This window comes from Brucella anthropi (assembly GCF_046630315.1).
Taxonomy (GTDB): domain Bacteria; phylum Pseudomonadota; class Alphaproteobacteria; order Rhizobiales; family Rhizobiaceae; genus Brucella; species Brucella anthropi_A.
Window position 1 is genome coordinate 1 of the sequence record NZ_LQBD01000006.1, and the last position, 56,082, is coordinate 56,082.

A 56,082-nucleotide genomic window follows, 5' to 3' on the forward strand; every position below is an offset into this window, starting at 1 on the left:
GATTTGTTTTAATGTGTTGCAAATTGGCGTATCTCGTTTATAGAATATTATAGGGAATTTCCTGGAATTGATGCATCATATATTTAATTTATTTTATAGGTGATTCTTGCATATTGTTAAGTCATCGGATTCTGTGTCTGTAATTTACAATCCAAGATTGCAGATGGCTTTCCTGTATGGTTTTATCGCAGTCAGTGGATTTTTTATTGTTTTCCCGCAAATTGATTTGATCGTCTCACGGTATTTTTTCCGGTCGGGCGGTTTTTTCATCTCTCATGATCCCTATTGGAACGCATTGCGAAGTTTTCATCGGTTCAGCCAATGGTGTCTTTTGATATTCATGATTGTTCTGGTGGCAATCTATGCTTTGTGGCGGCAACCGATCTCGGCAGTGGCGCCGCATAAGCTTCTTTATATTACACTCACCTATGCCCTTGGTCCCGGTGCACTGGTGAATAGTTTGAAACCTCTCATCGGTCGGGCGCGACCGAGGGATATACTGGAATTCGGCGGCTTGGCTGATTTTACGCCTGCGTGGCAATTGGCGCATATGTGCCAGCGTAACTGTTCATTCCCTTCGGCTGAATCGTCGGCCGCCGCTGCCATGCTGTCGCTCTTAATCCTCGTGCCCGCACGTTTTCGGCTGAAAGCAGCGATAATTCTGGTGCCGGTTCTGGCGCTCATATCGTTGAACCGGGTGTTTATGGGCGCGCATTTCCTGTCCGATGTTGTCATCGCCTGGACACTTATCATTGGCCTTATGATCTGGCTCTGGCCAAGGATCGCCCGTCATGCCGATGCGATTGATGGCTGGGTGCGGTTCAAAGGTGAGAAACTTCGCAAGCGGCTCCATGTTCGCTGATTGACGCCGCCAAGCTGAGAGCCTAGTGTCGAACCATGTGACAGGTTTTGCCGGAACGAGTCCCCCGGCAATACCAAAAGGGAATGCGACGGACGGACCCAAGCCGGGCGTCTTTATCGCAGCCGACCCCGCGACTGTAGAGCGGAGAGGGAAGAGGCAAGCCGGGCGACCGGCAGCCACTGGAAATCAGATGGATTTCTGGGAAGGCGCTTCATTCCCCAAGACCCGCGAGCCAGGAGACCTGCCTGTTGCATGAGGGCATTGCGCCCGCACCCCATGGGAGGTTTTTCCCTGCTGCCTGCACGGAGGTTGTCATGGCTGCACATATGCGTAATTCTGTCTCCGACACACTTGCAATGCCGCTTGCCGCCCGTCTTGGAACGGCGGTCGTTTCGCTGCTACTCGGCGCGTTTCTGATCTACGGCGTGGGCCTAGCCCATTCCGATGCGCTGCATGATTCAGCGCATGATACCCGCCATTCCTATGGGTTCCCCTGCCACTGAGCAGCTGAACCGATTTTCGGGATTTTGAAGTTGAGCAACGCTCGATGGCGGACGGCCATCGGCGCGCCATTGCTGTTGAGGGACTGAAATGTTGATCCGTTATCTGTTGGCAACGCTTGCCGCCGGTCTTCTGGCCGGACTTCTGGTTACGCCTGCCATGTATCTGAAAACCGTACCGCTGATCATGCAGGCCGAAACCTATGAGGATGCGGCCGGCGGCCATCACCATGGCGAAGCGGAAGCCGCACCGCATGAACACGCGGCGGATGCTCAAGGCGAAGAGGGCGCGGAACTGCCCTTTGGCCGTCTGGGCAACACCATCCTTGCCAATCTCGTGGCGGGCGCGGGTTTCGCCCTGCTTCTGGGCGGGGTTGCTTTGCTGCTTGGCCGTCGCATCACGCTGCGGAACGGCATTTTCTGGGGGCTTGCCGGCTTTTTTGCCGTTGCCTTCCTGCCGGCCCTTGGCCTTTCGCCGGAACTTCCGGCCATGCCCGCCGCCGATCTCGCCGAACGCCAGCTCTGGTGGATCGCAACGGTGGTCCTGAGCGGCCTTGGGATTTATCTCCTCATCCTGCGGCAGGAGCTTTGGGCGAAGATTCTCGGTCTGGTTCTGATTGTCGCGCCGCATCTTTATGGGGCGCCGCACCCGGAGGATATTTCCTCGCCGGTCCCCTCCTTGCTTGCCTCGCAATATGCGGTAGCTTCGCTGGCGACCAACCTTTTCATGTGGGCGGCGATCGGGCTGGCGCTCGGCTGGTTCATTCAGCATTACGCATCCTGCGAGATTGAAGGCTGACGAATATGGCTTCGCCTGGAAAATGTATACTGGTTCTTGGCGGGGCCCGCTCGGGCAAGTCGTCCCATGCGGAAAAAATGGTTGAAGCCTCGGGGTTTCAGCCGCTTTATCTCGCAACCGGACGCGCCTTCGACACCGAAATGGAAAGCCGCATCGCGATCCACCGGGAAAGGCGCGGGCCGCAATGGCAAACGGTTGAGGAGCCGCTTGATCTGGCCGAAACCCTCAAGGCCCATGCGGCTGCGGGCCGGTTCGTTCTGGTCGACTGCCTGACACTCTGGATCACCAATCTGATGATGGCGGAGCGGGATGTGGCGGCGGAAACCGCCAGGCTTGTTGCCGCGCTGCCTGCGCTAACGGGGCCGGTGGTTTTCGTTTCCAACGAAGTCGGTCTTGGCATCGTGCCGGAAAATCGCATGGCACGGGAATTTCGCGATCATGCGGGTTTTCTGCATCAGGCAGTGGCCGCGGTCGCGGACGAAGTTTATTTCATGGCGGCGGGCCTGCCGCTCAAGATGAAGGGATAAGTCATGCAGGGACAGAAAATTCCGGCAACAGTCATCACGGGTTTTCTCGGATCGGGCAAGACGACCATGATCCGCAACTTGCTGGAAAATGCCAATGGCAAGCGCATCGCGCTGATCATCAACGAGTTCGGCGATCTCGGCGTCGATGGCGGCATTCTGAAAGGCTGCGGGATCGAGACCTGCCGGGAAGAAGATGTGATCGAACTCAACAATGGCTGCATCTGCTGCACCGTTGCCGATGATTTCATTCCGACCATGACCAAGCTTCTGGACCGGGAAGACCGGCCCGACCATATCGTGATCGAAACTTCCGGCCTTGCCCTGCCGCAGCCGCTGGTCGCGGCCTTCAACTGGCCCGAGATCAAGACGCAGGTGACGGTCGATGGCGTGGTGACGGTGATCGACGCCGCCGCCGTGGCGGAAGGTCGATTTGCCGACGATCATGACAAGGTGGATGCGCAGCGCGCAGCCGATGAATCGCTTGACCATGAAAGCCCCCTGGAGGAACTTTTTGAGGATCAGATTCATGCGGCCGACCTTATCGTTCTGAACAAGGCCGACCTGATCGACGCCGCGAAACTGGATGGCGTGAAGGCGGATGTGGCGGAGCGGTCGTCGCGCCGGGTGAACATGGTGCCGGCAAGCTTCGGCAAGCTTGGCGCGGATGTTCTGCTGGGGCTTGGCGTCGGTACGGAAGACGATATCGTCAACCGCCGCTCGCATCATGAAATCCATCATGAAGCCCATCATGGAGACGGGCACGAACACGATCATGACGAGTTCGAGAGTTTTGTGGTGGAGGCCGGTTCGGTTGCCGATCCGAAGGCTTTCGCGGAAAAGCTGAAGGCGGTGATCGCCGAACACGATATTCTTCGCCTGAAGGGTTTTGTGGATGTGCCGGGCAAGCCGATGCGCCTTGTGGTGCAGGCGGTGGGGCCGCGCATCGAACATTATTTCGACCGGCCATGGGGCAAGGATGAAACACGCTCGACCCGGCTGGTGGTGATCGGCTTGCATGACATTGACGAGGCAGCCATCGCCCAGGCCGTGAAAGACGCGGCCTGATGCATCTCCTGCTTGCCCAGAAGGGAACGATCAGCGACGGCAATGAAGCCGTCGATCTTGGCCAGACGCCGGGCGAGATCGTGTTCCTTTCCGCCGCCGACACGGAACTGGCGAGCCTTGCGCAGGCGCACCGGCTTGCGCCGGATATGCCGAGCCTGCGCCTGGCCAATTTTCTGAGCCTGACGCATCCCATGTCGGTGGATGCCTATGTGGAGCGCACCGCGCGGCACGCAAAGCTGATCGTGGTGCGGATCATCGGGGGCGAGACTTATTGGCCTTACGGGCTGGAAGCCCTGCATGCATGCGCCGTCGCTTGCGGCGCAAAGATCGCCGTGCTGCCCGGCGACGACAAGCCGGATCGCGGACTGGATCGGTTCTCGACAATCCCTGCCGCCGAGCGGGATGATCTCTGGCACTATCTGATCGAGGGCGGTGCGGCCAACACGCATGGCTTTCTTGCATATTGCAGGGCGCTAATTTCCGATTGCGAAAAGCCGGAGGCTGCCGCGCCGCTGCTGAAAGCCGGGCTGTGGTGGCCGGGCGAGACGGTGCCCTCTCTCATTTCCATTCAGCGGCACTGGCCTGATCGGGCCGCGCCGGTGGCGGCGATCATCTTCTATCGCGCGCTGGTGCAGAGCGGTCAGACACAGCCGGTGGATGCCCTGCTTGCTGCCTTGCAGGCGCGGGGGCTCAATCCGCTTCCGATTTTCGTATCGAGCCTCAAGGATCGCTTGTCCGCGGCGGTGGTCGACGGGCTGTTTGAGGATTGCCCGCCGGATATCGTGCTCAACGCCACCGGCTTTGCGATTTCCTCGCCCGGATCGGAACGCAAGCCCACCGTGCTGGACAAGCGCGGCAATATGGTTTTGCAGGTGATTTTCTCCGGCACGCCGAAGGCGGTCTGGCAATCCTCGCCGCAGGGTTTGCTGGCGCGCGATCTTGCCATGAATGTGGCTTTGCCGGAGGTGGATGGGCGCGTGCTTTCACGTGCCGTTTCCTTCAAATCCGCGCAACAGTTCGATGCTTCGGTGGAAGCCGATATTGTCACGCACGAGCCGCAGCCCGACCGGGTGGACTTTGTGGCGGAACTTGCCGCCAATTGGGTGCGCCTGAGGCGAAAGCCGCCGGCTGAACGGCGTATGGCGCTGATCCTTGCCAATTATCCGAACCGCGATGGACGGCTTGGCAATGGCGTTGGCCTCGACACGCCGGCGGGAACGGTGGAAGTGCTGCGCGCCATGGCGGCTGAAGGCTATCCCGTGGGGGAGGTGCCGGCCGACAGCGATGCGCTCATGCGCGCCCTGATGGCCGGTCCCACCAATGCGGCGCGCGACGGGCGGGAAATCCGCGAAACCATTTCGCTCAATCAATACAAGGCATTGTTCGGAAAACTTGCGCCTGTGATTCAGGTGGAGGTCGAGGCGCGCTGGGGTGCGCCCGAAAACGATCCTTATTTTGCGCGGGAGCTTGATGCCTTTGCGCTGCCCCTGATGCGGTTGGGCGAAACGCTCATCGGTATCCAGCCTGCGCGCGGCTATAATATCGATCCGAAAGAGACTTACCACGCGCCCGATCTGGTGCCGCCGCATGGCTATATTGCCTGTTATGCCTATCTGCGCGCGGTGGCGGGTGTGGATGCCGTGGTGCATATGGGCAAGCATGGCAATCTGGAATGGCTGCCCGGCAAGGCGCTTGCGCTTTCCGAAACCTGCTATCCCGAAGCCGTGTTCGGCCCGATGCCGCATATCTATCCGTTCATCGTGAACGATCCGGGTGAGGGCACGCAGGCCAAGCGGCGCGCGAGCGCCGTCATCATCGATCATCTGACGCCGCCGCTGACCCGCGCCGAGAGCTATGGACCGCTGAAAGACCTCGAAGCCCTTGTGGACGAATATTATGAGGCGTCGGGTGTCGATCCGCGCCGTCTCCTGCGGCTGAAAGGGCAGATACTCGACCTTGTGCGCGATATCGGGCTTGATCGGGATGCGGGCATTCACGACCATGACGACGAGGATATGGCGCTGCAAAAGCTCGACGCCTATCTCTGCGATCTCAAGGAGATGCAGATCCGCGACGGGCTGCATGTTTTCGGCCTTGCCCCACAAGCGCGCCTGCTGACCGATCTTCTGGTGGCGCTGGCGCGTGTGCCGCGCGGCATCCCGGTTTCGCTCGGCGGCGCGCCGGGCGACCAGAGCCTGCAACGCGCCATTGCCGCCGATGCGGGGCTTGGTGAAGGCTTCGATCCGCTGGACTGCACGATGGCGGAGCCGTGGGCAGGCGCGAAGCCGGAAATGCTGCTTGCGGCGAGCCCCGCCACATGGCGCATCGTGGGCGACACGGTTGAACGCATTGAAATTCTTGCCGCGCAACTGGTGGCGGGCGCGGTGCCATGCCCGAAAGGCTGGACGCAGACGCGGGCCGTGCTGCAAGCAATCGAAGAGCAGTTGCGGCCCATGGTCGTTTCGTGCGGGCCTTCGGAAATAGACGGCTTTCTGACGGCCCTTTCAGGCCGCTTCGTGCCTCCGGGGCCGTCGGGCGCGCCGACACGCGGGCGACCGGATGTTCTGCCGACGGGGCGCAATTTCTTTTCGACCGACAGTCGCGCCGTGCCGACACCGGCGGCATGGGAACTCGGCCGAAAATCCGCCGAGCTTCTGGTCACGCGCTACACGCAGGACCATGGCGAATGGCCGACCTCCTTCGGCCTGACGGCCTGGGGCACATCGAATATGCGCACCGGCGGGGACGATATTGCGCAGGCTCTGGCGCTGATCGGCGTCAAGCCGGTCTGGGACATGGCCTCGCGCCGGGTGACGGGCTACGAGATCGTGCCGCTGGCCGGGCTTGCCCGCCCGCGCGTGGATGTGACGCTGCGCATTTCCGGCTTTTTCCGCGATGCCTTCCCGGAACAGATTGCGCTTTTCGACAAGGCCGTGCGTGCCGTCGGCGCGCTGGATGAGGGTGTGGAGGACAATCCCATTGCCGCCCGCATGAAGGCGGAACAGGCGCGTCTTGTGGCAAGCGGAGCGGACCGGCAGACGGCGGAACGCCGCGCCGGATATCGCGTTTTCGGGTCGAAGCCGGGCGCGTATGGCGCGGGTTTGCAAGCCTTGATCGACGAGAATGGCTGGGCTGGCCGCAACGATCTTGCGGAAGCATGGCTCGTCTGGGGCAGCTATGCCTATGGCGCGGGCGAGGAAGGGCAGGCGGAACGCGGCCTTCTTGAAGAGCGGCTGCGCTCGGTTCAGGCGGTCGTGCAAAATCAGGACAATCGCGAACACGACCTTCTCGACAGCGATGACTATTACCAGTTCGAAGGCGGCATGGCCGCGACGGTTGAAAGCCTGACCGGCGCAATGCCATCCATCTATCACAATGACCATTCGCGGCCCGAAAAGCCGGTCATCCGCGCGCTGGAGGAAGAACTCTCGCGTGTCGTGCGCGGGCGCGCGGCCAATCCCAAATGGATCGCGGGCGTCATGCGCCATGGCTACAAGGGCGCGGCGGAAATCGCGGCGACAGTCGATTATCTTTTCGCCTTCGCCGCCACCACGGGCAAGGTCGGCAACCATCATTTCGAGGCGGTCTATCAGGCCTATATCGCCGACAAGACGGTGCATGATTTCATGGCGGAAAAAAACCCGGCAGCACTGGCCGAGACGGCGGCCAAACTCAACGATGCGATTGAGCGGGGCTTCTGGACGCCTCGCTCCAACTCCGCGCGGTTCGAGCTGGAAGTATTGGGCTCACATCTTCAAAAACTGAATCCGGAAAGGGCGATAAATGGCTGAGAAATCGGAAAAACTTCTTTCGATGACCGAAGAGGAGCTGAACGCCCGCCACGCGGACAAGATGCGCAAGAAGAAAGCCGCCCGCGACAAGATACAGGCGACCAAGACCGAGGAAAAAGGTCTGGTGATCGTCCATACCGGCAAGGGCAAGGGCAAGTCGACCGCCGGTTTCGGCATGGTTTTCCGTGCGCTGGGCCATGGGATGAAGATCGGCGTGGTACAGTTCGTCAAGGGGTCGTGGGATACGGGTGAGCGCTGGGTTCTGGAGAAATTTCCCGAGCAGGTGACGATTTCCGCACTGGGCGAGGGCTTTACCTGGGAAACGCAGGATCGCACGCGCGATATCGCCATGGCGCGCGGCGCCTGGGAACAGGCCAAGGCGATGATTATGGATGACAGCTACGATATGGTGCTCTGTGACGAGCTGAACATCGTGCTTCGCTATGACTATCTGCCGGTCGAGGAGGTGATCGAGGTGCTGCAAGCCAAGCCGGAGATGAAGCACGTCATCATCACGGGCCGCAATGCCAAGGACGAGTTGATCGAGGCGGCAGACCTTGTGACCGAAATGGAGATGATAAAGCACCCCTTCCGTTCCGGCGTGAAGGCGCAGAAAGGCATTGAGTTCTAATGGTGGACAGCTGGCAGTTCTGGGCGCTGATGTCGGCGGTTTTTGCCGCGCTGACGGCGATCTTCGCCAAGGTGGGCATTCAGGGCATCAATTCGGATTTTGCCACGCTCGTGCGCACGCTGGTCATCATTGGCGCGCTGTGCCTGTTCCTGACCGTGACCGGTCAATGGCAGAAGCCGGGCGAGATATCCGCCCGGTCATGGCTGTTCCTTGTGCTGTCGGGGCTTGCCACCGGCGCATCGTGGCTTGCCTATTTTCGCGCCCTGCAAATCGGGGATGCTTCGCGCGTGGCCCCGGTCGACAAATTGTCGGTCGTGCTGGTTGCCCTGTTCGGGGCGGCATTCCTTGGCGAGCGCATGTCCACCATCAACTGGTTAGGCATTTTGCTGATCGGCTGCGGCGTCGTTCTGGTCGCGCTTCGGGTTTAGATTCCCATCCACTGGCGCAGCGGATTGGTTCCGTCCATCAGGAGGCGCACCGCCAGCGCAAGGCTGACCACGATCAGAAGCGGCTTGATGATGCGCGAGCCGACCTTCATGGCAAGGCTTGCGCCGATCTGCGCGCCGATGAATTGCGCAATGCCCATTGAAATGCCGATTTTCCAGTTGATGACGCCGACCGCGGCAAAGGTGGCGAAACCGCCAATATTGGAAGCGCAGTTGAGAAGCTTCGTGTGCGCCGTCGCTTTCAACACGCCGTAGCCTGCAAGCGCCACGAATGCCAGCATGAAGAACGAGCCGGTGCCCGGCCCGAAAAGGCCGTCGTAAAAGCCGATCAGCGGCACCAGCGTCACACCGAACAGGAACGGGCCGATGCGTCGCGCGCGGTCCACATCGCCAAGGCTCGGCTTGACGGCAAAGTAGATCGCGATCGCGATGAGCAGGATCGGCAGCGCCGCGCGCATGATGTCCACCGGCAGGACGGTTGCGAGGAGTGCGCCCAGCACGGAGCCCAGAAGCGAGGCGAGCGCTTCCGGCCATTGCTGGAGAATGTTCACATGTCCCTTGCGCGCATAGGCGATGGTTGCCGATGACGAACCGAACAGGCCTTGCAGCTTGTTGGTGCCAAGCGCCTCGACGGGCGGAATGCCGGCCAGAAGCAGGGCAGGGATGGTAATCATGCCGCCGCCGCCGGCGATCGAATCGATGATCCCGGCAATGAATGCCGCAGCCGTCAGGAGCAGGGTAAGCGTGTCGAAGAATTCAAGCATCGGGGGAGCCCAAGGGAGAGGTTGGCGCACCATAGAACAGCGGCCAGCCGAACGCCAGCCGAACAAGGATGGCCTTTGAAGAAAGCCGGGGGCATTCGGCGCAATTGTTTTCCTGCGCATCCGGCGTTATTCATTATATGAATATGAAAACCATCGGTTTTGAGGGGTTCCATGAGCGAGAGCATCTTTGAGCGGATTAGCGCTTTTCTCAGCAGGAAAAGCGCCGTGCAGCGTGTGGCCGATGATCCGGCTCTGGCTTCCGAACTGCTTTTGCTGTTGCATGTGGTGTTTGCCGATGGCGACCAGCATCCGGCCGAAATAGCCGCATTCAAGGAAATCGCGGAAAAGAATTTTGGCATTCCGCCGGAAGAACTTCCCGAAGTGGCCGAATATCTCAAGGATTTCGGCTATGAGACAACCACGAGGCAGGCTGCCAATATGCTGGCCGAAATGGCGCCGGAGCGGCGTTTCGCCCTTTTGAGCGATCTCGTGAAGATTGCATGTTCGGATCATCGTCTGGACCGTTCTGAAACCACCATGATCCAGCGCATTGCCGATACGCTCGGCGTCAAGCCGGAAGAACTGCATAAGGTGCGGCAGGCTTCGCCCTGTGGCTGATCCGCGTTTCTATCTTGGGATGGGCGGCTCGTCGGGCGTTGTTTTCGATGAGCTTCTGGCCCTTGCCGAAGCGACCCTGACACAAGGCGGATGTGTGCGGCCCGATGCTCTCGCGACGCTTAGCGTGAAGCGCGCCGAGCCTGCATGGGCGCGGCTTGCGGCCCATTATGGCTGCGAACTCCGGTTCTTCGAGGCTTCACGGCTGGAAGAAGAAACGCCAAGGTTGAAGACCCCGTCCGAAACAGTCTTCAAAGCCGTTGGATGCCATGGCGTGGCGGAGGCCGCGGCGCTGGCTGCGGCAGGTCCCGCTGGCTCTCTCCTGGTCGGGAAGGTCTCGTCGGCCCGGTCCACCGCCGCGCTGGCAAAGGTTCCGGCGGTTCTGCATCGGGGCGAGGTCTGTCAGCGTCCGCGCTTGAGGAAAGGAAAATCGTGACTGTTCATTTCATTGGCGCCGGTCCGGGCGCGGCCGATCTCATCACCGTGCGCGGCCTGCGCCTGATCGAAAAATGCCCGGTCTGCATTTATGCGGGATCGCTCGTGCCTAGGGAAGTTGTGGCCGGGGCGCCGAAAAATGTGCGCCTGGTCGACAGCTCGTCGCTGACGCTGGATGAGATCATTGCTGAAATGAAAGCCGCCGATGCGCAAGGGCTCGATGTGGCGCGGGTGCATTCGGGCGACCCGTCGATCTATGGCGCGATGGCGGAACAGATGCGCCGGCTGGATGCGCTTGGCATCTCCTATGACGTGACGCCGGGCGTGCCGGCCTTTGCGGCTGCTGCGGCTGCGATGAAGCAGGAACTGACCATTCCCGAAATCAACCAGACCATCATCCTGACGCGCACCTCCATGAAGTCGTCCGCCATGCCGGAAGGCGAAGACCTTGCGACACTTGGACGGTCGGGCGCAACGCTGGTGATTCATCTGTCCATTCGCAATCTTGCAAATATAGAAAGCGAACTGACGCCGCTTTACGGCGCCGATTGCCCGGTGGTCGTCGCCTATCGGATTGGCTGGCCGGATGAGCGGATCTTGCGCGGAACCCTGTCGGATATCGCCGGAAAAGTTGCCGCATCCGGGCTCAAGCGCACGGCAATGATTTTTGTCGGGCGTGGGCTGGACCCCAAAAGTTTTCGCGATTCGGCGCTTTATCATGAGGCGCATAGCCACGCGGCGCGCTCAAAAGTTTAAAATAGAACGCGCAGATGCGACGGCTTCCGTCGTCGTTGCAACCATGGTTTTTGCGGCAATGAACGGGCGGGCAATCATCATGACCGGGAGATCAAGGGCGCGGGCGGCTTTAATCTTGGCGTAGGAGACGGTTCCGCCCGAATTGCGGCTGACGATCAGGCCGATGTTCCGCTTCGCGAGGAAATGCTTTTCCGCAGCGTAATCGCCGGGTCTTGCCAGAACGATTTCACAATGTGGTGGAAGCGCCGCGTCCGGCGGATCGATCATGCGGATGACGAAATGCGCATCGGCACGCTCCGCGAAAGGGGCGATGTGCTGGCGACCGAGCGCCAGAAAGACGTTCCCGCCCGGAGGGATGGCGCGCGCGGCTTCCGTTTCGCTTGCGACATCGATCCAGTTGTCGCCGGGCTGCTTTTCCCACACCGGGCGCTCCAGCCGGATGAGCGGGATTTTCGTCGCTTCCGTGGCCATGACGGCATTTTGCGAAATGTGCGCGGCATAGGGATGTGTCGCGTCAATCACAAGGTCGATCTTTTCGGCCCTGATATAGGCGGCAAGACCATCCGCCCCGCCAAAACCGCCGCTTCGAACCGGGCCGCTCAGCTTCGCAGGCGTCGCGGTGCGGCCCGCAAGCGAGGTGATCGCCGTAACCGGCAGGGCCGCGAAAGTGTCGGCAAGGCTTGCCGCTTCCGTCGTGCCGCCGAGGACCAGTATTTTCGGCTCAGACGCGGGCAAGGATATTTCCTGTACGGTCGGTCACGATAATCTCGACCTCGACGGGCGCTCCGCGAAGGGTTTCGAGCGCTGTTTCCCTTGCCTTCAGTGCAATCGGCGTTGCCATGTCGAGGCCAATTGATCGCGTCAGTTCAAGCACTTCGAGCGCCGTATTCGCAAAGAGAATCCGGTCCTTCATGCTTTCGGGCGCGCCAGCCTGTTCGGCAATGACCCAGAGGAAACCCTTATCCACCTGCGAGCGCGAGGAATGGAGGTCAAGCGCGCCCTGTGCAAGCTTGGTGAGCTTGGCAAAGCCGCCTGCGATCGTCAGTTTGTCGATCGGGTGGTCGCGCAGATATTTGAGAACGCCGCCTGCAAAATCACCCATGTCGAGAATGGCGAAATCCGGCAGGTCATAGAGCGCCTGTGCGGCATCTTCCGAGGTGGAGCCGGTTGCGCCGAGAACATGTTTCTGCCCGGCGGCGCGTGCAACGTCGATGCCGCGGTGAATGGAATGAATCCACGCCGAACAGGAAAACGGGTGGACCACCCCTGTGGTGCCGAGGATGGAAATGCCGCCGACAATGCCAAGCCGCGGGTTCCATGTCTTCCTGGCGATCTCCTCGCCGCCCGGCACCGATATCGTGATCACGAGGTCGGCGGGCAGGCCATATTCGGCGCAGATCTGTTCGCAGATTTCGGTCATCATGCGGCGCGGGACCGGGTTGATCGCCGCTTCGCCGGGGGGGATTTGCAGGCCGGGCCGCGTGACCGTGCCGACGCCTTCACCCGCGCGGAAGACGATGCCGGTTCCGGGCGGCGCCGGAAAGACCGTCGAGATGATGGTTGCGCCATGCGTCACGTCCGGGTCGTCGCCCGCATCCTTGACGATGCCTGCCATCGCATAGCCATCGCCCAGCCCCTCATAGGCAAGCTGGAAATAGGGCACTTCCCCCTTGGGCAGGATTATGCCGACGGGATCGGGAAATTCGCCGGTGATAAGCGCGCTCAAGGCTGCCTTGGTGGCGGCGGTTGCGCAGGCGCCGGTCGTCCAGCCGCGCCGAAGTTCGGCTTTTTCCGGTTTTTTATTTGCAGGGGCGGTTTCGTCGTTCATGGACGCCTTATAATGTATCTGATAGCTGTGCCGCCAGATGGAATAGTGGTTGATGAATATGAACAAGGCTGAAGAAACGGCAGCATGTGTCATTGCGAGAAGCAAGGTGATGCTGCCTGCGATGGAACCCGGCCATGTCTGGCTTGTGGGGGCCGGGCCGGGCGATCCCGGTCTTTTGACCCTACACGCAGTCAACGCTTTGCAACAAGCGGATGTGATCGTCTATGACGCGCTGGTCGATGATGCCTGTCTTTCCTTGAAGAACGAGGCCGCCGTGCTGGAATATGCCGGCAAGCGCGGCGGCAAGCCGTCGCCGAAACAGCGCGATATTTCCCTGCGGCTTGTCGAGCTGGCCAGACACGGCAAAAAGGTGCTGCGGCTCAAGGGCGGCGACCCGTTCGTGTTCGGGCGCGGTGCCGAAGAAGCGCTCACGCTCGTTGAGCACGGTGTTCCATTCCGCATCGTGCCGGGCGTCACCGCCGGAATCGGCGGCCTTGCCTATGCGGGCATTGCCGCGACCCATCGCGATATCAATCAGGCGGTAACGTTCCTGACCGGCCATGATGCAACCGGCGCCATGCCCGATGGCGTCGATTGGGTGGGCATTGCCAGATCGTCGCCTGTCATCGTCATGTATATGGCGATGAAGCATATCGGCCTTATCGCCCGGCGGCTGATCGAGGCCGGGCGCTCGCCGGATGAGCCTGTTGCGTTTGTATGCAATGCCAGCTTGCCTGACCAGATCGTGCTTGAAACAACACTGATGCAGGCTGCAAAAGATGTTGAAGCGGCGGGGCTGACCCCGCCCGCCATCGTGGTTGTGGGCGAAGTGGTGCGCCTTCGCGCCGGGCTGGACTGGATCGGCGCAATGACGGGCAAAAGCCTGACCAGCGATCCGCTGGGCAAGGGAAAGCAAAAGCAGGGAGCGCAGAACGCATGAAGGGTTTCATGATAGCAGCGCCGGCTTCCGGGTCCGGCAAGACAACCGTGACGCTCGGCCTGTTGCGGGCCTTGAGGCGCAGGGGCGCGGTGCTTGCGCCTGTAAAGGTCGGCCCGGACTATATCGACCCCGCTTTTCACAAGGCGGCAAGCGGTGCGGATTGCTTCAATCTGGACCCTTGGGCGATGCGCCCGGAGCTCATCAGCGCGCTTTCCTCCCGCATGACCGAAAGCGGCGCCAGACTGTTGGTTGCCGAGGGCATGATGGGGCTCTTCGACGGGGCGCTGGACGGCAAGGGGACTTCCGCCGATCTGGCGCGGCTTCTCGATCTGCCGGTCGTGCTGGTGGTGGATTGCGCCAAGCAATCCCAATCCATCGCGGCGCTGGTCTGGGGGTTCAGCCAGTTTCGCAAGGATGTGCTGATCGCGGGAATTATCCTCAATCGCGTGGGCAGCTCCCGGCATGAGGCGATGCTGCGCGGCGCGCTGGAGCCGCTCGGCATTCCGGTTCTCGGCGCCCTGCCGCGCGATGCGGCTCTTGTTCTGCCGGAAAGGCATCTGGGGCTGGTGCAGGCGGGCGAACATGCCGATCTTGAAAGCTTTCTCGACCATGCCGCCGATGTGATGGAAACGCATATCGACCTGGGCGCGCTTCACACCATCTGGTCGCGACCGAAGCGCTTTGACGCAATGGCCAATGTTGCGCGCCTGAAGCCGCTCGGCAACCATATCGCCGTTGCCCGCGACGATGCATTCGCCTTTGTCTATGCGCATCTGCTTGAAGGCTGGCGCAGGCGCGGCGTGGAGATTTCGTTCTTCTCGCCGCTTGGCGACGAGATACCGCGACAGGAGGCTGACGCGATCTATCTGCCGGGTGGCTATCCGGAATTGCACGCAGGACGTCTGGCGGAGGCCGGGCGGTTTCAGGCGGGCATCCGCGAGGCCGCAGGCCGTGGCGTGACCATCTATGGCGAATGCGGCGGCTACATGGTTCTCGGTGAAAGCGTGCAGGATGCGCAGGGCACGAAACACCCGATGCTGGGCCTTTTGCCGCTTGAGACGAGCTTTGCAGACAGAAAGCTGCATCTTGGCTACCGCGTGCTGGAACCGCTTGAAGGTGCGCCATGGGCCGGGCCCTTGAAGGCGCATGAATTTCACTATGCCAGCATCGTGCGGGAAGGGAAGGCCGGCCGCCTGTTCCGGGTCCGCGATGCGGCGGGGGATGATCTTGGGGAAGCGGGCTTGCGGGCGGGTTCCGTTTCAGGTTCCTTCATGCATGTCATCGATTTTTGCGGAGAAAAGGCTTGAGCGCCGAAATCGAGCATGGTGGCGCGCTCGACAAGGCCATCGCGCGTTTTGGCGGCAGGTTTCAATACTGGCTCGACCTTTCGACGGGCATCAATCCCGAGCACTTTCCGCTTCCTGCGCTTGCGCCCAAAATCTGGAACCGTTTGCCGGATGAGGGGCTGCTGCGGGACACGCTGCGGCTGGCGCGCAGCCATTACGGTCTGAACAAGAACGCTGCGATTGTTGCAGCGCCCGGCACGCAGGCCCTGATCCAGCTTGTTCCCACACTGCTTGCGCCGTCGACGGTTGCCGTCCTCGGCCCGACCTATCAGGAACATGCGGCCTCATTTGCCGCCTGCGGCTGGAAGGTCGCGCCATGCGCGACGATCGACGATATCCCGGACGAGGCGACAGCGGCGGTCATCGTCAATCCGAACAATCCGGACGGGCGCGTGGTTTCGAAAGCTGCGCTTTTGCATCTTGCGCGAAAGCTCGGCGCGCAGGGCGGCTTTCTGGTCGTGGACGAGGCCTTCGCCGATGCGCATGCGGATGTCAGCGTCGCGGGCGAGGCAGAAGACGCACCGATGATCGTGCTGAAATCATTCGGCAAGTTTTTCGGGCTTGCGGGCGTGCGGCTGGGCTTTGCCATCGCCGCAATGCCGATCGTCGAGGCATTGACGCGGTTGCTCGGCCCATGGGCGGTGTCCGGCCCGGCGCTCGCAATCGCCAGCCATGCCTTCAGCGATGCCGCAATGCTTTGCGATTATCGCGCCCGTATCGACCTGCGGCGGCGAAGATTGTCGGCTGTTCTGGAAACATGCGGCCTGAAGGAAATCGGCGGCACGGCGTTGTTTTCGCTTGTCGAACACGCGGATGCAGCCGGGATTTATGCCCGATTGTGCGAGCGACATATTCTGGTCCGGAAGTTCGATTACGCCCCGCACTGGTTGCGCATTGGCCTGCCGCTGGATGACATGGCGCTCGCGCGGTTTGAAAAGGCGTTGAAATTTTGATTCAGTCTTTCTGGTCAAGCTCATGGAAATAAAGCTTATTGTCCTTTCACTGGCGCTTCTGCTCGATCGCCTTGTCGGCGATCCGCCGCTTCTTTGGCAGAGAATTCCGCATCCCGTCGTTCTGTTCGGAAAAGCGATTTCGTGGGGCGAAAAGCGCTGGAACAGCCGCAATCTTCCTGCCGCCGCGCTTCGCCGAAACGGCATGTGGCTGACGATCGGGCTTGTCGCTGCCTGTGTGCTGCTTGGGCTCGTCCTTGAAGTGTTGCTGCCCTTTGTGGGGACAGCAGGCGCGGTGGCCGAAATTCTGATCGTGACCGTGCTGCTTGCGCAGAAAAGCCTTGCCGACCACGTGCAGGCGGTTGCTCATGCGCTGCGTGAGGAGGGCATCGCGGGCGGCCGCCGGGCCGTATCGATGATCGTCGGGCGCAATCCCGAACAGCTCGATGCAGGCGGCGTCAGCCGCGCCGCGATCGAAAGCCTGGCGGAAAATGCGTCGGACGGTATCGTCGCCGCGGCATTCTGGTTTCTGGTCGGCGGACTGCCGGGCCTTTTTGCCTACAAGCTCATCAATACGGCCGATTCCATGATCGGTCATCTGAACGACCGTTACCGTCATTTTGGCCGGTTCGCCGCAAAGCTCGACGATGTCGCCAATTATATTCCCGCCCGGCTGACGGGGCTGCTTGCTTCCCTTGCCGCCGCGATCACGAAAGACAGGCTTTCGGGACGGGAGGCATTTTCCGTCATGCGCCGCGATGCGCGCCTGCATCGCTCGCCCAATGCGGGCTGGCCGGAATCGGCCTTTGCCGGCGGTCTGGGACTGGCGCTTGCCGGACCGCGCCAATATGGGGCGGAAAAAGTCGAAGGCCCGATGCTGAACGCATCCGGCAAACGTGATGCCGATGCCGATGATATCGACGCGGCGCTGCATCTTTTCTGGTCGACGATGAGCCTGACGACTGGACTGGTGATCGCCGCAAGCCTGATTGGGCTACTTGTCGGCTAGCACGAAGCGCTTGCCGTCGAAACGCTGGAGACGGTTCGGATTGTCGGTCCGGATGCCGTCGCCGCCGAACCTGATCGTGCCGAGGACGGTTTCAAAGGATTGATTGCGAAGCATGTCGATGACCGGCTCTTTCTGCGCGTCTGCGCGCCGGATCGCGTCGGCCGCAATTTCCGCGCTGGCATAGCCGATGATTGCATAGGCATCCGCAAGTTTCCCTGCCTGACGCAAGGCATCGATTGCGGGCTTCGCGGTTGAAAGATCCTGCGGGCGCGGGGGCGCGATCATCAATGTGCCCTGGCTCAAGGGCCGGGGGCCGGGAGCGGCCTCCAGAAGGCTGCCGCCGGCGATCGTCAGCGGATAGTTCAGCACGGCAGCGCTTGCGCCTATGGCGGCAATATCGTCGCGCTCGCCGCCGACATAGACATGGGTGGCGCCCGCGCGCCGCAACCGGGCGACCAGCGCATTCTGGTTATCCAGCCCTGGCCGATAGGTGTCGGTGAAGACCGGCTGCAACTGTTGTTCCTTGAGGTTTGTCAGAACGCGCGCCGCGCGTTCGCGTCCTTCAATCGTGCCGTCATCAATGATCGCGAAGGGTTGCGCGCGCCATAGGCTGCCGAGAAAGCTTCCTGTCGCCTGCGTTTCCTTGTCGAGCCCGGTTGCGAGACGAAATACCGGCAGCGGCGCCAGCGCGCGTCTTTCGGTCAGCGTCGGTTCGCTGACGCCGGATACCACGACAGCTATATTGCCCGCGGCAAGAACCGGAAGGGCTGCCTCAAGCGCTTCGGGGCACAGGAAGCCGGTCGCGACACGCACATTTTCCTTCACGAAACGCTCCGCCGCCGCCTTGCCGCCTTCCGCGTCGCAACGGTCATCGGAAATGACGAGTTCCGCGCCTTTGGCCGTGGCCGCGACGCGGGCGCCTTCCGCCAGCTGATTGCCCAACGGAGCGAAGGTCCCCGACAAGGGCGCTGCAAGCCCGATGCGCATATCCTCGGCCTGCGCCAGTACGGAACCGGCCAGCAATGTCAGGATGATGCCCGCCAGCGCCGCAGCCGGACGTTTCCAAAGTTCGATCACGTGATCCGTCTTCATTAAACAATTCGTGGTATTTTCAACGAAAAGTGGGTAGCTGTTTCCTCGCCTTTGTGCAATGCCCGTTATGAGGGTAGCTGGCTTCAGGCAAACACCATAGGGCAAGACGGATTCTGTTGGACGTGCAAACGATTAAGAACATCATTTCAAGTGCGGTGCCGGTGGAATCCAGGTCCTACCGCGATGCCATGAGCCATTATGCGGGCGCGGTGCAGATCGTCACGACGGCCGGCGGCGCGGGGCGACGCGGCCTGACGCTGACCGCCGCCTGCTCCGTGTCCGATAATCCGCCGACGATCCTCATCTGCCTGCAAAAGATCCATGAAGAAAACCGGCTGTTCATCGAAAACGGCGTTTTTGCCGTCAATACGCTTGCCGGGTCGCATCAGCAGCTTGCCGACGCTTTTTCGGGCCGCATCGGGCTGACGCAGGACGAACGCTTTGAACTGGCGCGCTGGGACGCGCTGGTGACGGGAGCGCCCGTGTTGCAGGGCGCGCTTGCCGCTTTCGATTGCCGGGTGGTCAGCGTGCAGGATCATTCCACGCATCACGTCCTTTTCGGGGAGGTGGTGGGCCTGCGGTCCCAATCCGATGATGAAGCGCTGATCTATCTCAACCGGCGCTATCATACGCTGGAGTTGTGATGCGAAGAGGCGGAGCAAGCGCCATTCTCGGCGCCATGGTGCTGTTTTGGGCGTCTTCCGCGTTCGGTGCAGGCCCGCTGCCCGCATTCAAGGACGATTATTTCGCCTATCCCGGCATTCTCGGCAGCGCCGACAATGGTGATTACAAGGTCATCGATTACAATGAGATGCGCGATATCAACGGGCGCGATGCGGTGCCCGAAAAGCGCGTGAAGGATGCCTATGTCTCGCTGAAAGCGCGCGCCTACCAGAAGGATGTCACCTTTCAGACGGCGGCAGGTCCGGTAAAGGCCATGACGGCGGGCAGGCGCGAGGGGGCTGCCTTTATCGTCATCTATCTGCATGGGCGGGGCGGCAATCGCCTGCAAGGGATGAATGATTTTACCTTCGGCGGCAATTTCAACCGCGTGAAGAACCTGGCGGCGCTGAATGGCGGTCTCTACATCACACCGGATTTCAAAGATTTTGCCGATGCGGGCGAGGCGCAGATTGCCGGGCTGATCGAGGCCGCAAGGGCATCGTCGCCCAACGCTCCGCTGATCCTGTCCTGCGGGTCGCAGGGCGGAACGCTGTGCTGGCGCATCGCCGCCGATGAACAGGCGGGAAGCGGGCTCGCAGGGCTCATTCTGCTGGGCTCGCTCTGGGACGATGATTTTTTCAAGTCGCCCGCGTTCAGAAAGCGCGTTCCGGTCTTTTTCGGGCATGGAAGCCGCGATCCGGTTTTTGCCATCGACAGGCAGGAGGCCTTCTACCGCGAGATACGCAAGCGCGCGCCCGGCTATCCGGTCCAGTTTCGACGGTTCGAAAGCGGCAATCACGGCACGCCGATCCGTATGTCGGACTGGCGTGAGATGCTGAACTGGATTCTTGCAAAACAGTGATGCCAGCCTGTGGATGCGAATCGAAATTCCGGCAATGTGACCTTCCTGCCACTCGACAATCGGGCAAAACAGAATAGTTATCGAACTTAAAATTTTACCTACTCAGCAGATCCTATGAGGTAGATCATGTACGGATGCGCCCGCACCGGAGCCCGTTTTCTAGCCATTGCCATGTTGGCCCCGCTTGCCGCCGCCTGCACGACGACTGTACCAACCTCGACAGCGACGCCGGGCAAGACCGATGCCCCGATCAGCGCGCCGACCATTTCGATGCCGCGCTTCACGCCGACCGTTTATGTCGATCCGGCGCTGGCGCAGCCATGCATCACCGCCGCCGCCAACAAATATTTCCTGCCGGAGCGCGTCATCTCCGCCGTCAATTCCCGTCCGGGTGCGGCAGGCGGCACGGATGTCGATCTGAAGGTCGATCTGCGCACGGCTGTCTGTCAGGTGAGCGCCAAGGGCGGCGTGCGCGCCGTTATCGACACATCGCCGAAAAGTGCGGATCAGGTTGCGGCCGAAGCCGCCGCCGCCAAGGCTGATGCCGCCGCCGCAGCCCAGCCGAAAAAGGCCAAGGCGAAGAAGAACTGATTCAATAATCAGTCCTAAATGGTTAAAAAGGCAGGGTTTTCCCTGCCTTTTTGTTTGTCATTTCTCCGGCTTTTCGCCGTACCAGCGCGGTGTGTAAACCCATTGCGTGCCATCGGGCTTTGCGAAGCTTTGCGTATGGGACGAGCCGACGATCACGACAGTTCGCATATCGACATCATCCGGCGTCAGCCTGCCGAGCGTGGTTGTGCGTGTCGTCTCCGCCGGTCTGCCTATGTCCCGTCCAAGGACAACCGGCGTATCAGGGGAACGATATTGGCGCAGTATCTCCAGTGCGCGGCCAAGCTGGTGCGGGCGCGCCCTTGAGATCGGATTATAGAACGCCATGGCGAAATCGGCCTCGGCCGCGAGCGCAAGACGTTTTTCGATGATTTCCCAGGGCTTCAGATTGTCCGAGAGTGAGATGATGCAGAAATCATGCCCCAGCGGCGCGCCGATGCGCGAGGCGGCGGCCATGGCCGCTGAAATGCCGGGCTGGATGACAAGCTCCACGCCGTGCCATGCGGGCTTGTCCGTTTCGTGCAGCGCCTCGATGATTGCCGCCGCCATGGCAAAGACACCGGGATCGCCGGAGGAAACCATCGCCACATCGCGGCCCGACGCGGCAAGCGCGAAAGCATGGCGCGCGCGCTGCATCTCCTCGCGATTGTCGGTCATGTGGATAGTCTGGTCGGCGCGGAAGGGGCGAAGGTTTTCCTCGGCCATCCGCACATAGGTCTCATAGCCCAGAATATCTTCCGCCTGTTCCAGTTCGCGCTGGACGGCGGGGGTCATCAGGTCACGCGATCCGGGCCCAAGGCCGATAACGACCAGCTTGCCGCGTTTTCGACCGACAAGCAGAACGTCTGCCGGTGTGGGGGCAATGGCGATGGCAAGCCCATTGCGCTTGATCAGTTCGACCGGCTGTTCCACCGAGCGAAGAACGATTTCACGCGCATCGGCTGCGTCCGCCACATAGCGCAGCGGAATATCGAGACTGGCCGCCGCCTGATGAAGTGCGGGAGAGGCGCAATCCCTCTCATGGGCGAGAAGCAATGCCAGAGACGGCCGGGCTATCCCGGCTTCGGCAAGCGCCGTTTCAATATCCTTCCCGATGTTATCGCCGATCGTCTCGACAGCAATGGCGACCGTGCGCGGATGGTAGGTCAGTTCGTTCGAGCGCGTTGGACGGATGTGGGGGCTGATGCTGATCGTCAGCGCGCCATCGTTGGCAAAAGGCAGTTTCGAATTCGCAAGCCAGCGCGATTTTCCGTCAAGCCGCAGCTTCTGCCCGGCAAGCAGGTTCGACATGAAGGTTTTGGCGTCGTCCGGGTTGGCAAGGGTCAGTTCGGCGGGCGGGTGCAGAAGGTTGATCCCGAACCGCAATTCGCCGGATGTGGTTATGGCGGGCGCGACTTCCAATGCCGCCGCGATCTGCCGGGCCATGTCGTTGACACCGGAAAGGCCACCCAGAAGCGGCACGACCGCGCTTCCATCTTCGGCGACGGCCAGAACCGGCGGTTCGAGGCGCTTGTTCTGCAAAAGCGGCGCGAGCGCCCGGATCACGATACCGGCCGCGCAAAGCGCAATGATGGGGCGACCTTCCTCATAAAACGACCGGACCGCATCGCCGAAATGCACGAATGTATTGTCGAGCGAGGCAACCCGGTTCTGGAGGCCGCATATATCGGCGTGTTCCAGTGCCGATGCGATGCGCCGCGCGGCGGGAACCGCTGCCTCACCCAGAACCAGAATCGCGGGGATCATGCGCCGTTCCATTTTTGCCCCGGAACCAGAATGATCGAGAAATAGGGGCAGTCGCCGCCATCGACTTCGGCAAGCGGCACAATGCGCTGGTTGGACATGGTGGCGCGCTCGACATAGAGCGCCCGGTCCATGAGACCAAGATCGCCGAGCACGGCGCGAACCTTGTCGAGGTTCTTGCCAAGCTTCATGATTGCCGCCGCGCCCGTATCCGCGAGCCGCCGCTTCAGTTCCTCCGCGCTCATGACGCCGGAGAGAACCGACAATGTCTGGTTGCGGTAGACCAGCGGTGCGCCCAGCACGGCGGAAGCGCCGAGGACGGAACAGATGCCGGGCACCACTTCCGTTTCATACCGGTCGGCAAGCCGGTCGTGAATATACATGAACGAGCCGTAGAAGAACGGATCGCCCTCCGCGATCACGGCCACATCCTGACCGCGATCGAGATGGCTGGCTATCGTGTTCGTTATCTCGCCATAAAAATCACGGACGATCTGCTCGTAATCCATATGTGCGGGGAGTTTTTCCGTCGTCACCGGATAGATGAGCGGCACCAGAACCTGTTCGGGTGAAAGATAGTCCTCGACGATTGCAAGGGCGTTGCCCTTCTTGCCCTTGGCGGCGTGATAGGCGACGACCGGCGCGCTTTTGAGAAGGCGGAGCGCCTTCAGCGTTATCAGTTCCGGGTCGCCGGGGCCGACGCCGAGGCCAAACAGTCTGCCTTTTGCCGCCATTATTCGCGCTCCGAAGCAAGCGCATTGACCGCTGCTGCCGTCATGGCGCTGCCGCCGCGCCTTCCGCGCACGATCACATAAGGCACGCCACGGCTGTTGGCGGCAAGCTCGTGCTTGGATTCCGCCGCGCCGACAAAGCCGACCGGCATGCCGATGATCAGCGCCGGTTTCGGCGCACCGGCATCCAGCAGTTCGAACAGGCGGAAGAGGGCGGTCGGTGCGTTGCCGATCGCCACCACGCTGTTGCCGAGATGCGGCAGCCAGAGGTCGAGCGCTGCGGCAGAGCGGGTATTGCCGATCTTTGCCGCAAGCCCTGGAACCGATGGATCGCCAAGCGTGCAGATCACCTCATTATTGGCGGGCAGGCGCGAGCGGGTAATGCCTTCGGCCACCATGCGCGCATCGCAGAGAATGGGCGCGCCTGCCAGCAGGGCATCGCGTCCGGCCTTGCCCGCACCTTCCGAGAAGGCGAGGTCATCGACCACATCCACCATGCCGCAGGCGTGAATGACACGGACCGCAAGCTTTTCCAGATCGGCGGGTATCCGGCGCAGATCGGCTTCGGCGCGGATAATGGCGAAAGACCGGTCGTAAATGGCCTGCCCGTCGCGGATATAGTCTGTCATAGGGACCACTCTAATCAGTGTCGGGCGTTCAGAAGGCGCGCCGCTTCGTCAATGGTGATATCCGTCGCCAATAGCTGCCCGAAACGCGATGGTCCAGTCCTGTCTTGTGCATAAAGATCATAGCGGCCTGCCGAGCGGGCCAGAAGCGTATGGGGGAGGGGTGCGAGCGCCGCGCATGATTTGGCGCATCCGGTGACGTGAACGGCGGTTGTTCCATGCGTCAAATGCGAGGCAAGTTCCTTGCCGTCCGCCTGGGTGTCGGCGAGCGCGGATGCGCAGCCATTCGACCCGGAACAGGCGCGCAGCCATGCATGCGGCGATCCGGGAGAGGTTTCGAGGCCAAGGGATCGCAATGTTTCGGTCATTTCACCAATCTGCGCCTCGTTCATAGAAGGCAGGATGACGCCCTGCCATGGCGTCAGCCGCAATTCGCGCTGTCCGTTGTCGGTGAGCTCTGCCAGCCCGATAAGCTGGTGCGGCGTCAGCCGTCCCAAGAGCGGCATGGCGCCGATATGGAATGATCCATCGGACTGCCGATGATGGCCGAGATGCGACAAGGATACAGGCGCCTTGCGCTTCCAGCCGGTTGCCGCGTGGATGGGGAAGGGCAGGTCTTGCGCCAGACCGGCCAGAAACGCCGCTGGCGGTGTGACTTCGAACAAATGTTTCATCCGCGCAAAACTGCCCTGGCGCAAAAAACGATGGAGCAGCGCTGCGATGAAGGGCAGGGCATGTGGTGCGGCAATGGCTCCCAGTGCCGGCCTGTCGGGAGAGGAAGCAAGGCCAAAGGCATAGGTTTCCCGGTCCATTGCCGAAAGCCAGATGTCGCCGGGATGGGAAATCATTGCGCAATCTTCGCCGCCGTCGATCTGGAACGAGAATTTGGGTGACAAGGCATGGAAAGTCCCATTCGACTGCAACATGGCGAGCAGCGATAATGCCAGTCCGGTGACATCGCCTGTCTGGCCGCGATCAATGCCGGCTGTGGGGCTGACCATCACATTGCGAACATCGTCCGCGCCGGGCGTATCCGCGCCGAGGCCGGCCTCGTGAAGTGCCGCCACCACATGATCCCAATGTCCGGGCGCAATGCCGCGCAACTGGATATTGCAGCGAATCGAAAGCTCTATCGCACCTGCATCGAAACGTTCGGCTATCGACGCCACCGCCCGCGCCTGATCGGCGGAAAGGCGGCCGAGCCTCAGTTTGATACGGGCAATGGCCCCATCTCTGGCCATGACCATGCGCGAGAGGCCGGGGCAGGCATTGCGCCGGTCGGGTCTTGTTGCTTCGGTCGGGCTGTTTTGCTGGCTCAACATAGTGGCCTTATACGCCTTGCCGCTTGCACTTGCTACTGCCCCGCCATACGAACAGGGAAAAGGAGCAGCGCGCATGGCACATTGGCTGACGGTGATCGGGATCGGCGAAGACGGATTGGACGGGCTTGGGAAAACCGCGCTCGCGGCGCTTGCTTCGGCCAGGGTCATTTTCGGCGGCAGGCGCCATCTGGATTTTCTGGGCGGCGAGATCAAGGCCGAGCGCGTGGCCTGGCCGTCGCCCTTCGACGAAGCTTTCGCGATGATTGAGGCGCGTCGCGGCCAGCCGGTCGTGGTGCTGGCAAGCGGCGATCCGATGTTCTTCGGCATCGGGGCATCGCTCTCCCGCCATTTTTCGCCGGAAGACATGCGCGTCCTGCCCCATCCCTCTGCTTTTTCATTGGCTGCGGCGCGGATGGGGTGGCCGCTTCAGGACGTGCGAACCGTCAGCGTTCATGGCCGTCCGTTTGAATTGCTGCTCCCGCATATCCTGCCGGGCGAGAGAATTCTCGTGCTTGGCAATGATGGTTCAACACCGGCAAAGGCGGCGGCAATGCTCAAGGAGAAGGGATTTGGCCAAAGCCTGATGACCGTGCTGGAGCACATGGGCGGTGCGAAGGAGCGCGGGATAGGGGGGAGAGCGGAAAACTGGCGGCATGAGCGATGCGCCGATCTGCATGTTCTGGCGATTGAATGTATGGCTGCGCCGGAAGCGAGCGTGTTTTCTCCCGTTGCCGGGCTGCCCGATGAGGCTTTCGAAAATGACGGGCAACTGACCAAGCGCGACATTCGTGCCGTCACCCTGTCGCGGTTGCAGCCCTTGCCGCGGCAACTGCTCTGGGATGTCGGCGCGGGGTGCGGATCGATCGGCATTGAATGGATGCGCGTTCACCCCTCCTGCCGTGCGATTGCCATCGAGGCCAACGAGCAACGGCAGGCGATGATCGAGCGCAATCGCGCGACATTGGGTGTTCCCGGATTGCAGCTGGTTAGGGGGGAAGCACCGTTCGCGCTGGAAGGGCTGGAAGCGCCGGACGCGATCTTCATCGGCGGGGGCGTAACGGATGATGGCGTGCTGGAAGCCTGCTGGGATGCCCTGAAGCCGGGCGGCAGGCTTGTCGCCAATGCCGTCACCCTGCAAAGCGAAATGCTGCTTTTCAACTGGCGCGAAAAATCCGGCGGAGAGTTGACGCGGCTTGGCGTCGCGCAGGCCGGGTCGCTCGGTTCCTTCGATGTCTGGCGGCAGGCGCTGCCCGTCACGATTTATTGCGGTTGCAAGCCTAAATGATGACTTGAATAGTCATGTTATATTCGGGTAAGGCTGGGGAAGATGTTTCCCAGAGGAGAACGGGGCATGTCCGAACTCGCCGCCAATACCCGCTTTGCGCTGACTAACGCCGGTCATGTGGTCGATCAGCTTCTCGACCATTTTGTCGAACATGCCGATGTGCATCGTCAGGGCAGCACGGCCAGGCTCGTGCTGAGCTTCGGTCGGGCGGATGTCGAATGGGACGATGAAACGGTCAGCGTCGACGTCAGAAGCGGGGACGAAACCGGCCTTGCCTATATGAAATATTCCATCGCCGAACATGTGCTGGAATTTCTCGACAAGGACAGCGCCAAACCGCAAATCATCTGGCAAGGCGATGGCGCTGCCGGGCTGCCGCTGCCCTATTTTCGCGAGATGCAGGTTGTTGCGGTGTCCAATGTTACGCCGCATATGCGCCGTGTTCGGCTGCAAGGCGAGAACCTGTTCCGCTTTTCGCAACTGGGCCTTCATATCCGCCTGCTGTTTCCGCCAAAAGGCCTGGCCAGGCCGCAATGGCCGGTGACGGGGGAGGATGGCCGTCCTGTCTGGCCGGATGGCGAAGCCAGGCTTGCGACGCGTGTTTATACGATCCGCAACATCGATGTCGAAGCCGGCTGGGTGGATATCGATATGGTCGTCCATGGCGATGATTGCGATGCGCCGGGTTCCGGCTGGGCGGTCAGCGCCCAGCCGGGCGATATTGTCGGCATGACGGGGCCGGGCGGCGGCGATGCGGGCGATGCGAAATGGTATCTGCTTGCAGGCGACGAAACTGCGCTGCCCGCCATCGGGCGCATTCTGGAGCGCCTGCCGGAAGGCACGCGGGCGGTCGTGCGTGTTGAAATCGGCAATGCTGCGGAAAAGCAGGAACTTGTCTCGCGCGCCGATGTCGATCTGCAATGGTTGAACCGCAACGGCGCGGAAGCCGGAACGACGACATTGCTGCAAGATGCCGTGCGCGCGGTCGAACTGCCGGAAGACGAAGACGATATTTATGTCTGGGCCGGTTGCGAGTTCAACGCGTTCCGGTCGATCCGCACCTATATGCGCAAGGAGCGCAATGTTCCGAAACATCGCCAGCTTATCGTCGCCTATTGGCGGCGCGGGCAGGATGCCGACATGCCGCGCAAGGCATCCGACGATTGATGCGAAAAAGGGGCCGCGCGGCCCCTTTTTTCCCATATCCTGAAACGGATCGCTTCTGTCCTATCTGCGGAAACCTTCGCTCGCCCGCATCAGGTTCTTCGTATAGTCGGCGTGGATATTGCCGCTGACGAGATCATCCGCCTGCAACTGTTCCACGACCTCACCATTGCGCATGACGGCAAGCCGGTCGCACATATGGGTAACGACGCCGAGATCGTGGCTGACCATGACGAAGGTAAGGTTACGGTCGCGGCGCACCTGTTCGAGCAGGTTCAACACTTCCGCCTGAACCGATGCGTCGAGCGCCGAGGTCGGTTCATCGAGCAGCAATATGCTGGGCTCGACGATCAGCGCGCGCGCTATGGCGATGCGCTGGCGCTGGCCGCCGGAAAGCTGGTGCGGATAGCGGAAGCGGAAGCCCGAGCCGAGGCCGACTTCATCGAGCGCCTTCACGATGCGCTGCTCCGTGTCGCCGACGCCATGGATGGCGAGCGGTTCCAGCAGCAGGCGGTCGACGGTCTGGCGCGGATGCAGCGAGCCATAGGGGTCCTGAAACACCATCTGGACGTTGCGATAGAATGCCTTGTCGCGCGGTGTCTTCAGCGCTTGCCCGTCGATGCGGATTTCGCCGTCCTCAACGGGGGCAAGCCCTGCGACCGCGCGCAGAAGCGTGGACTTGCCCGAACCGGATTCGCCCACAAGGCCGTAGGATTCGCCGCGCGCCACGTCGATGCTCACCGATTTCAGCGCATGGAAATGATCGAAATAAACGTCGATATTATCGACGCTCAGCGCAGATTCCGTGCTCATAATTTCCACGCCTCCTCACGCTGCAGGGTGGGGAGGGGATGGCGATCGGCTCCGATTTTCGGCATGCAGTTCAGCAATCCTTGCGTATAGGGGTGTTTTGCATGGGCGAGATCCCTGGCCGCGATTTCCTCCACGATCTTGCCCGCATACATCACGATGACGCGGTCGCAGAAGGATGAAACGAGGCGCAGATCGTGGCTGACGAAGATCAGCCCCATGCCGCGTTCGGCGACCAGCTTGTCCAGAATGCCGAGCACTTCAAGCTGCACCGTCACGTCGAGGGCCGAGGTCGGCTCGTCGGCGATCAGCATTTCGGGCTCCGCCACCAGCATCATGGCGATCATCACGCGCTGGCCCATGCCGCCGGAAACCTCGTGCGGATAAAGGCTCATGACACGCTCAGCATCGCGGATCTGCACGGCTTCCAGCATGGCGATGGAACGCTTGCGGATTTCCTCACCGCTGAATTTGCCGTGGGCCTTCAGCGTTTCGGCGATCTGCCTGCCGATGGTCATGACGGGATTGAGCGAATATTTCGGGTCCTGCAATACCATGGCGATGCGGCCGCCGCGCAAGGCACGGCGTTCGCGCGCCGAGGCGTTCAGAAGATCGATGCCGTCGAATTCGAGTTTTCTGGCGGTGATCTTCGCATGCGGCGGGGTCAGTCCCATGATGGCGCGCCCGGTCTGGGACTTGCCCGAACCGGATTCACCCACGATGCCGAGGCGCTCGCGGCCAAGCTCGAAGCTGACGCCGCGCACGGCCTCGATTGCGCCCGTGCGGGTCGGGAAGGTGACGCGCAGGTCTTCAACGGTCAGAAGCGGCTTCATTGGTTGTTCCCCCGCGGATCGAGCGCATCGCGCAGGCCATCGCCCAGAAGATTGAAGCCAAGGCTGACGATGAGGATCGCAATGCCCGGCATGGCGGCAACCCACCACTGGTCGAGAATGAAGCGGCGACCGGATGCGATCATCGCGCCCCATTCAGGCAATGGCGGCTGTGCGCCGAGGCCCAGGAAGCCAAGACCGGCGGCGGTCAGGATGATGCCCGCCATGTCGAGCGTCACACGCACGATCAGCGACGAGGTGCAGAGCGGCATGATGTGGCGCACCACGATGCGGATCGGCGAAGCGCCCATCAGGCGCACGGCGGAGATGTAATCCGAGTTGCGCACGGTCAGCGTTTCGGCGCGCGCAATACGCGCATAGGGCGGCCATGAGGTGATGGCGATGGCGATGATGGCATTTTCGATGCCCGGTCCGAGAGCCGCAACGAAGGCGAGCGCCAGGATGAGCTTCGGGAAGGCAAGGAAAATATCGGTAATGCGCATCAGCACCGCATCGACCCAACCACCGGCATAGCCCGCAACCGTGCCGACCAGAAGGCCGATCGGGGCTGCGATGATGGCCACCAGCAGCACCACATAGAGGGTGAGGCGCGAGCCATAGATCAGGCGCGAGAGAATATCGCGGCCCTGATCGTCGGTGCCGAGCAGGTAGCCGGGTGTTCCCGGCGGCAGAAGCCGCGCATTGGCGAGATCGCCGACGACCGGCGAATGCGGGGCCAGCACATCGGCCAGGGCGGCAACGACAAGCAGGCCGATGATGATGAGAAGGCCCAGAACCGCAAGCTTGTTGGCGGTGAACCGCCGCCACACCATATAGGCGCGGCCGAGGCGGGCCTGCGTGCGTGACTGCGGACGCTCGGTCAGCAGCCATTCACGCCATGAGAGGTTGGAACTGTCTGTCATCTGGCTCATCGTGCGCGCGTCCTTGGATCGAGAAGCCGATAGAGAAGATCGGACACGAGGTTGAGCGCGATAAAGACCGATCCGATGACGATGGTGCCACCGAGAACGGCATTCATATCAGCGTTCTGGAGTGAATTGGTGATGTAGAGGCCAAGGCCCGGCCAGGAGAAGATGGTTTCGGTCAGCACGGAACCCTCCAGAAGCCCGGCATAGGAAAGCGCGATCACGGTGACGAGCGGAACGGCGGCATTGCGCAGCGCATGGCCCCAGATGATGCGGCTTTCCGAAATGCCCTTGGCGCGCGCGGCAACGATATATTCCTGCTCCAGTTCGTTCAGCATAAAGGAACGGGTCATGCGGCTGATATAGGCAAGCGAGAAATAGCCGAGCAGAAACGACGGCAGGATGAGGTGGGAGACAATATCCTTCAGGGCCGGCCAGTCGCGCTGGAGGATCGCGTCGATCAGGTAGAAGCCGGTGATCGGGGTGAAGGTGTATTCGAATGTAATGTCGATGCGTCCGGGACCGGAAGTCCAGCCAAGCCGCGCATAGAAAATCAGCAGCGCCAGCATTCCGAGCCAGAAGATCGGCACCGAATAGCCGACAAGGCCGATCACGCGCACGATCTGGTCCACGATGCTGCCGCGCTTGACGGCGGCGAGAACCCCAAGCGGGATGCCGAACACGGCGCCGATGATCGTGCCGACGGTGGCGAGTTCCATCGTCGCCGGGAAAACGCGGCGAATGTCGGTCATGACCGGATTGGTCGTGAGCACGGAAGTGCCGAAATCGCCTTGCAGCACGCCCTTCACGTAAAGGAAGAACTGCTGGTAATAGGGCAGGTTGAAGCCCATTTCCTCCCGCACGCGGGCCACGACATGCGCAGGCGCGCGGTCGCCGACGATGGCAAGCACCGGGTCGATCGGCACCACGCGGCCAATGAAGAAGGTGACGGCCAGAAGGCCCAGATAGGTCGTGACGACGATGAGCAGAAAACTGCCTATCGACGCGGCAAGGGCCGTTGAACGCCGTGGCGCCCGCCTTACCTTTTTGGTGGTTCCAGTGTTACTCAATGTTCTGACCGCTTCCGATAATGAGAGCGTTTCGGAACGGGAACCGGTCCGACGCCTCAGTCATCTTTGCTTGAAAAGCTCTGGAGCGGCTTTCCATTCTGATTCAGAAAACCGCCCCATCTTTTTGTTTTCCCGTCGTTTCAGCGCAGGCGCGAGGGGCCTGCGCCGAAGCGCGGCCGACTATTCCTTGCTGACGGTCGCCAGGAAGTTGGAGTCGAATGTCGGGCCGAGCTTGTAGCCCTTGACGTTGCCGCGAATGCCGGCAACCTCAACCTGCTGGAACAGCATGACGAACGGGCTCTGGTCGAGCGCTTCCTGCTGAAGCTTCTTGTATTCCTCGGCGCGCTTTTCGTTGTCGCGTTCCAGCAGAGCGGCCTGCGTCTGCTTCGTCAGCTCCGGAATATCCCAGGCGTTGCGCCAGGCAAGCGTCTTGGTCGATGCATCGTCGCCGTTGTCCGGGTTGCTGGTGAAGGCTTCGGCGTTGGAATTCGGGTCCCAATAGTCCATGCCCCACTGGCCGATATACATATCGTGGTTACGGGCGCGATATTTGGTCAGCGTCTGCTTGCCGTCGCCGGGGATGATCTCGATCTTGACGCCCGCCTGGGCAGCGGTCTGCTGGAAGGATTCGGCAATGCCGGTGACGGGCTGGCCGTTGCGCACGTCGAACGTGACCGAAAGACCGTCCTTCAGGCCCGCCTTGGCGAGAAGTTCCTTCGCCTTGGCGACATCGAGCTTGTAGGGCGCGGAATCAAGGGAACCAAGGACGCCCTTGGCCTGATAGGTCTGGCGGATTTCGCCGATGCCCTTGATGAGGGTCGAGCCGATTGCATCATAATCGACCAGATATTTGAACGCTTCGCGAACTTCCGGCTTGGCCAGGTTCTCGTTCTTCTGGTTGAGGCTGATGTAATAGACCGTGCCCTTGGCGGCGCTGGCCGTGGAAAGGTCCGCATTCTTCTGAACGGCTTCGTAGTCGCCCGGCTCCAGATTGCGCGCCACATCGACGTCGCCCGATTCCAGCATCAGGCGCTGCGTCGCGCTTTCCTTGACGTGGCGATAGAAGACGCGCTTGAGCTTGGCCTTTTCGCCGTAGAAATTGTCGTTGCGCTCCAGAATGACAACTTCATTGGCGCGCCATTCGCGGATCGTGAACGGGCCGGAGCCTGCCGATTTGGTCTTCAGCCATGCATTGGCATAGTCGGTGTCGTATTTATAGTCGTCGGTCGGCGTGACCTTTTCGGCATGTTCTTCCAGAAGCTTCTTGTCGACCACTGCCGCGACGGTGGCGGTCAGGCAGTTCAGCACGAAGCTTGGCGCGTAGGACTTGTCGACGGTGAAGACGAAGGTCGTGTCGTCCACGGCTTTCGCCTTTTCGTTGACATTGTCCTTGGTCAGGCCAAACTGGGTCAGGATGAAGGCCGGGCTCTTGTCCAGACGCACGGCGCGCTCGAAGGAATAGGCCACATCGGCTGCCGTGATCGGGTTGCCGGAAGCGAACTTGATGCCCGGCTTCAGCTTGAACGTATAGGTGAGGCCGTCATCGGAAACGGTCCAGCTTTCAGCGACGCCCGGCACGACTTTCGACGTGTCGTTGATGTCGAGGCGAACGAGCATGTCATAGGCATTGCCGATGAATTCGGCCGGGCTCAGTTCGAAGGATTCAGCCGGGTCGAGCGTGATGGTGTCATCGATGGCCCATGCCTGGACCAGCGTGTCGGCAGGCGTGGCCGACAAGGCCGGATTGGCGGCCAGAACGGCGGCAAGCGCCGCGCCCGCGGCCAGAATGCGAAAACGTCCGAAATGCATCATGTCATGAGTCCCCTTTGTGTGATTTTGTCCGGTTCGGTCAGGCTGCTTCATGCCAGGCCTGTTTCAGAACGCGTATCCAATTGTCCCGGCAAAGCTTTGCCAGCTCCTCATCGCCATATCCGGCCTTTCGCAGCGCCTCGACGAGGTTCTGCGTACCTGCCGCATCGCCGATTTCGGCCGGAATTGTTGCCCCGTCATAGTCGGAACCAAGCGCCACGCAGTCAATGCCCATGCGTTCCACCATATAGTCCACATGGCGCACCATATCGGCAAGCGGTGTGTTGGCGTCTTCTCCGCCATCGGCGCGCAGCATGGTGGTGGCATAGTTCAGCCCGGCAAGCCCCTTGCTTTCGCGGATGGCGTCGAGCTGGCGGTCGGTCAGGTTGCGCGCAACGGGCGTGAGGGCGTGCGCATTGGAATGGCTGGCGATGAGCGGCTGGTCGCTCAGGCTTGCCACGTCCCAGAAGCCCTTTTCGGTGATATGGGCCAGATCGATCAGAATGCCCTTGGCGTTGCATGCCTTGACCAGCCGCTTGCCGGCCTCGGTGAGGCCGGGGCCGGTATCCGGGCTCATCGGATAGGCGAATGGCACGCCATGGGCGAAAATATTGTTCCGGCTCCAGACGGGGCCGAGCGAGCGCAGGCCGACGGCGTAAAAGACTTCAAGCGCCGCCAGATCTTCATCGATGGCTTCGCAGCCTTCCATGTGCAGCACGGCGGCGAAAGTGTCGCTGTTCAGCGTTTCATCGAGTTCGCGGCCGTTGCGGCAAAGCTTCCAGCCGCCGGCGGCTTCCAGCTTCAATGCAATGGCTGCGAATTCAAGCGCGATGTCGAGGGAGGGGCTGCGTTCGAGCGGCGATGAAAGCGGTGTTTCGTAATGGCCGTCGGCATCGGGCTTGCCCAGTTCGATATGTTCGCCCGAGGGGATGTAGATGGCGCATATGCCGCCGGCGAGACCGCCCTTGCGCGCGCGGGGCAGATCGATATGGCCGATATCCGTCCCGTCGATGAATTCCCTGATCGGGTCTTGGCCCTTGCGGGCATTTTCCCAAAGCCGCAGAAGGACATCGTTATGTCCGTCGAAAACGCGCTGCATTCTTTCATTCCTGACTGCATGGCCTGCCGGAGCAAAGCCACATATCAAACTGTTCAGGTGCAAGGAAACAACACGGCCAGGCCGGATAAACTCCCGATATGGTGGTCGATACTGCTGTTCTTATCGTTCCCCGCACTCCCAATTTATAAGCGGTGACAGCCTGTCGGAGTCAAGCCACCCGATGGCGCCGCCTGACTGCGAAATGAAGATAAATCCGTGCAAAACGAAAGGGCCGCGCTCTAAGACGCAGCCCTTTGTGCAAATGCCGAATTGCTTGATGCGAAAAGAGAATGAACTTCGCACCGCAGGAGGAAGATTAGAATTTGTAGTTCACACCGGCCTTGATCGAATGGTTCTTCAGGTCGTTGCGCTGTTCAATACCGTTGACGCGGGACTTCACGTCGCCGAAGCGCTGGAAATCATATTCCGCCTTGACGGAGAGCGGGCCGCTCAGAGCCTGTTCGACACCGGCGCCGATCAGCGCGCCGCCTTCCCAGCCGGGAGCCGAGGTGGTGTTGTCCTTGGCCTTGAAGCGGGTCACGCCGTAACCGACGGTGCCGTAAACGAGCGTCTTGTCGAAGGCATAGCCGACCTTGCCCTTGGCATTGCCGTTCCAGGACTGCTGAAGGCTGCCGCCATGGCCGATGCGATGTTCGGCCTCGGCAAAATTGCCTTCCAGCTCCGCGCCGAACACGACATTGCCGCTCTGCATGTTCTTGCCGACGACAACACCGCCAAGCGCGCCGGTGCGGTTGGTGAAGGGGCCGGGAATCTTGGATGAAGAAGCGCCGATCTGCGCGCCGACATAGTTGCCGGACCAGTCGTGCGGGCCGCTCGCAACCGGATCATTATAGGAATAGTCCGTTGCTCCCATCATGTCGGCGGCGAAAGCCGAACCGGCAAAAGCAACGATTGCGGCGCCGAGCGCCACTGCGGTGATAGAACGCTTCAACATTTTGTACTCCGATTTTCCCGTCCTGAAACACCGGCGGGAAACATGCCTGAAACTCACGATAGCCGACAGAAGGCGGCGCCTTCGAACTGGCTTGCGTCTCGCTTCTGATTGTGTCCAAATTTAAGAAAATTCGAGCGATTTCCATGCATTGCGCAAGCATTCTTCGCGCTATGCTTAATAATCGGTAACTGGTCGATGCCGAAACTATTGCTAGATCAATCTCAACCCGCGGAAGCTGGCATGGCCGTGCTTGCCGACGATGACATGGTCGTGCACCGTGATGTTGAGCGCCTTGGCCGCATCGACAAGCTGCTTGGTCATGTCGATATCGGCGCGCGACGGGGTGGGGTCGCCCGAGGGATGGTTGTGGACCAGAATAATGGCCGTCGCGGAAAGTTCCAGCGCGCGTTTGACCACCTCGCGCGGATAGACCGGCGTATGGTCCACCGTGCCTGTCTGCTGGACTTCATCGGCAATGAGCTTGTTCTTCTTGTCGAGAAACAGGATGCGGAACTGCTCGCGGGTCTCATAGGCCATGGCGGTGGTGCAATATTCGATCACCTTGGTCCATGAGCCGAGCACCTCGCGCTCCATGACGGTGCTGCGCGCACTCCGCTTTGCCACCGCTTCCACGAGCTTGAGTTCATGCGCGACAATGGGACCGGCACCCGGAACTTCGGCAATCAGCCTTTCGGGGGCGGCCAGAACTTCGGCAATGGAGCCGAACCGGGTCAGAAGCGCCTTGGCGAGCGGCTTGGTGTCGGATCGGCGGATGGCGCGAAACAGCAGCATTTCGAGCAGCTCATAATCCGCCAGCGCGTCGGGCGTGTCCCGGAAACGCTGCTTGAGACGATCGCGATGCCCCGCATAATGCGGCTTGTTCAGCTTGGGCGTCAGTTGCAGCGTATCGTTGAAGCCGGGGAACCGGGCGCTACCCGGTTCCTTCTTGCGCTTTGCCATCCTGTTTAAACCCCCGCAAAAACAGACCAGACAATGATCGGGACGTTATCATGCCGCCCTTATCGCATGGAAGGCGGCCCGAAGACATTGGCCGGAGACAGGGTGAATATCTCGCAGCCGTCTTTCGTGACGCCGATCGTATGCTCATATTGCGCGGTCAGCGACCGGTCCCGCGTCACGGCCGTCCAGCCATCGGCGAGAACCTTCACATGCGGCTTGCCGAGATTGATCATCGGTTCGATCGTGAAGATCATGCCTTCCCTGATTTCCACGCCCTCATTCGGCGTGCCGTAATGCAGGATATTCGGCGCATCATGGAACAATTGTCCGACCCCGTGGCCGCAGAAATCGCGCACCACCGAGCAGCGTTCGCCTTCGGCGTAAGTCTGGATCGCCGCGCCGATTGCGCCCGTCTTCACACCGGGCTTTACGGCTGCAATCCCGCGCAGCAGGCTTTCATAGGTGACTTCCAGCAGGCGCTCGGCGGCGCGCTTGATGTCGCCGACGGCATACATGCGGCTTGAATCGCCGTGCCAGCCATCGAGAAGATAGGTCACGTCGATATTGACGATGTCGCCCTCGCGCAGCGGCTTGTCGTTGGGGATGCCGTGGCAGACCACATGATTGATCGATGTGCAGGTGGACTTCGTATAGCCGCGATAATTCAGCGTTGCCGGAAACGCGCCGTGATCCATGCCGAATTCGAACACGAACTGGTCGATTTCATTGGTCGTCACACCCGGCTTGACAATATCGTTGAGCGCATCGAGGCAGCGTGCCGTCAGATTGCAGACCGTGCGCATGCCCTCGAATGCCTCGGGGCCATAGAGCCTGATCTGGCCCGTATATTTCATGGGTGCGCTTGTTGCTTCGATATAAGTTACCATCACTCGATCCGCCTTAGACCTTAATCTATTCGATTGGCACCAGCCCGGTGGCGTCAATGCTTTTGTCCGTTATGTGGCATCGAACGGCCCAGGCCTCAACCCCGGATGCGCGCGCACGCTCAAAAGCCCGTGCGTAAGTGGGATCAAGATCGCCGGAAATGCTGAATCTGCTGCAATCGCTGCGCTGGATAATAAACAGCATCACACCCCGATGGCCAGCGGCAACTACGTCGATGAGCTCATCAAGGTGTTTTGCGCCGCGCGCCGTCACCGTATCGGGAAATTCCGCCAGATCGGGCGTGCGGGTAAAATGCACGTTCTTGACCTCGACATAGGCCCGCTGGCGCGGCCCGTCATCCAGCAAGAGGTCGATGCGCGAATTGCGGCCATATTTCTGCTCGCGCTTGAGGCTGGCATATCCCGCGAGGTCCGGAACAAGGCCTTTCAGGATCGCTTCCTCGGCGATCCGGTTCGGCAGGCCGGTATTCACGCCGACCAGCGTGTTATCCGCTTCGACGATCTGCAACATATGGGCATATTTGCGGTGAGGGGCATCCGAAACGCTGAGCCAGACGCGGGAACCCGGCGCAGTCAAACCGAGCATCGAGCCGGTATTGGGTACGGAGGCGGTAATAAAGCGCCCGTCGTCAAGCGTGACGTCGGCGAGAAATCTCTTGTAGCGGCTTTCCAGCCTGCCGGTCACCAGGGGTGTTGGAAAAATCATGCGCCGGTTTAGATCAGTTTGGCGGATGCGCGAAAGGATTTTCTGACGGTTTTGCGAAAAATGCTGTCAACCGGACCGATGGCCTAGAACAGGGCCTTGATGACATCCGCCCAGCTCATATCCGCGCTGAGAACCATCACTGCCGCGATGAGACCGGCGCCGAGAAAGGTGAGGGTGGTTCTTGTTTCGCTTGTCATTGTTCTTCCCCATCAAATCAGTCGTTCGAAGTTGGGAAGAATTTCGCGGGTGATTGAGCCCGGATTGTGATGCGATAATGGCTATTCCGGGCAATTTGCGGGCATTTTACAGATAGGGTAAACGCGCCCGCTTCTTCCTATTCGGCAACCCAGTTGAAGATGAGTTCCTCGCGAAATGCGAAGCGCACGACATGGCTTGCCACCACCTCTTCAAGGCGGGCGAGGTTTTCTGCCGAGGTTTCAACGGTTGTGGTCAGCTTTTCCGCATCGGCATCGAGAATCACGAGACGGCCCTCGCCAAGGTCGATCGTGCCATGTTCCGGCGTAAATTCGACGGCAAATTTATGGGCCCAGTGCTTGCACAGCTGTTGCAGGTAGCGGCTGGCATGGGCTGTGGGAACGATTGCTGTGGCTCTCGGCATGTTGCTGTCCTTTCGAAAGGGGGCAGACATGCGCGTAACAGCATCCTGACAAATCAGCCAGTGATAATTCCATCAAATTTGCGGGAAAAGAAAAACCAGCAATGGTACGCCCAAGGGGAATCGAACCCCTGTTTCCGCCGTGAAAGGGCGGCGTCCTAACCGCTAGACGATGGGCGCCCGTTGCTGGTGTGGGGCGCTTATAGTCAGGAAATTTCCGACATGCAAGCCCCTTTTTCACTCGTCTGTGAATAAGTTCGGACGGCGCAAAACAGCGCGAAAGAAGCGCCAAGTCATTGAATTGTAAGATGAAATAAAAAACCAGCAATGGTACGCCCAAGGGGAATCGAACCCCTGTTTCCGCCGTGAAAGGGCGGCGTCCTAACCGCTAGACGATGGGCGCCCGTTGCTGGTGTGAGTGGGCTTATATTCAGGAAGGTTCTGACTCGCAAGCCCTAAAACTCACTTTTCTGAAAATAATCGAATGGAGCGCGTGAATAGGGAGAAAATGTGCGGCGCTGTTCGCTAGTGCATTGAAAATAAAGGGAAAAGAAAAATCCGGACCATGCGGCCCGGCTTTGGGAAAATGGTTGGGTCGATGCGGATCAGCCCTTGCAGCGCCAGTTCCAGTCGCGTTCCGGGCCGACATCGACGTGAACCGAGGTCGTATGGCAATAGGTGCCGACACCGCCGCGCCCCGGCATGGAGCGGGCAAAACGGGCGACTTCCCACTTTGAAACGCCATCGATCTGAATGTCGGCTGCGGCGCATATCATATGCAACGATCTGCGCGCCCCGTTGACCTTGCGGTTATAGGAAGGGCTGCGGTAGCCCGAAGTCACCATGACCGGGCGGCGGAAATGCCGCTCCATGGTTTTCAGCATCGAAACAAGCTGCGGCTTGAGGCAGGCAACGTCGACAGTCTGTCTTTGGACTTTCAGGCCATTGGGGGCAAGGCGCGCAAGGCCCGGCGCCGATGCAAGCGTCACGCTTGCAAATTCATCGTCTTCGTTGGCGTCGATATCGCTATCGTCGTAAAGGCTGTTGCGATGCTTGATTTCAATGCCGCCATTGGGGCGCACGCCGGGCAGCGAATAGTTGTAGTCATGCTTGGCCGCCGGTGAAACCGGCCTTGCGACGGCCAGCTTCCTGTTTTCAGTCTTATCCGAACGTGCGCCGGTCGATTCGTCGGAGAACAGGCGGGCAATGCTCCCCTGCGATGCCGTGGGACGCTGCGGCGAGGCAAAGGCGCTTTTGGTGGAGCCGAACAATGAAGCCGCCTGCACCGGCTTTTCCGCCTCGGCGGGCTTTGCGGCTGCGGTCTGCTGCTGGTTCGCGTCCTCTGCGGCCTTTTCTTCCTTTGCCGGTTCCTGCGGCTTTTTCGCATTTTCGGCGGGAGCGGCGGCGGCTGGCTGTTCTGCGGTTTGCTCAGGTGCCGTTTCGCCGGACTTGCCGCCGCCGAACAGGCCGAAAAGCGATGTGCTCTTGGGCTGTTGCGGGGCGAGGGCGGCGAGCTGCGCCGGCTTCTCGGCTTCTGCCGCAGCCTCGGACGGTTTTGCCTGCTCTTTATTATCAACAGCGTTCGCTGTCTGGGCTTGCGTCTTTTTCTCTTCCGTTGCAGCGGGCGCTGCCGTCTGTGCGGCCGCTGTCTGATCGGCGGCACTTTGCAATGTATCCGCAATCATGGAGCCGCTGGTCGCGGCGGTCATCTGGAGCGGCTTTCCGTCAAGCCCTGTACCGGTCGATGTGCAGGATGTGACAAGGAGCGCGAGCAAAGCCACGCTGCCTGAGAGAAACCTGCCGGTGGTCCGGTGTGTAGAGTTTGCAAATTTCAACAGTCTGCTCCAGCTCGATTTCCCTGACCAGTCTGGCGGCTCGACATCATTCGAGCCTACCTGGTTTCGGGAGATCGGCTCTCCCGTGCGAGGCTGACAACATGCGTGATGGCTATCGTCCCCACAGCTCCCGGCTGTTTGCGCCGGGAAAGAAATTCATAAATATCAGCGTTTTATGACATTTGCTTCGATGCGAATTCTATCATTGCGCCGTATTGTGCAAATCACCTGGCAGGCAATTCGTTACCAATTTTTAAGTTTTTTAATGGCGGAGCGCAACTATTGATGCACATTCAGCGTTAAAAGGCTTTTCGTCTAATGCTTGTTATTCGAATATAACGAAATATTACTTTGTGTAACCATCGGTTACATTCCCTATGCCTGCCGGGCGGCGAGGATAATCTGCACCGGCTGATCCGGCCTTCCTCGCGCGGCGAATTTCCGATTACCGTCACTCACTTGTTGACAGGACGCCTCGACTTGGTGCTATCCCTTGGCAATTGCTTTATCTTTGTCCGGTGTTGTGACCAACGACACCTTATGCGGCATTAACCGGGAACAGAAACATGACCAAGCGCACGCGGCAGATCGCCAATCTTTTGCTGGCAGCAACAGCGGCGGCGATGCTCACGGCATGCGCGGGCGGAAAAGAGTTTCAGGGCACCCCGCAGGAAGGTGCCTCGCGGACCGGTGTTTTCCCGACATTCGGCCATATGCCGAAGGCTGCGACCCAACAGATTACCCCGGAAGAAAAGCAGCAGCTTACGACCGGGCTTGATGCCGACCGCACGCGCCTGGCGGCATCCAGAGCCACCGGCGGCGGTTTCACGCCTGCCGAGGCCGCGACCCTGCGCAAGCAGGCGCAGCAGGATACGGACGCTACCCTGAAACAGATCGAAAGCGGGGAAGAGTAATCCTCTTCGCATAACGGGGAAAACCATATCCTTTGACGCAGCAACACGTCTCGACCCGATTCGAGAACAGGTGTATAGCTCCTTTGCGGCGCATGCGCGCCATACCGTTCAACCCTCCTTTGGAACAGGATCATGTCGGAAGAATTCCATAAAGTCCGTCGTCTGCCACCTTATGTCTTTGAACAGGTCAACCGTCTGAAGGCATCGGCGCGAGCGGCGGGCGCCGACATCATCGATCTGGGCATGGGCAATCCCGATCTGCCGACGCCGCAGAACATCGTGGACAAGCTGTGCGAGGCCGTGCAGGACCCGCGCGCCCATCGTTATTCCGCCTCCAAGGGCATTCCGGGCTTGCGGCGTGCGCAGGCGCAATATTATGCGCGCCGCTTCGGCGTGAAGCTCAATCCGGACACGCAGGTTGTCGCCACGCTCGGCTCCAAGGAAGGCTTCGCCAACATGGCGCAGGCCATCACCGCGCCGGGCGATGTGGTTCTGTGCCCGGACCCGACCTATCCGATCCACTCCTTCGGCTTCATCATGTCGGGCGGCGTCATCCGCTCGGTTCAGGCCAAGCCGGACGAGAATTTCATCCCGACGCTCGAGCGCGGCGTGAAGCATTCCATCCCGAAGCCGATCGCGCTGATCCTCAATTTCCCGTCCAATCCGACGGCCTATGTGGCGACGCTCGATTTCTACAAGGATGTGGTGGCTTTTGCGCGCAAGCATGACATCGTCATCCTGTCGGATCTGGCCTATTCGGAAATCTATTTCGACGGCAATCCGCCGCCATCCGTGCTGGAAGTGCCGGGCGCGATGGATGTGACCGTCGAGTTCACCTCCATGTCGAAGACATTCTCCATGCCGGGCTGGCGCATGGGCTTCGCGGTCGGCAATGAGCGCCTGATCGCCGCGCTGACGCGCGTGAAGTCCTATCTCGATTATGGCGCGTTTACGCCGATCCAGGTGGCGGCGACGGCAGCGCTCAATGGCGACGGCTCCGATATCGCCTATGTGCGCAATGTCTACAAGCAGCGCCGCGACGTGCTGGTCGAGAGCTTTGGCCGCGCGGGCTGGGACGTTCCGCCGCCGGCTGCCACCATGTTCGCCTGGGTTCCGATCCCGGAACGTTTCCGCGCGCTTGGCTCGCTGGAATTCTCCAAGCTTCTGGTCGAGCAGGCCGATGTGGCTGTCGCGCCGGGCATCGGTTTCGGCGAACACGGCGACGATTATGTGCGTATCGCGCTGGTTGAAAACGAGCACCGCATCCGTCAGGCTGCGCGCAACATCAAGCGGTTCTTCTCTGCCAAGGATGAGAATCTGCAAAATGTGATTCCGCTCGAAGGCCGCCGTTAATCGCGTTCTTCATGCCTGCGGGCCGGTCTGTTCGGCCCGCGGCTCCCACCCGATAAGCTACTCCATACAGAAGGTCGATAGAATGAGTGATGCATTACGGATCGGCGTTGCCGGCCTCGGCACCGTTGGTGCTTCGGTGTTGCGTATCCTGCGTGACAAGTCCGAAATGCTCACGCGCCAGTGCGGCAAGCCCGTTATGGTTACGGCGGTCAGCGCGCGGGATCGCAACCGGGATCGCGGGGTTGATCTTTCCGGCATCGCATGGTTCGACGATCCGGTGGAGCTTGCGAAAACTGCCGATATCGACGTTTTCGTGGAACTGATCGGCGGTGAGGATGGCCCGGCCAAGGCCTCCGTCGAAGCGGCCCTGCGCGCCGGTCGCCATGTCGTGACCGCCAACAAGGCGCTGCTTGCGCGCCACGGCGTCGCGCTTGCCAGGATCGCCGAGGACAAGGGTGTTCTGCTCAATTTCGAAGCGGCTGTTGCGGGCGGCATTCCGGTCATCAAGGCGATGCGCGAATCTTTGACCGGCAATACGGTTTCGCGCGTCTATGGCATCATGAACGGCACCTGCAACTACATCCTGACCCGGATGTGGGAAGAGGGGATTTCGTTCGAGGCCTGTCTCAAGGATGCGCAGCGCCTCGGCTATGCCGAAGCCGACCCGACCTTCGATATCGAAGGCAACGACACGGCGCACAAGCTGGCGCTTCTCACCAGCCTTGCCTTCGGCACGCAGATCGCCGCCGACGATATCTATCTGGAAGGCATCAGCAATATTTCGCTGGCCGATATCCGCGCCGCCGATGAACTCGGCTATCGCATCAAGCTTCTGGGTGTCGCGCAGAAGACCGATACCGGCATTGAACAGCGCGTGCACCCGACCATGGTGCCAACCTCGTCGGTGATCGCGCAGGTCCATGGCGTAACCAATGCGGTGGCAATCGAAACCGATCTTCTGGGCGAGCTTCTGCTTTCCGGCCCCGGTGCGGGCGGCAATGCGACGGCATCAGCCGTGATCGGCGACGTTGCCGATATTGCGAAAAGCCGTCCGGGCTTCCAGCACGGCCCGGTTTTCGGCACGCCTGCCAAGGCGTTGCAGCCCTATAAGCGGGCCAAGATGCGCAAGCACGCAGGCGGCTATTTCATCCGCCTGACGGTGCTTGACCGCATTGGCGCCTTTGCGGCCATTGCCAGGCGCATGGCTGAAAACGACATCTCGCTGGAATCGATCGTGCAGCGTCCGCCGATGGACGACGCGCAGCGCGAAGGTGTCAAGACGGTCATCCTCGTCACGCACGAGACGACTGAATCAGCCGTCAAGAAGGCGCTGGAAGCGATCCTGAAAGATGACCATCTGGTGGACAAGCCACAGATGATCCGCATCGAACGGGCAGGCTGACCGCGGATATTCAGCTCTCTTGCAGGTTCGATTTACCTTTGTTATGAAAGCCGGATTATTCGTTTCAAGAGATAAACAGGAAAAGGAGGGCTGTACGATGTATGTGACGCGTCATGATCATCACCGACAGTATGGCCCCGGTTTTGCCCTGCATAAGTAATTTGTGCGGGGCGGAAAAAGACACTGAAACCACTGTCTTGTTCTGCCTTTTCCTGAAGGCGCGGTCGTTGAGCCGCTGCCGGACATTCGCCAGCACATCCATCCATGTCGCGGTTTGGAAACCGGGCATCCGTGCTTGGCAGAATTGGGCCGATTGCCATGTCTCTTGTTGCTATCCAGAATCTTTCGCTTACCCTTCATGAACCCCTCTTTGCCAATCTCGATCTCATCATAGGCGAGGGCGAGCGCCTTGGCATCGTCGCTGCCAACGGTCGCGGCAAGACGGGCCTTCTGCGTCTCCTTGTCGGGGAGGGCGAGCCGACACTCGGCACGATCACGCAGTCGCGTGGATTGAAGATCGGTTATGTCAGCCAATATGTTCCAGAAAGCCTGTTAAACCGCAGTTTTTACGAGGTGGTGCTGGATGGGCTTGATGAAGAAGCGCGGGATTATGAAAGCTGGCGCGCCGATATCGTTTTGGATGATCTGCACGTCGCGGAGGAATTGCGGCAGCTTGCCATGCGCCAACTCAGCGGTGGCTGGCAGCGGCTTGCACTTCTGGCGCGCGCTTGGGTGCCGGAACCTGATGTTCTCCTGCTTGATGAGCCGACCAACCATCTGGATCTTGAAAAAGTGCGGTTGCTGGAAAACTGGCTGAACGCGCTGCCGCGCTCGGTCGCTGTCGTGGTCTGCAGTCACGACCGCGCCTTTCTGGATGCTGTGACCAAACGAACGCTGTTTCTGCGGGCCGAAAAATCATCCATTTTCGCGTTGCCCTACAGTCAGGCGCGGGTTGCGCTCGATGACATCGATGCGGCGGATGCCCGGCAGTTCGAAAAGGATATGAAGGCAGTCCAGCAATTGCGCAGACGGGCGGCGAAGCTCAACAATATCGGCATCAATTCCGGCAGTGATCTGTTAGTCGTTAAAACCAAACAGTTGAAAGCACGCGCCGACAAGATCGAAGAAAGCGCCAAGGCAGCGCATGCGGAGCGTTCCGCAGGCAAGATCATATTGAACAGCCGTGGCAGCCACGCCAAGGCTCTGGTGGTCCTCGACCAGGCCGAAATCGTCGCGCCCGATGGAAGGCTTTTGTTCAAGACGGGACAGCTTTGGATCAGTCCGGGCGACCGCATTGTCCTGCTTGGTGCCAATGGCTTGGGCAAGACGCGGTTGCTGACGCTGGTGCGCGAGGCCATTCTTGCCCCGGACCAGGCGCAGGCAGGAATCAAGGCGACACCGTCCCTCGTGCTGGGATATAGCGATCAGGCCTTGTCGGAGCTTTGTCCCGACCGGACACCGTTTGAGACGATTGCAAGGCGCTTCGATATTGGAGACCAGCGGACGCGATCCCTGCTGGCGGGTGCGGGCATGACGCTTGAAATGCAGGCCAAACCGCTGGAACGCCTGTCCGGCGGGCAGAAGGCGCGCCTTGCCATGCTGGTTCTGCGGCTCACCAACCCGAACTTCTATATTCTGGATGAGCCGACCAACCATCTTGATATCGAGGGCCAGGAAGCGCTGGAAGTAGAACTGCTGCGCAATGATGCGGCGAGCCTGATCGTTTCGCACGACCGCAGTTTTGTTCGCAATGTCGGCAACCGTTTCTTGATGATCGAAAGAAAAAGGCTGATCGAGGTGGAAAATGCGGAGTTTTTCTTTGATCGAATCGGAAGCTGATTGCTTGCGACTTCTTTTGGTTGTTTAACAAGTTCTGCAAACTTGTGGCCGCGCATGGCTGTTCACATCCGGCCATGGCATGAAACGAAGCGTGTAGGGTCTAAATCGATTAAGACTTTGAGCGCACACTGTTTTTAGCTCCTACGCCCTTGCGGGGTGTCGGGGACTTTGACAAAAGGTTTGCACAATGTCGCTATAAAAGGCGGCAATCGCGGCTCCGCGCCGCATAAACGCAATTCGAATTCAGGACTTTGTTCAAATGGCCAAGACCGCAGAGCAGCACCCGCATGGATTAGTCCAGGGACTGGATCGCATTCTCACACTGGAGCTGGTCCGTGTGGCCGAGCGTGCAGCAGTAGCCGCGGCAAGGCTGCGCGGGCGCGGCGATGAAATGGCTGCCGATCAGGCCGCCGTCGATGCCATGCGCCAGGAACTGAACCGTCTTCCGATTGCCGGAACCGTGGTGATCGGCGAAGGCGAGCGCGACGAAGCGCCGATGCTCTATATCGGCGAAGAGGTCGGCACCAAGCAGGGACCGGACGTCGATATCGCGCTCGATCCGCTGGAAGGCACCACGATCTGCGCCAAGAACCTGCCGAACTCGCTCGCTGTCATCGCGATTGCCGAGAAGGGCAACCTGCTTTACGCGCCCGACGTCTATATGGAAAAGATCGCCGTTGGTCCGGGCTATGCGAAGGGCGTTGTCGACCTTGACGCCAGCCCGACGGACAACATCATGTCCGTCGCCAAGGCAAAGGGCGTGAAGCCGAATGAAATCACCGCCTGCATCATGGATCGTCCGCGCCATGCGCGGCTGATCGAGGAGGTGCGGGCGACCGGCGCCGCGATCCGTCTCATTGGCGATGGCGACGTGGCTGGCGTGATGCACACGACCAACCCGGACGAAACCGGCATCGACATCTATATCGGCATTGGCGGCGCGCCCGAAGGCGTTCTGGCTGCGGCGGCGCTTCGCTGCATTGGCGGCCAGATGCAGGGCCGTCTCCAGCTCAATACCGATGAAAAGATCGCCCGTGCCGCCAAGATGGGCATTGCAGACCCGAAAAAGGTCTATTCGCTGGAAGAAATGGCCAAGGGCGATGTGCTTTTTGCCGCGACTGGCGTGACGGACGGCAACATGCTTTCCGGCGTCAAATTCGCCCGCGATTATATCCAGACGCACACCATCGTCATGCGTTCAAGCTCGCAGACGGTGCGCGAGATCAAGGCGCGCCATCAGGACCTGTCCAAGTTCTAGGACCTGTCGGTATTTCGGTTCTGGCGGTCTGCAAATGGCGTGGTTCTGCGCTTCCGGTGCTCACATACGCAAAGTATGCTCCGCTCCGGTTCTCGAACCCCATCATTTTCGACGCGCCATACCCAAAATCTCAACAGGTCCAAGCGCCTTCCAAACAGGCTTTTATCAAAGGCGGCATTGCAAAGATGCCGCCTTTTGTGTCTTTAGAAACTTATGACGACAGAGCGCTTTTTCCTCGGAATAAAACAATCCGCAACCGGGCAGAAATGGGTGGACCGGCTTGGCCTGCGTGAGGCCAATACGGCGCTTGCCATTGCGCAGCATCACGGCATTTCCGATCTGGTCGCCCGCGTGCTGGCCGGGCGGGGGGTGTCCGTGGAAGGCGCGCCGGAATTTGTCGATCCGACACTGCGCAATCTCATGCCCGATCCGGCAACGCTCACCGACATGGAAAATGCGGCAGGACGCATTGCCGATGCCATTGTGCGCCGCGAGACCGTGGCCATTTTCGGCGATTACGATGTCGATGGCGCCTGTTCTTCCGCCCTGATGGCGCGGTTTTTCAAACATTACGGCATTCAGCATTCGATCTACATTCCCGACCGGATTTTTGAGGGGTACGGCCCCAATCCAGATGCCATGCGCGATCTGGTCGCCAAGGGCGCGACCCTGATCGTGACCGTCGATTGTGGCACCAACAGCGCGTCTTCCATCACGGCTGCCAGGCAAGCCGGGGCCGATGTCGTGGTGCTCGATCACCATCAGGTCGGCGGCGATCTGCCGGACGATGCGGTGGCCATCGTCAATCCGAACCGCGAGGATGATATTTCGCAGCAGGGCCATCTCTGTGCGGCAGGCGTCGTCTTTCTGACGCTGGTGCAGGTGGTCAAGATTCTGCGCGAGCGCGGCAAAGGGCCGGGGCCTGATCTTCTTTCCCTGCTCGATCTGGTGGCGCTGGCAACGGTCTGCGATGTCGTGCCGTTAACCGGCGTCAACCGGGCTTTCGTCGTCAAGGGGCTGGTTGTGGCGCGCTCGCAAAGCAATGTCGGCCTTGCCGCCCTGGCGCGTGTGGCGCGCATTGGCGAGCCGCTCAATGTCTTTCATCTCGGCTATCTCATCGGGCCGCGCATCAATGCGGGCGGGCGCATCGGCGATGCCGGGCTTGGCGCGCGGCTGCTGACGCTGGACGATCCGGCAATGGCGGATCGCATCGCCGTGGAACTCGACCGGCTCAATCAGGAGCGTCAGGCCATGGAAGCCGAGATGCTCATGGAGGCGGAAGCGGAAGCCTCGCTGGAAATTTCGGGCGGCGCAGGCGCATCCGTCATCGTGACGGCAAGCGACCGCTGGCATCCCGGTATTGTCGGGCTGCTCGCCTCGCGATTGAAGGAAAAAGCCCGGCGACCGGCCTTTGCCATTGCTTTCAATGCCAATGGTGTCGGATCGGGCTCCGGGCGTTCCATCATGGGGCTCGATCTCGGCAAGCTGGTGCGCGGCGCAATCGAACGCGGGCTTCTCGTCAAGGGCGGCGGCCATGCCATGGCGGCAGGCATCACCATCGAACGCGCAAATCTTGGTGCGTTGCGCGCTTATTTCGAAGAAGAATCAGCCCATATCGTTTCGCGCCTGCGTGAAGACCAGAGCCTTTCCATCGATGGCGCGCTGGCCGCATCGGGGGCTACCGTGTCGCTCTATGAAGCCTTGCAGAAGGCGGGGCCATATGGTTCCGCACATCCGCAGCCCATATTGGCGCTGCCGCATCATGTCCTGGCCGATGTGCGCGGCGTCGGGCGCGATCATGTGCGTGTGAGCTTGCGCGGTGCGGATGGAAAGCGCGTCAATGCCATCGCCTTCCGGGCGGCGGAAGGCGATCTTGGGCGCTTCCTGTTCAACAATATCGGCCAGAGCGTGCATGTGGCGGGCAATCTGTCGCTAAACCACTGGAATGGTTCGGTCACGCCGCAGATCCAGATTCTGGACGCCGCTTTCCCCGTTTGAAATTTCTGGATTTTTTGTCATCACGCCCTTGTGAAGGGCGGGGCTGAATTCCCATATGAGCCCTGATTTAAACATTCAGACATGACTCTAACCGGGAGAAACGAATGCCGGGTTCCGGAAACCGCCTGACCAAACTGACGGTCGCACTTGTTCTAGGCCTTGTGGCCGTGTTCACTGCCGTCGATTTCGCCGAGGCTCGCCGCGCGGGCGGTGGCGGTTTCGGCAGCCGTGGCGCGCGCACCTATTCCGCGCCGGCGCCGACGCGCACCGCGCCCAACAACGCCGCCCCGATCGAACGTTCGATGACGCCGAATACAGGCGCGACGCAGACCAACCGTCCGGGCGCTGCCGCGACGCAGAATGCCGCGCAGGCGCAGCGTTCCGGCGGCATGTTCGGCAGTTTCGGCCGCTCCATGCTGGGTGGGCTTCTCGTCGGCGGCCTGATCGGCATGCTGCTCGGCAACGGCCTTGGCGGTCTTGCCGGCATGTTCGGCCTGATCCTGCAGGTCGCGGTCATCGCGCTGATTGCGATGTTCGTCATGCGCATGTTCGCCAATCGCCGCCAGCCGGCTGCGGCAGGCGCCGGTCATGCGGGCGCACAGCCCTTCGGCACGGCAAAGACCGCAGCCCCGCAAGCGGGTCCCCAGGCTGGTTTCGGTGGCCGCACGCCATCGGTAAACCCGTTCGAGACTAAGCAGGAAGCTGCGCCCGCTGCCCCGGCGGTTGAAGATGAACCGATGGATGTGGGCCAGGCGGACCTGGATCGTTTCGAGCAGATGCTGTCCGAAATCCAGACCGCCTATGGCCGCGAGGATTATGCAGCGCTGCGCAAGCTCACCACGCCGGAAGCCATGTCCTATCTGGCTGAAGAACTGGGCGAGATCGCTTCCAGCGGCATGCGCAACGAGGTGAAGGAGGTGAAGCTGCTTCAGGGCGACGTTTCCGAAGCCTGGCGCGAAGGCGACATCGAATATGCCACCGTTGCGATCCGCTATTCGGCCATCGACGTCATGCTGGACCGCAATACCGGCGCCGTCGTCGAGGGCAACCCGAACGAGCCGGTGGAAAGCGTGGAACTGTGGACGTTCACCCGCACGGATGGCGGCGAATGGCTTCTTGCGGCCATTCAGGGAACGGAATAACCGTTCAGGATTGAAAAACCCGGTCTCGCGACCGGGTTTTTTATTTTACGCATGTCTTTTCCCGAAACCGGTTTCCACTTTCGGGAGCCATGCTCTGTTACCAGCTGCCGATATTTTCGGCGGAAGCCCACGGCTCCTGCGGGGCCAGACGTTCGCCCTTCTGGATCAGCTCGATGGAAATGCCGTCGGGCGACTTGATGAAGGCCATGTGCCCGTCGCGCGGCGGACGATTGATCGTAATGCCTGCATCCTGCAATTTCCGGCAGGTGGCATAAATGTCGTCCACTTCATAAGCGAGGTGGCCGAAATTGCGGCCGCCCGTATAGTTTTCCGGGTCCCAGTTATAGGTTAGTTCGATTGTTGGCGCGCGTTCTGCCCTGGCACGCTCGGCATCGCCGGGCGCAGCGAGAAAGATCAGCGTATAGCGCCCTTTTTCGTTTTCGATGCGGCGGGTTTCTTCAAGACCGAGCTTGTTTACATAAAAATCGAGAGATTCGTCGATGTCGCGAATTCGGACCATCGTGTGCAGATAGCGCATAATCTTTTCCTCGGCTGTTGTCATTCGGGTGTACATCGAATCCGATGTCCCGGGCCGGGCGTCAAGCTATCACGGACAAAGCGACGTTCAAAAGGATTGGGCGGAAGATGTGACCGGAAATGTCCGGCCTGCGTCATTGTCAAATCGACACCCGGCCATATGTCAGGGCTAGACCGGCCCCGGACGGCGCCGCGCTTTGGAAAAGTAACCATGAAACTGTGAAGTCTGTGGTCTTCATGGGGACGGACACAAGTTTAGGCTTGCCGCCTCCGGTTAAGGAAGTGTTATTCTTTGGACAAGAATCAGGTTGGAATCGCAACGGAAGAACAGAGGAGGGGCGAACGCATGGCGGACAAGTCTGTGTCAGATGACCAGTTTCACAGCCAGCACGCCTCGGAAGAGCTGGGCGATATCATCGAGGTTTCGGGCCATATCAAGTGGTTCGATGTAGCCAAGGGCTATGGCTTCATTGTTCCGGACCAGCCGGGCCTGAATGATATTCTCATTCATGTGACGGCGCTGCGCCGCGACGGCTTCCAGACCGCGCTGGAAGGCGCGCGCATCGTCTGCGAGGTTCGTCAGGGCGAACGCGGCCTGCAATGTTTCCGCGTGCTGTCGATGGATACGTCGACCGCCGTTCATCCGGCACAGATGCCGCCGCAGCGCACCCATGTGACGGTGACGCCATCGAGCGGGCTGGAGCGTGTGATCGTCAAGTGGTTCAACCGCACCAAGGGTTTCGGCTTCCTCACGCGCGGCGAGGGGACGGAAGATATCTTCATCCATATGGAAACGCTGCGTCGTTTTGGCATGATGGAGTTGCGCCCCGGTCAGGTCGTGCTCATTCGCTTCGGTGAAGGCGACAAGGGGCTGATGGCCGCAGAAATCCATCCGGATATCGGAACGGCTATTCCCGTTTCGCATTGATCCCGGTGCGCCCGTTCGGTACGGGCGGAATTTTCCGATTGTTGTAACAAGCAGGTGAAGGACGCGGTGTGCGGGCCTGCGCGCTCTTGTCGTCATCCTGTCCCGTTGATAGGTTCGCGGCCCGGAGCATTTTCCGCTTCGTCTGTTGTTTTGCGCGCATCGTGTTCGAAAGCCGATGGATATTGTTTGCGATGCGTTCTCGTTTGTATGGGCAGGGTATGGGTCGCATTTTTCTCGCTTTTGCATTTGTTCTGTTCGCCTTCGCCGCGCAGGCCGATGAAACGCAGCCGATGCGGCTGCCGGTCGACAAGGAGCCGCTGACCTTCATCACCGCCAATGGCAACAAGGTGAACTTTGCGCTTGAAGTCGCCGATAGCGATGATGCCCGCGTTCGCGGCCTGATGTGGCGCACGGATTTTCCCAGGGACCGGGCGATGATTTTCGTGTTTGGCGAGATGCGCCGGGTCATGATGTGGATGCAGAATACGCCGCTGCCGCTCGACATGGTCTTCCTTGACGACAGGGGGCGCGTATCGGCCATTCATGAAAATGCGGTGCCATTCTCCGAAAATATCATTTCCTCGGAGGTTCCGGCGGCGTATGTCGTGGAACTTCTGGCCGGTACGGTCAAGCGGGACGGCATAAGGGTTGGCGACAAGGCGATCCACCGCGTGATCTGCGGTGCGTGCAAGTCCTGATCGCAAGACAATGAAATCAAAAGGAATCATCAGGTGAGTGCCCTCGATATCGAATATTTCGAACATGACGGCTTGCGTCTGGCATATCGTCAGGACGGAGAAGGCGATCCGATCCTGCTCATCCACGGCTTTGCGTCTTCCAGCCTCGTCAACTGGGTTTCGCCGGGCTGGTTCCGCACGCTGACCGAAGCCGGATATCGCGTCATTGCCATCGATAATCGCGGGCATGGCCTTTCCGCGAAGCCGCATGATGCGGATGCATACACGCCGACCAGGATGGCGGGGGATTCGGCGGCGCTTCTCGATCACCTCGGGATCGAAAAGGCGCATGTCATGGGCTATTCCATGGGCGCGCGCATTTCGGCATTTCTGGCGCTTGAACATGCCGCGCGCGTTCACAGCGCTGTTTTCGGCGGGCTTGGCATCGGCATGGTGACGGGTGCAGGCGATTGGGAGCCGATCGGCGAGGCGCTGCTGGCCGAAGACCCGACGACGATCACGCATCCGCGCGGGCAGATGTTCCGCAAGTTTGCCGATCAGACAAGGAGCGACCGCATCGCCCTTGCGGCCTGCGTGATCACCTCCAAGGAGCTGGTTCCCGCCGCCGCCATTGCACGCATCATGCAGCCGGTTCTTGTTGCCGTCGGCACGACGGACGATATTGCGGGCAGCGCCCAGGAACTGGCCGATCTTCTGCCCAATGGGCAGGCCGTCGATATTCCGGGCCGCGACCACATGCTGGCGGTTGGCGACAAGGTCTACAAGCAGGCGGTGGTGCGGTTCTTGAAAGAAAACCCGCTTTGAGCGTCTGATCCAAAAGCCGCCATGCCGGACTACAAATGGCGTTTTTCTGCGCTTCCGGTGCTCATGTACGTTTCTTAGCCGCATAGTCTTATCCGAAAAGTCTACAACTTTTCCGGACTATGCTCGGAAGTACACTGCGCTCCGGTTCTCGAAAATCACCATTTTCGCCACGGCCTAGCGCTTTTTGATTCAGACGCTTGGCGCATCTTATGTGAGGCAAGCCGCGCCGATGGGGCGCGTCAAATTCGGCGGTGTCAAGGCAGGTCTTTTTAAGCTATGCTGCGCGCCGAACTCGTATTGCGGTGCCGGGATTGAGCGAAAAGTTCGGCTATCGTCTCGCACGGTGCAAAACTGGAGTATGCATATGTCCGTTCGCACATCAGCGAAAGCGCCTGCCGGTCTGGGGCAGGTCGATCCCATCTGGCATTCCATCCGTGCCGAAGCGGAGGAGGCTGCCAGGAACGATCCCGTGCTGGGGACGTTTCTTTATGCCACGATCCTCAACCAGCCGAGCCTGGAAGATGCGGTCATGCACCGTATTTCCGAGCGTCTCGGCCATGCCGATGTGAGCGCCGATATTCTGCGCCAGACTTTCGATGCGATGCTGGATGCCAATCCGGAATGGTCGCAGATCGTGCGTGTCGATATTCAGGCGGTCTATGATCGCGACCCGGCCTATAGCCGCTTCATGGATCCGATCCTTTATCTGAAAGGATTCCATGCGATCCAGACCCATCGTCTGGCGCATTGGCTTTATCATGAAGGCCGCAAGGATTTTGCCTATTATCTGCAAAGCCGCTCATCCTCGATCTTCCAGACGGATATTCATCCGGCCGCCCGGCTTGGCAGCGGATTGTTTCTCGACCACGCCACGGGGCTTGTGGTGGGCGAAACGGCCTTGATCGAGGACAATGTCTCCATCCTCCATGGCGTCACGCTTGGCGGGACGGGGAAATCGGGCGGCGACCGCCATCCGAAAATCCGCCATGGCGTGCTGATCGGGGCCGGAGCGAAAATTCTCGGCAATATCGAAGTTGGTCATTGCTCCAAGATCGCCGCCGGTTCGGTGGTGCTCAAGCCGGTGCCGCATAATGTGACTGTTGCGGGTGTGCCGGCCCGGATCATCGGCGAGACGGGCTGCGCCGAGCCTTCCCGCGTGATGGATCAGATGCTGGGCGACGGCATTTAGTCCAATCTCCCAAGAAATCGGGCCGCTTGCTGGTCTTCTCCGGCAGGCGGCCTATATGTGCTGCAAGCGGCGATGCGCCGGCCACGCCCCTTGGGATAGTCGATGTCAGGGGTTTACATAAGAAAATGCCGGGTGCAATAAACCGGCTCAATTCAATATCAGGAGAAGCCGGTTGAAACCCGAAGAACTCAAAAAACTGGACGCCTATTTCAAACGGACCTTCAACAATCCCGGCCTTCAGGTGAAGGCGCGCCCGCGCAAGAATGATTCCGCCGAGCTTTACCTCAATGACGAGTTTCTCGGCCTGATCTACAAGGATGAGGACGAGGGCGAACTCTCCTACAATTTCTCGATGGCCATTCTCGACGTCGATCTTTGATCGCTGGCGGCAATCGCGTCCAGAAGGCACGGATGCCCGGCAAAGACTCTTTGGCGCCCTTTCCGATGGAGAGGGCGTTTTATTATCCAGATAGGTCATGACGATAAATGAAGATCATCGCTGCTGTTCTGGCCCTGTCCCTGCCGGCCCTGTCTCTTGCGGCGCGCGCAGAGGTTCTGGGAACCATCGAAACCGCGCAGGACGATGGCTCGCGGTCGGTGATTGAAATCCTCGATGAGCCGCAGGACATCGGGAAATGCGATGGCGCTTATGCCGCCGCTGCCTATGTCGTGGATCGCGATGTTTCCCTTCCTGCGGGAAAAGGCTGCTGGAAGCTTCTCGGATCGGCGGAATTATTGAAGCTCGAAATCGTGCTGACCGCCACGGAGGAACATCTTTTGAGCGCGGTTCCGCTCGGCAAGATCAAGTTTGCCGAAGATGGCCGCTCGAAATTTCAGCATCTCGCGGGTCAATAGGATCAATCGATCTGTTTCGTCTCGTTTCCAAGAAGATGCCCATTGGCAAAGTCGATGACCGCCTTGTCGAGCGTTCTCCACTCGCCGAGCATGGAGGGGGGGAATCGATAGAGAATCTGCAAATTTCGCCCGAACTGGACATCGCGCTCGCATGAATTGAAGCTTTCAGCGGCAGCATCGTCGAGGCAGCGTGCGACAAATTCAGGCTTTCCGGTGCCGGCATCCGACAGAACAAGCTTTTCGCCCTTGTAGCCGCTGCTTTGCAGAAATGCGTGTATCGTCAGCCCCTCGGGACCGGCTTCGCCGTTCGGGTCGATCTGTTCGGCATAGATCGGCAGGTAACGCCCGCTCATGTCGCGGGACATGGTTCTTTCCTCGATCGACATGAAAATGAGGTGCCGTTTCGGGGTCAGGAGATTGAAGATGGCGCGGTCGCGCTCCGTATAGCCGGTGAGGCCGGGCCAGCGGGCATAAAGGTCGAGACGCCCGGTCACACCGTCGCGGCGCTGGCTTGGAAAGCGGATCATATTGGCCGGGATCGACAGGACATTGTTGCCGATCACGACCTCATGGGTGTGCGTGCTATCCGTGTGTCCGCCGCGCGCAATGACCGGGCCAAGCCAGCGCCCGCCGACATTTATGGCGACCGAAAGCAGGGCCAGGGCGAGAACCGCCAACAGCAGCCAGCCGAAAAGGCGGCTTCCCATTCTTGAGACGGTATAGTCTGGTGCTGTTTCCATCCGGCCTGAATGTCATGCTCATGATTATTAAGGGACTATCGGTCTTTTATGGTTAACGGAGCGTGAAGTCGTGCTTGTCGGGCGGTGCAAAACAGCTTAGCGATTCAATATCGAATTTACTGATGGAGGAAGACCATGCCGATCTATGCTTATAACGGGCACAAGCCGCAATTTGCGGACCGCAGCAGCAACTGGATCGCGCCCGACGCGAGCCTGATCGGCAAGATCGTTGTCGGTGAAAATGCCGGTTTCTGGTTCGGCGCCGTCCTGCGCGGCGACAATGAGCCGATCACCATCGGCGACGATACCAATGTTCAGGAACACACCATCATGCATACCGATATCGGCTTTCCGCTGACGGTGGGGAAGGGCTGCACCATCGGGCATCGGGCCATTCTCCATGGCTGCACCGTCGGCGACAATACGTTGATCGGCATGGGCGCCATCGTCCTCAATGGCGCGAAGATCGGAAAGAACTGCCTGATCGGGGCAGGCGCGCTTGTCACCGAAGGCAAGGAAATACCGGATAATTCGCTGGTGGTG

Annotated in this window: 56 protein-coding genes, 2 tRNA genes and 1 riboswitch (1 of these 59 only partly in view); of the genes, 34 read left to right on the forward strand and 24 right to left on the reverse strand. The window is 60.3% G+C overall.

What is annotated here, in order from left to right:
- Positions 1–163 precede the first annotated feature (163 nt).
- The 8 genes from AVM02_RS04080 to AVM02_RS04115 all read left to right on the forward strand — a co-directional run bounded on the left by AVM02_RS04080 (position 164) and on the right by AVM02_RS04115 (position 8,603).
- Entirely contained in the window at positions 164–862 is a 699-nt protein-coding gene (locus tag AVM02_RS04080; protein WP_411505746.1) for a phosphatase PAP2 family protein, read from the forward strand.
- Positions 863–887: 25 nt separating this feature from the next.
- Positions 888–1,126, forward strand: a riboswitch (cobalamin riboswitch).
- Between the two features lie 50 nt (positions 1,127–1,176).
- On the forward strand, positions 1,177–1,365 hold the full coding sequence (locus tag AVM02_RS04085; protein WP_411505747.1) for a CbtB domain-containing protein: 189 nt from the start codon (positions 1,177–1,179) through the stop codon (positions 1,363–1,365).
- An 88-nt stretch (positions 1,366–1,453) separates the two neighbouring features.
- Positions 1,454–2,161 carry a CbtA family protein gene (locus tag AVM02_RS04090; RefSeq protein WP_411505748.1) on the forward strand — a complete coding sequence of 236 codons (708 nt, stop codon included), beginning with the start codon at positions 1,454–1,456 and terminating at the stop codon, positions 2,159–2,161.
- A gap of 5 nt (positions 2,162–2,166) precedes the next feature.
- Positions 2,167–2,688 (forward strand): bifunctional adenosylcobinamide kinase/adenosylcobinamide-phosphate guanylyltransferase, encoded by a 522-nt coding sequence (gene cobU / locus AVM02_RS04095; RefSeq protein ID WP_411505749.1) that lies wholly within the window; start codon positions 2,167–2,169, stop codon positions 2,686–2,688.
- Positions 2,689–2,691: 3 nt separating this feature from the next.
- Positions 2,692–3,753 (forward strand): cobalamin biosynthesis protein CobW, encoded by a 1,062-nt coding sequence (gene cobW / locus AVM02_RS04100; RefSeq protein ID WP_411505750.1) that lies wholly within the window; start codon positions 2,692–2,694, stop codon positions 3,751–3,753.
- Positions 3,753–7,544, forward strand: a complete 3,792-nt coding sequence (gene cobN / locus AVM02_RS04105) for a cobaltochelatase subunit CobN (RefSeq protein ID WP_411505751.1) — start codon at positions 3,753–3,755, stop codon at positions 7,542–7,544. The genes cobW and cobN overlap by 1 nt, the downstream gene beginning before the upstream one ends.
- Positions 7,537–8,175, forward strand: coding sequence for a cob(I)yrinic acid a,c-diamide adenosyltransferase (cobO, locus tag AVM02_RS04110; protein ID WP_411505752.1), 639 nt, complete (start codon positions 7,537–7,539; stop codon positions 8,173–8,175). The genes cobN and cobO overlap by 8 nt, the downstream gene beginning before the upstream one ends.
- Positions 8,175–8,603: an EamA family transporter gene (locus AVM02_RS04115; RefSeq protein ID WP_411505753.1), complete on the forward strand. Its 429-nt coding sequence runs from the start codon at positions 8,175–8,177 to the stop codon at positions 8,601–8,603. Before cobO ends, AVM02_RS04115 begins: the two co-directional genes overlap by 1 nt.
- Here the strand turns inward: AVM02_RS04115 and AVM02_RS04120 are convergent.
- Positions 8,600–9,385 (reverse strand): TSUP family transporter, encoded by a 786-nt coding sequence (locus AVM02_RS04120; protein WP_411505754.1) that lies wholly within the window; start codon positions 9,383–9,385, stop codon positions 8,600–8,602. The genes AVM02_RS04115 and AVM02_RS04120 overlap by 4 nt on opposite strands.
- 171 nt (positions 9,386–9,556) lie before the next feature.
- Here AVM02_RS04120 and AVM02_RS04125 point away from each other — a divergent pair, with 171 nt between their 5' ends.
- Genes AVM02_RS04125 through cobM form a run of 3 tightly spaced genes read left to right on the forward strand, consistent with a single transcriptional unit; the run spans position 9,557 to position 11,191 of the window.
- Positions 9,557–10,003: a TerB family tellurite resistance protein gene (locus AVM02_RS04125; protein ID WP_411505755.1), complete on the forward strand. Its 447-nt coding sequence runs from the start codon at positions 9,557–9,559 to the stop codon at positions 10,001–10,003.
- Complete coding sequence (locus tag AVM02_RS04130; RefSeq protein ID WP_411505756.1) at positions 9,996–10,436, forward strand: cobalamin biosynthesis protein; 441 nt, start codon at positions 9,996–9,998, stop codon at positions 10,434–10,436. The genes AVM02_RS04125 and AVM02_RS04130 overlap by 8 nt, the downstream gene beginning before the upstream one ends.
- Complete coding sequence (gene cobM / locus AVM02_RS04135) at positions 10,433–11,191, forward strand: precorrin-4 C(11)-methyltransferase (protein WP_411505757.1); 759 nt, start codon at positions 10,433–10,435, stop codon at positions 11,189–11,191. The genes AVM02_RS04130 and cobM overlap by 4 nt, the downstream gene beginning before the upstream one ends.
- On the opposite strand, the gene AVM02_RS04140 is transcribed toward cobM, so the two are convergent.
- Both AVM02_RS04140 and AVM02_RS04145 read right to left on the reverse strand, forming a co-directional pair.
- A complete protein-coding gene (locus AVM02_RS04140) occupies positions 11,180–11,926 on the reverse strand; it encodes a cobalt-precorrin-6A reductase (protein ID WP_411505758.1) in 747 nt (248 codons plus the stop codon). The genes cobM and AVM02_RS04140 overlap by 12 nt on opposite strands.
- On the reverse strand, positions 11,913–13,019 hold the full coding sequence (locus AVM02_RS04145; protein WP_411505759.1) for a cobalt-precorrin-5B (C(1))-methyltransferase: 1,107 nt from the start codon (positions 13,017–13,019) through the stop codon (positions 11,913–11,915). Before AVM02_RS04145 ends, AVM02_RS04140 begins: the two co-directional genes overlap by 14 nt.
- 58 nt (positions 13,020–13,077) lie before the next feature.
- Here AVM02_RS04145 and cobA point away from each other — a divergent pair, with 58 nt between their 5' ends.
- The 4 genes from cobA to cbiB are packed head-to-tail and all read left to right on the forward strand — an operon-like array spanning position 13,078 to position 17,264.
- A complete protein-coding gene (gene cobA / locus AVM02_RS04150) occupies positions 13,078–13,959 on the forward strand; it encodes a uroporphyrinogen-III C-methyltransferase (RefSeq protein ID WP_411505879.1) in 882 nt (293 codons plus the stop codon).
- Complete coding sequence (locus AVM02_RS04155; protein ID WP_411505760.1) at positions 13,956–15,266, forward strand: cobyrinate a,c-diamide synthase; 1,311 nt, start codon at positions 13,956–13,958, stop codon at positions 15,264–15,266. Before cobA ends, AVM02_RS04155 begins: the two co-directional genes overlap by 4 nt.
- The gene (cobD, locus tag AVM02_RS04160) at positions 15,263–16,258 is read left to right on the forward strand and encodes a threonine-phosphate decarboxylase CobD (protein ID WP_411505761.1); all 996 of its coding nucleotides are present in this window, start codon (positions 15,263–15,265) and stop codon (positions 16,256–16,258) included. Before AVM02_RS04155 ends, cobD begins: the two co-directional genes overlap by 4 nt.
- Before the next feature lie 22 nt (positions 16,259–16,280).
- Entirely contained in the window at positions 16,281–17,264 is a 984-nt protein-coding gene (gene cbiB, locus AVM02_RS04165; RefSeq protein ID WP_411505762.1) for an adenosylcobinamide-phosphate synthase CbiB, read from the forward strand.
- Here cbiB and AVM02_RS04170 read toward each other — a convergent pair.
- Positions 17,250–18,356, reverse strand: a complete 1,107-nt coding sequence (locus tag AVM02_RS04170; protein WP_411505763.1) for a branched-chain amino acid ABC transporter substrate-binding protein — start codon at positions 18,354–18,356, stop codon at positions 17,250–17,252. The genes cbiB and AVM02_RS04170 overlap by 15 nt on opposite strands.
- A gap of 122 nt (positions 18,357–18,478) precedes the next feature.
- Here AVM02_RS04170 and AVM02_RS04175 point away from each other — a divergent pair, with 122 nt between their 5' ends.
- The 3 genes from AVM02_RS04175 to AVM02_RS04185 all read left to right on the forward strand — a co-directional run bounded on the left by AVM02_RS04175 (position 18,479) and on the right by AVM02_RS04185 (position 20,472).
- On the forward strand, positions 18,479–19,000 hold the full coding sequence (locus AVM02_RS04175) for a flavin reductase (protein WP_411505764.1): 522 nt from the start codon (positions 18,479–18,481) through the stop codon (positions 18,998–19,000).
- Positions 19,000–19,881, forward strand: coding sequence for an alpha/beta hydrolase (locus tag AVM02_RS04180; RefSeq protein WP_411505765.1), 882 nt, complete (start codon positions 19,000–19,002; stop codon positions 19,879–19,881). Before AVM02_RS04175 ends, AVM02_RS04180 begins: the two co-directional genes overlap by 1 nt.
- A gap of 126 nt (positions 19,882–20,007) precedes the next feature.
- Entirely contained in the window at positions 20,008–20,472 is a 465-nt protein-coding gene (locus AVM02_RS04185; RefSeq protein WP_411505766.1) for a hypothetical protein, read from the forward strand.
- 57 nt (positions 20,473–20,529) lie between these two features.
- Here the strand turns inward: AVM02_RS04185 and cobJ are convergent, their stop codons facing one another.
- From cobJ to cobG, 4 genes are read right to left on the reverse strand one after another with little or no spacing between them, the layout of a single operon-like run.
- Positions 20,530–22,236: a precorrin-3B C(17)-methyltransferase gene (cobJ, locus tag AVM02_RS04190; protein WP_411505767.1), complete on the reverse strand. Its 1,707-nt coding sequence runs from the start codon at positions 22,234–22,236 to the stop codon at positions 20,530–20,532.
- Positions 22,233–22,967: a precorrin-2 C(20)-methyltransferase gene (locus AVM02_RS04195; RefSeq protein WP_411505768.1), complete on the reverse strand. Its 735-nt coding sequence runs from the start codon at positions 22,965–22,967 to the stop codon at positions 22,233–22,235. The genes cobJ and AVM02_RS04195 overlap by 4 nt, the downstream gene beginning before the upstream one ends.
- Positions 22,967–23,593, reverse strand: coding sequence for a precorrin-8X methylmutase (locus AVM02_RS04200; RefSeq protein WP_411505769.1), 627 nt, complete (start codon positions 23,591–23,593; stop codon positions 22,967–22,969). Before AVM02_RS04200 ends, AVM02_RS04195 begins: the two co-directional genes overlap by 1 nt.
- Before the next feature lie 14 nt (positions 23,594–23,607).
- Positions 23,608–24,912, reverse strand: coding sequence for a precorrin-3B synthase (gene cobG, locus AVM02_RS04205; RefSeq protein ID WP_411505770.1), 1,305 nt, complete (start codon positions 24,910–24,912; stop codon positions 23,608–23,610).
- 73 nt (positions 24,913–24,985) lie between these two features.
- On the opposite strand from cobG, the gene cbiE reads away from it, so the two are divergent.
- Together cbiE and AVM02_RS04215 are read left to right on the forward strand one after the other, a co-directional pair.
- Entirely contained in the window at positions 24,986–26,197 is a 1,212-nt protein-coding gene (gene cbiE, locus AVM02_RS04210; protein ID WP_411505771.1) for a precorrin-6y C5,15-methyltransferase (decarboxylating) subunit CbiE, read from the forward strand.
- A 66-nt stretch (positions 26,198–26,263) separates the two neighbouring features.
- Positions 26,264–27,364 (forward strand): DUF2218 domain-containing protein, encoded by a 1,101-nt coding sequence (locus tag AVM02_RS04215; RefSeq protein ID WP_411505772.1) that lies wholly within the window; start codon positions 26,264–26,266, stop codon positions 27,362–27,364.
- A gap of 60 nt (positions 27,365–27,424) precedes the next feature.
- On the opposite strand, the gene AVM02_RS04220 is transcribed toward AVM02_RS04215, so the two are convergent.
- The 14 genes from AVM02_RS04220 to AVM02_RS04285 all read right to left on the reverse strand — a co-directional run bounded on the left by AVM02_RS04220 (position 27,425) and on the right by AVM02_RS04285 (position 39,882).
- A complete protein-coding gene (locus AVM02_RS04220) occupies positions 27,425–28,174 on the reverse strand; it encodes an ABC transporter ATP-binding protein (protein ID WP_411505773.1) in 750 nt (249 codons plus the stop codon).
- Complete coding sequence (locus tag AVM02_RS04225) at positions 28,171–29,004, reverse strand: ABC transporter ATP-binding protein (protein ID WP_411505774.1); 834 nt, start codon at positions 29,002–29,004, stop codon at positions 28,171–28,173. Before AVM02_RS04225 ends, AVM02_RS04220 begins: the two co-directional genes overlap by 4 nt.
- On the reverse strand, positions 29,001–29,933 hold the full coding sequence (locus tag AVM02_RS04230; protein WP_411505775.1) for an ABC transporter permease: 933 nt from the start codon (positions 29,931–29,933) through the stop codon (positions 29,001–29,003). The genes AVM02_RS04225 and AVM02_RS04230 overlap by 4 nt, the downstream gene beginning before the upstream one ends.
- Positions 29,930–30,997 (reverse strand): ABC transporter permease, encoded by a 1,068-nt coding sequence (locus tag AVM02_RS04235; protein WP_411505776.1) that lies wholly within the window; start codon positions 30,995–30,997, stop codon positions 29,930–29,932. The genes AVM02_RS04230 and AVM02_RS04235 overlap by 4 nt, the downstream gene beginning before the upstream one ends.
- A 180-nt stretch (positions 30,998–31,177) precedes the next feature.
- Positions 31,178–32,809 carry an ABC transporter substrate-binding protein gene (locus tag AVM02_RS04240; protein ID WP_411505777.1) on the reverse strand — a complete coding sequence of 544 codons (1,632 nt, stop codon included), beginning with the start codon at positions 32,807–32,809 and terminating at the stop codon, positions 31,178–31,180.
- Between the two features lie 37 nt (positions 32,810–32,846).
- Complete coding sequence (locus AVM02_RS04245; RefSeq protein ID WP_411505778.1) at positions 32,847–33,905, reverse strand: dipeptidase; 1,059 nt, start codon at positions 33,903–33,905, stop codon at positions 32,847–32,849.
- 316 nt (positions 33,906–34,221) lie between these two features.
- A complete protein-coding gene (locus AVM02_RS04250; protein ID WP_411505779.1) occupies positions 34,222–34,860 on the reverse strand; it encodes an outer membrane protein in 639 nt (212 codons plus the stop codon).
- Positions 34,861–35,070: 210 nt separating this feature from the next.
- Complete coding sequence (radC, locus tag AVM02_RS04255) at positions 35,071–35,820, reverse strand: RadC family protein (protein ID WP_411505780.1); 750 nt, start codon at positions 35,818–35,820, stop codon at positions 35,071–35,073.
- Positions 35,821–35,879: 59 nt separating this feature from the next.
- Positions 35,880–36,707: a type I methionyl aminopeptidase gene (map, locus tag AVM02_RS04260; protein WP_411505880.1), complete on the reverse strand. Its 828-nt coding sequence runs from the start codon at positions 36,705–36,707 to the stop codon at positions 35,880–35,882.
- A 25-nt stretch (positions 36,708–36,732) separates the two neighbouring features.
- A complete protein-coding gene (sfsA, locus tag AVM02_RS04265) occupies positions 36,733–37,431 on the reverse strand; it encodes a DNA/RNA nuclease SfsA (protein ID WP_411505781.1) in 699 nt (232 codons plus the stop codon).
- 334 nt (positions 37,432–37,765) lie between these two features.
- Positions 37,766–38,050 carry a DUF2218 domain-containing protein gene (locus AVM02_RS04270; protein WP_411505782.1) on the reverse strand — a complete coding sequence of 95 codons (285 nt, stop codon included), beginning with the start codon at positions 38,048–38,050 and terminating at the stop codon, positions 37,766–37,768.
- Positions 38,051–38,152: 102 nt separating this feature from the next.
- Positions 38,153–38,227, reverse strand: a tRNA-Glu gene (locus tag AVM02_RS04275).
- 148 nt (positions 38,228–38,375) lie between these two features.
- Positions 38,376–38,450: transfer RNA gene (locus AVM02_RS04280), tRNA-Glu, on the reverse strand.
- 202 nt (positions 38,451–38,652) lie between these two features.
- Positions 38,653–39,882 (reverse strand): YcbK family protein, encoded by a 1,230-nt coding sequence (locus AVM02_RS04285; protein ID WP_411505783.1) that lies wholly within the window; start codon positions 39,880–39,882, stop codon positions 38,653–38,655.
- 566 nt (positions 39,883–40,448) lie between these two features.
- Here AVM02_RS04285 and AVM02_RS04290 point away from each other — a divergent pair.
- The 7 genes from AVM02_RS04290 to AVM02_RS04320 all read left to right on the forward strand — a co-directional run bounded on the left by AVM02_RS04290 (position 40,449) and on the right by AVM02_RS04320 (position 49,788).
- Positions 40,449–40,796 carry a hypothetical protein gene (locus AVM02_RS04290; RefSeq protein ID WP_411505784.1) on the forward strand — a complete coding sequence of 116 codons (348 nt, stop codon included), beginning with the start codon at positions 40,449–40,451 and terminating at the stop codon, positions 40,794–40,796.
- Between the two features lie 132 nt (positions 40,797–40,928).
- Complete coding sequence (locus tag AVM02_RS04295; protein ID WP_411505785.1) at positions 40,929–42,149, forward strand: LL-diaminopimelate aminotransferase; 1,221 nt, start codon at positions 40,929–40,931, stop codon at positions 42,147–42,149.
- Between the two features lie 82 nt (positions 42,150–42,231).
- Complete coding sequence (locus tag AVM02_RS04300; RefSeq protein WP_411505786.1) at positions 42,232–43,551, forward strand: homoserine dehydrogenase; 1,320 nt, start codon at positions 42,232–42,234, stop codon at positions 43,549–43,551.
- 318 nt (positions 43,552–43,869) lie between these two features.
- Positions 43,870–45,390: an ABC-F family ATP-binding cassette domain-containing protein gene (locus AVM02_RS04305; RefSeq protein WP_411505787.1), complete on the forward strand. Its 1,521-nt coding sequence runs from the start codon at positions 43,870–43,872 to the stop codon at positions 45,388–45,390.
- Positions 45,391–45,649: 259 nt separating this feature from the next.
- On the forward strand, positions 45,650–46,648 hold the full coding sequence (glpX, locus tag AVM02_RS04310) for a class II fructose-bisphosphatase (RefSeq protein WP_411505788.1): 999 nt from the start codon (positions 45,650–45,652) through the stop codon (positions 46,646–46,648).
- 213 nt (positions 46,649–46,861) lie between these two features.
- Positions 46,862–48,646: a single-stranded-DNA-specific exonuclease RecJ gene (recJ, locus tag AVM02_RS04315; protein ID WP_411505789.1), complete on the forward strand. Its 1,785-nt coding sequence runs from the start codon at positions 46,862–46,864 to the stop codon at positions 48,644–48,646.
- A 104-nt stretch (positions 48,647–48,750) separates the two neighbouring features.
- Positions 48,751–49,788 carry a Tim44 domain-containing protein gene (locus AVM02_RS04320; protein WP_411505790.1) on the forward strand — a complete coding sequence of 346 codons (1,038 nt, stop codon included), beginning with the start codon at positions 48,751–48,753 and terminating at the stop codon, positions 49,786–49,788.
- Positions 49,789–49,885: 97 nt separating this feature from the next.
- On the opposite strand, the gene AVM02_RS04325 is transcribed toward AVM02_RS04320, so the two are convergent.
- A complete protein-coding gene (locus AVM02_RS04325; RefSeq protein ID WP_411505791.1) occupies positions 49,886–50,326 on the reverse strand; it encodes a VOC family protein in 441 nt (146 codons plus the stop codon).
- 345 nt (positions 50,327–50,671) lie between these two features.
- On the opposite strand from AVM02_RS04325, the gene AVM02_RS04330 reads away from it, so the two are divergent.
- From AVM02_RS04330 to AVM02_RS04355, 6 genes are all read left to right on the forward strand, one after another.
- Positions 50,672–51,253 (forward strand): cold-shock protein, encoded by a 582-nt coding sequence (locus tag AVM02_RS04330; RefSeq protein ID WP_411505792.1) that lies wholly within the window; start codon positions 50,672–50,674, stop codon positions 51,251–51,253.
- Between the two features lie 218 nt (positions 51,254–51,471).
- Entirely contained in the window at positions 51,472–51,951 is a 480-nt protein-coding gene (locus AVM02_RS04335; RefSeq protein ID WP_411505881.1) for a DUF192 domain-containing protein, read from the forward strand.
- Positions 51,952–51,984: 33 nt separating this feature from the next.
- Complete coding sequence (locus AVM02_RS04340; RefSeq protein ID WP_411505793.1) at positions 51,985–52,755, forward strand: alpha/beta fold hydrolase; 771 nt, start codon at positions 51,985–51,987, stop codon at positions 52,753–52,755.
- A gap of 364 nt (positions 52,756–53,119) precedes the next feature.
- On the forward strand, positions 53,120–53,944 hold the full coding sequence (cysE, locus tag AVM02_RS04345) for a serine O-acetyltransferase (RefSeq protein WP_411505794.1): 825 nt from the start codon (positions 53,120–53,122) through the stop codon (positions 53,942–53,944).
- A gap of 172 nt (positions 53,945–54,116) precedes the next feature.
- Positions 54,117–54,323 (forward strand): DUF3126 family protein, encoded by a 207-nt coding sequence (locus AVM02_RS04350; RefSeq protein ID WP_104755827.1) that lies wholly within the window; start codon positions 54,117–54,119, stop codon positions 54,321–54,323.
- Positions 54,324–54,430: 107 nt separating this feature from the next.
- The gene (locus AVM02_RS04355; RefSeq protein ID WP_411505795.1) at positions 54,431–54,799 is read left to right on the forward strand and encodes a hypothetical protein; all 369 of its coding nucleotides are present in this window, start codon (positions 54,431–54,433) and stop codon (positions 54,797–54,799) included.
- Between the two features lie 2 nt (positions 54,800–54,801).
- Here the strand turns inward: AVM02_RS04355 and AVM02_RS04360 are convergent, their stop codons facing one another.
- Entirely contained in the window at positions 54,802–55,539 is a 738-nt protein-coding gene (locus AVM02_RS04360) for a hypothetical protein (RefSeq protein ID WP_411505796.1), read from the reverse strand.
- A gap of 135 nt (positions 55,540–55,674) precedes the next feature.
- Here AVM02_RS04360 and AVM02_RS04365 point away from each other — a divergent pair, with 135 nt between their 5' ends.
- A protein-coding gene (locus AVM02_RS04365) for a gamma carbonic anhydrase family protein (RefSeq protein ID WP_411505797.1) crosses the window boundary here: on the forward strand, positions 55,675–56,082 show its 5' portion. 120 nt of this gene lie beyond the right edge of the window; only the first 408 of its 528 coding nucleotides appear in the window; the start codon lies at positions 55,675–55,677; the stop codon falls past the right edge of the window.

Excerpts from the sequence above, each read along its gene's own strand:
- AVM02_RS04080 (WP_411505746.1), top strand. The coding sequence starts at position 164 with ATGGCTTTCCTGTATGGTTTTATCGCAGTCAGTGGATTTTTTATTGTT.
- AVM02_RS04085 (WP_411505747.1), top strand. The coding sequence starts at position 1,177 with ATGGCTGCACATATGCGTAATTCTGTCTCCGACACACTTGCAATGCCG.
- AVM02_RS04090 (WP_411505748.1), top strand. The coding sequence starts at position 1,454 with ATGTTGATCCGTTATCTGTTGGCAACGCTTGCCGCCGGTCTTCTGGCC.
- cobU (WP_411505749.1), top strand. The coding sequence starts at position 2,167 with ATGGCTTCGCCTGGAAAATGTATACTGGTTCTTGGCGGGGCCCGCTCG.
- cobW (WP_411505750.1), top strand. The coding sequence starts at position 2,692 with ATGCAGGGACAGAAAATTCCGGCAACAGTCATCACGGGTTTTCTCGGA.
- cobN (WP_411505751.1), top strand. The coding sequence starts at position 3,753 with ATGCATCTCCTGCTTGCCCAGAAGGGAACGATCAGCGACGGCAATGAA.
- cobO (WP_411505752.1), top strand. The coding sequence starts at position 7,537 with ATGGCTGAGAAATCGGAAAAACTTCTTTCGATGACCGAAGAGGAGCTG.
- AVM02_RS04115 (WP_411505753.1), top strand. The coding sequence starts at position 8,175 with ATGGTGGACAGCTGGCAGTTCTGGGCGCTGATGTCGGCGGTTTTTGCC.
- AVM02_RS04120 (WP_411505754.1), bottom strand. The coding sequence starts at position 9,385 with ATGCTTGAATTCTTCGACACGCTTACCCTGCTCCTGACGGCTGCGGCA.
- AVM02_RS04125 (WP_411505755.1), top strand. The coding sequence starts at position 9,557 with ATGAGCGAGAGCATCTTTGAGCGGATTAGCGCTTTTCTCAGCAGGAAA.
- AVM02_RS04145 (WP_411505759.1), bottom strand. The coding sequence starts at position 13,019 with ATGAACGACGAAACCGCCCCTGCAAATAAAAAACCGGAAAAAGCCGAA.
- cobA (WP_411505879.1), top strand. The coding sequence starts at position 13,078 with ATGAACAAGGCTGAAGAAACGGCAGCATGTGTCATTGCGAGAAGCAAG.
- AVM02_RS04155 (WP_411505760.1), top strand. The coding sequence starts at position 13,956 with ATGAAGGGTTTCATGATAGCAGCGCCGGCTTCCGGGTCCGGCAAGACA.
- cbiB (WP_411505762.1), top strand. The coding sequence starts at position 16,281 with ATGGAAATAAAGCTTATTGTCCTTTCACTGGCGCTTCTGCTCGATCGC.
- AVM02_RS04170 (WP_411505763.1), bottom strand. The coding sequence starts at position 18,356 with ATGAAGACGGATCACGTGATCGAACTTTGGAAACGTCCGGCTGCGGCG.
- AVM02_RS04180 (WP_411505765.1), top strand. The coding sequence starts at position 19,000 with ATGCGAAGAGGCGGAGCAAGCGCCATTCTCGGCGCCATGGTGCTGTTT.
- AVM02_RS04185 (WP_411505766.1), top strand. The coding sequence starts at position 20,008 with ATGTACGGATGCGCCCGCACCGGAGCCCGTTTTCTAGCCATTGCCATG.
- cobJ (WP_411505767.1), bottom strand. The coding sequence starts at position 22,236 with ATGATCCCCGCGATTCTGGTTCTGGGTGAGGCAGCGGTTCCCGCCGCG.
- AVM02_RS04195 (WP_411505768.1), bottom strand. The coding sequence starts at position 22,967 with ATGGCGGCAAAAGGCAGACTGTTTGGCCTCGGCGTCGGCCCCGGCGAC.
- AVM02_RS04200 (WP_411505769.1), bottom strand. The coding sequence starts at position 23,593 with ATGACAGACTATATCCGCGACGGGCAGGCCATTTACGACCGGTCTTTC.
- cobG (WP_411505770.1), bottom strand. The coding sequence starts at position 24,912 with ATGTTGAGCCAGCAAAACAGCCCGACCGAAGCAACAAGACCCGACCGG.
- cbiE (WP_411505771.1), top strand. The coding sequence starts at position 24,986 with ATGGCACATTGGCTGACGGTGATCGGGATCGGCGAAGACGGATTGGAC.
- AVM02_RS04215 (WP_411505772.1), top strand. The coding sequence starts at position 26,264 with ATGTCCGAACTCGCCGCCAATACCCGCTTTGCGCTGACTAACGCCGGT.
- AVM02_RS04220 (WP_411505773.1), bottom strand. The coding sequence starts at position 28,174 with ATGAGCACGGAATCTGCGCTGAGCGTCGATAATATCGACGTTTATTTC.
- AVM02_RS04225 (WP_411505774.1), bottom strand. The coding sequence starts at position 29,004 with ATGAAGCCGCTTCTGACCGTTGAAGACCTGCGCGTCACCTTCCCGACC.
- AVM02_RS04230 (WP_411505775.1), bottom strand. The coding sequence starts at position 29,933 with ATGAGCCAGATGACAGACAGTTCCAACCTCTCATGGCGTGAATGGCTG.
- AVM02_RS04240 (WP_411505777.1), bottom strand. The coding sequence starts at position 32,809 with ATGATGCATTTCGGACGTTTTCGCATTCTGGCCGCGGGCGCGGCGCTT.
- AVM02_RS04245 (WP_411505778.1), bottom strand. The coding sequence starts at position 33,905 with ATGCAGCGCGTTTTCGACGGACATAACGATGTCCTTCTGCGGCTTTGG.
- AVM02_RS04250 (WP_411505779.1), bottom strand. The coding sequence starts at position 34,860 with ATGTTGAAGCGTTCTATCACCGCAGTGGCGCTCGGCGCCGCAATCGTT.
- radC (WP_411505780.1), bottom strand. The coding sequence starts at position 35,820 with ATGGCAAAGCGCAAGAAGGAACCGGGTAGCGCCCGGTTCCCCGGCTTC.
- map (WP_411505880.1), bottom strand. The coding sequence starts at position 36,707 with ATGGTAACTTATATCGAAGCAACAAGCGCACCCATGAAATATACGGGC.
- sfsA (WP_411505781.1), bottom strand. The coding sequence starts at position 37,431 with ATGATTTTTCCAACACCCCTGGTGACCGGCAGGCTGGAAAGCCGCTAC.
- AVM02_RS04270 (WP_411505782.1), bottom strand. The coding sequence starts at position 38,050 with ATGCCGAGAGCCACAGCAATCGTTCCCACAGCCCATGCCAGCCGCTAC.
- AVM02_RS04290 (WP_411505784.1), top strand. The coding sequence starts at position 40,449 with ATGACCAAGCGCACGCGGCAGATCGCCAATCTTTTGCTGGCAGCAACA.
- AVM02_RS04295 (WP_411505785.1), top strand. The coding sequence starts at position 40,929 with ATGTCGGAAGAATTCCATAAAGTCCGTCGTCTGCCACCTTATGTCTTT.
- AVM02_RS04300 (WP_411505786.1), top strand. The coding sequence starts at position 42,232 with ATGAGTGATGCATTACGGATCGGCGTTGCCGGCCTCGGCACCGTTGGT.
- AVM02_RS04305 (WP_411505787.1), top strand. The coding sequence starts at position 43,870 with ATGTCTCTTGTTGCTATCCAGAATCTTTCGCTTACCCTTCATGAACCC.
- glpX (WP_411505788.1), top strand. The coding sequence starts at position 45,650 with ATGGCCAAGACCGCAGAGCAGCACCCGCATGGATTAGTCCAGGGACTG.
- recJ (WP_411505789.1), top strand. The coding sequence starts at position 46,862 with ATGACGACAGAGCGCTTTTTCCTCGGAATAAAACAATCCGCAACCGGG.
- AVM02_RS04320 (WP_411505790.1), top strand. The coding sequence starts at position 48,751 with ATGCCGGGTTCCGGAAACCGCCTGACCAAACTGACGGTCGCACTTGTT.
- AVM02_RS04325 (WP_411505791.1), bottom strand. The coding sequence starts at position 50,326 with ATGCGCTATCTGCACACGATGGTCCGAATTCGCGACATCGACGAATCT.
- AVM02_RS04330 (WP_411505792.1), top strand. The coding sequence starts at position 50,672 with ATGGCGGACAAGTCTGTGTCAGATGACCAGTTTCACAGCCAGCACGCC.
- AVM02_RS04335 (WP_411505881.1), top strand. The coding sequence starts at position 51,472 with ATGGGTCGCATTTTTCTCGCTTTTGCATTTGTTCTGTTCGCCTTCGCC.
- cysE (WP_411505794.1), top strand. The coding sequence starts at position 53,120 with ATGTCCGTTCGCACATCAGCGAAAGCGCCTGCCGGTCTGGGGCAGGTC.
- AVM02_RS04355 (WP_411505795.1), top strand. The coding sequence starts at position 54,431 with ATGAAGATCATCGCTGCTGTTCTGGCCCTGTCCCTGCCGGCCCTGTCT.
- AVM02_RS04360 (WP_411505796.1), bottom strand. The coding sequence starts at position 55,539 with ATGGAAACAGCACCAGACTATACCGTCTCAAGAATGGGAAGCCGCCTT.